This window comes from Burkholderia puraquae, assembly GCF_002099195.1.
Lineage (GTDB): Bacteria > Pseudomonadota > Gammaproteobacteria > Burkholderiales > Burkholderiaceae > Burkholderia > Burkholderia puraquae.
Genome location: NZ_NBYX01000012.1, coordinates 1 through 56270, shown reverse-complemented (window position 1 = coordinate 56270; position 56270 = coordinate 1). Strand labels below are relative to the sequence as shown.

52 protein-coding genes are annotated in these 56270 nt (G+C 68.9%); 25 read left to right on the top strand and 27 right to left on the bottom strand.

Annotation, left to right across the window (positions count from 1 at the left end; translation table 11 throughout):
• The first annotated feature begins 226 nt into the window (after nucleotides 1-226).
• Nucleotides 227-1789 (top strand): class I adenylate-forming enzyme family protein, encoded by a 1563-nt coding sequence (locus B7G54_RS22335; protein ID WP_085041071.1) that lies wholly within the window; start codon nucleotides 227-229, stop codon nucleotides 1787-1789.
• Between the two features lie 46 nt (nucleotides 1790-1835).
• On the opposite strand, the gene xerD is transcribed toward B7G54_RS22335, so the two are convergent.
• From xerD to queG, 3 genes are all read right to left on the bottom strand, one after another.
• Entirely contained in the window at nucleotides 1836-2786 is a 951-nt protein-coding gene (xerD, locus tag B7G54_RS22330; RefSeq protein WP_085041070.1) for a site-specific tyrosine recombinase XerD, read from the bottom strand.
• On the bottom strand, nucleotides 2786-3253 hold the full coding sequence (locus B7G54_RS22325; RefSeq protein ID WP_085041069.1) for a methylated-DNA--[protein]-cysteine S-methyltransferase: 468 nt from the start codon (nucleotides 3251-3253) through the stop codon (nucleotides 2786-2788). The genes xerD and B7G54_RS22325 overlap by 1 nt, the downstream gene beginning before the upstream one ends.
• A 64-nt stretch (nucleotides 3254-3317) precedes the next feature.
• Nucleotides 3318-4553 (bottom strand): tRNA epoxyqueuosine(34) reductase QueG, encoded by a 1236-nt coding sequence (gene queG / locus B7G54_RS22320; protein WP_085041068.1) that lies wholly within the window; start codon nucleotides 4551-4553, stop codon nucleotides 3318-3320.
• Nucleotides 4554-4570: 17 nt separating this feature from the next.
• Here queG and tsaE point away from each other — a divergent pair, with 17 nt between their 5' ends.
• Both tsaE and B7G54_RS22310 read left to right on the top strand, forming a co-directional pair.
• Complete coding sequence (tsaE, locus tag B7G54_RS22315) at nucleotides 4571-5125, top strand: tRNA (adenosine(37)-N6)-threonylcarbamoyltransferase complex ATPase subunit type 1 TsaE (protein ID WP_085041067.1); 555 nt, start codon at nucleotides 4571-4573, stop codon at nucleotides 5123-5125.
• Nucleotides 5107-6642, top strand: coding sequence for an N-acetylmuramoyl-L-alanine amidase (locus B7G54_RS22310; protein ID WP_085041066.1), 1536 nt, complete (start codon nucleotides 5107-5109; stop codon nucleotides 6640-6642). The genes tsaE and B7G54_RS22310 overlap by 19 nt, the downstream gene beginning before the upstream one ends.
• A 61-nt stretch (nucleotides 6643-6703) precedes the next feature.
• Here the strand turns inward: B7G54_RS22310 and B7G54_RS22305 are convergent, their stop codons facing one another.
• A complete protein-coding gene (locus tag B7G54_RS22305) occupies nucleotides 6704-7582 on the bottom strand; it encodes an EamA family transporter (protein WP_175130495.1) in 879 nt (292 codons plus the stop codon).
• A gap of 260 nt (nucleotides 7583-7842) precedes the next feature.
• Here B7G54_RS22305 and B7G54_RS22300 point away from each other — a divergent pair, with 260 nt between their 5' ends.
• Together B7G54_RS22300 and trxA are read left to right on the top strand one after the other, a co-directional pair.
• Entirely contained in the window at nucleotides 7843-8724 is an 882-nt protein-coding gene (locus tag B7G54_RS22300) for a pirin family protein (protein WP_085041064.1), read from the top strand.
• A 52-nt stretch (nucleotides 8725-8776) separates the two neighbouring features.
• Nucleotides 8777-9625 (top strand): thioredoxin, encoded by an 849-nt coding sequence (trxA, locus tag B7G54_RS22295; RefSeq protein ID WP_085041063.1) that lies wholly within the window; start codon nucleotides 8777-8779, stop codon nucleotides 9623-9625.
• 91 nt (nucleotides 9626-9716) lie between these two features.
• Here trxA and tcdA read toward each other — a convergent pair whose 3' ends face one another.
• Entirely contained in the window at nucleotides 9717-10574 is an 858-nt protein-coding gene (tcdA, locus tag B7G54_RS22290; RefSeq protein WP_085041062.1) for a tRNA cyclic N6-threonylcarbamoyladenosine(37) synthase TcdA, read from the bottom strand.
• 128 nt (nucleotides 10575-10702) lie between these two features.
• Between tcdA and pdxH the strand changes: the two genes are divergently transcribed.
• The 3 genes from pdxH (at nucleotide 10703) to B7G54_RS22275 (ending at nucleotide 14020) form a co-directional block, all read left to right on the top strand.
• Nucleotides 10703-11347 (top strand): pyridoxamine 5'-phosphate oxidase, encoded by a 645-nt coding sequence (gene pdxH / locus B7G54_RS22285; RefSeq protein WP_085041061.1) that lies wholly within the window; start codon nucleotides 10703-10705, stop codon nucleotides 11345-11347.
• Nucleotides 11348-11468: 121 nt separating this feature from the next.
• Nucleotides 11469-12689: an SAM-dependent methyltransferase gene (locus B7G54_RS22280; protein WP_085041060.1), complete on the top strand. Its 1221-nt coding sequence runs from the start codon at nucleotides 11469-11471 to the stop codon at nucleotides 12687-12689.
• Nucleotides 12690-12712: 23 nt separating this feature from the next.
• Nucleotides 12713-14020, top strand: coding sequence for a DUF72 domain-containing protein (locus B7G54_RS22275; protein WP_085041059.1), 1308 nt, complete (start codon nucleotides 12713-12715; stop codon nucleotides 14018-14020).
• A gap of 22 nt (nucleotides 14021-14042) precedes the next feature.
• Here B7G54_RS22275 and msrA read toward each other — a convergent pair whose 3' ends face one another.
• Entirely contained in the window at nucleotides 14043-14603 is a 561-nt protein-coding gene (msrA, locus tag B7G54_RS22270; protein ID WP_085041058.1) for a peptide-methionine (S)-S-oxide reductase MsrA, read from the bottom strand.
• A 581-nt stretch (nucleotides 14604-15184) separates the two neighbouring features.
• Between msrA and B7G54_RS22260 the strand changes: the two genes are divergently transcribed.
• The 3 genes from B7G54_RS22260 to B7G54_RS22250 all read left to right on the top strand — a co-directional run bounded on the left by B7G54_RS22260 (nucleotide 15185) and on the right by B7G54_RS22250 (nucleotide 18061).
• Nucleotides 15185-16591 (top strand): selenium-binding protein SBP56-related protein, encoded by a 1407-nt coding sequence (locus tag B7G54_RS22260; RefSeq protein ID WP_085041056.1) that lies wholly within the window; start codon nucleotides 15185-15187, stop codon nucleotides 16589-16591.
• Nucleotides 16588-17253: a hypothetical protein gene (locus tag B7G54_RS22255; protein WP_085041055.1), complete on the top strand. Its 666-nt coding sequence runs from the start codon at nucleotides 16588-16590 to the stop codon at nucleotides 17251-17253. Before B7G54_RS22260 ends, B7G54_RS22255 begins: the two co-directional genes overlap by 4 nt.
• Nucleotides 17254-17554: 301 nt before the next feature.
• Complete coding sequence (locus B7G54_RS22250; protein ID WP_085041054.1) at nucleotides 17555-18061, top strand: flavin reductase family protein; 507 nt, start codon at nucleotides 17555-17557, stop codon at nucleotides 18059-18061.
• On the opposite strand, the gene B7G54_RS22245 is transcribed toward B7G54_RS22250, so the two are convergent.
• Entirely contained in the window at nucleotides 18048-18548 is a 501-nt protein-coding gene (locus B7G54_RS22245) for an Lrp/AsnC family transcriptional regulator (RefSeq protein WP_006477992.1), read from the bottom strand. The two genes, B7G54_RS22250 and B7G54_RS22245, sit on opposite strands and share 14 nt — an antisense overlap.
• Nucleotides 18549-18678: 130 nt before the next feature.
• On the opposite strand from B7G54_RS22245, the gene kynB reads away from it, so the two are divergent.
• The 3 genes from kynB (at nucleotide 18679) to kynA (ending at nucleotide 21610) form a co-directional block, all read left to right on the top strand.
• On the top strand, nucleotides 18679-19320 hold the full coding sequence (gene kynB, locus B7G54_RS22240) for an arylformamidase (protein WP_085041053.1): 642 nt from the start codon (nucleotides 18679-18681) through the stop codon (nucleotides 19318-19320).
• Between the two features lie 25 nt (nucleotides 19321-19345).
• Complete coding sequence (kynU, locus tag B7G54_RS22235) at nucleotides 19346-20599, top strand: kynureninase (protein ID WP_085041052.1); 1254 nt, start codon at nucleotides 19346-19348, stop codon at nucleotides 20597-20599.
• Nucleotides 20600-20677: 78 nt separating this feature from the next.
• Nucleotides 20678-21610 (top strand): tryptophan 2,3-dioxygenase, encoded by a 933-nt coding sequence (kynA, locus tag B7G54_RS22230; RefSeq protein ID WP_085041051.1) that lies wholly within the window; start codon nucleotides 20678-20680, stop codon nucleotides 21608-21610.
• A gap of 30 nt (nucleotides 21611-21640) precedes the next feature.
• Here kynA and B7G54_RS22225 read toward each other — a convergent pair whose 3' ends face one another.
• From B7G54_RS22225 to mdlC, 4 genes are all read right to left on the bottom strand, one after another.
• Nucleotides 21641-23038, bottom strand: coding sequence for an MFS transporter (locus B7G54_RS22225; RefSeq protein WP_085041050.1), 1398 nt, complete (start codon nucleotides 23036-23038; stop codon nucleotides 21641-21643).
• Between the two features lie 260 nt (nucleotides 23039-23298).
• The gene (locus tag B7G54_RS22220; RefSeq protein ID WP_085041049.1) at nucleotides 23299-24243 is read right to left on the bottom strand and encodes a ketopantoate reductase family protein; all 945 of its coding nucleotides are present in this window, start codon (nucleotides 24241-24243) and stop codon (nucleotides 23299-23301) included.
• A gap of 14 nt (nucleotides 24244-24257) precedes the next feature.
• Nucleotides 24258-25709, bottom strand: a complete 1452-nt coding sequence (locus tag B7G54_RS22215) for an aldehyde dehydrogenase (protein WP_085041048.1) — start codon at nucleotides 25707-25709, stop codon at nucleotides 24258-24260.
• A 29-nt stretch (nucleotides 25710-25738) separates the two neighbouring features.
• On the bottom strand, nucleotides 25739-27346 hold the full coding sequence (mdlC, locus tag B7G54_RS22210; protein WP_085041047.1) for a benzoylformate decarboxylase: 1608 nt from the start codon (nucleotides 27344-27346) through the stop codon (nucleotides 25739-25741).
• Nucleotides 27347-27445: 99 nt separating this feature from the next.
• Between mdlC and B7G54_RS22205 the strand changes: the two genes are divergently transcribed.
• From B7G54_RS22205 to B7G54_RS22190, 4 genes are all read left to right on the top strand, one after another.
• Nucleotides 27446-28357 (top strand): LysR family transcriptional regulator, encoded by a 912-nt coding sequence (locus B7G54_RS22205; RefSeq protein ID WP_085041046.1) that lies wholly within the window; start codon nucleotides 27446-27448, stop codon nucleotides 28355-28357.
• A 199-nt stretch (nucleotides 28358-28556) separates the two neighbouring features.
• A complete protein-coding gene (gene dalD / locus B7G54_RS22200; RefSeq protein WP_085041045.1) occupies nucleotides 28557-29966 on the top strand; it encodes a D-arabinitol 4-dehydrogenase in 1410 nt (469 codons plus the stop codon).
• An 83-nt stretch (nucleotides 29967-30049) separates the two neighbouring features.
• On the top strand, nucleotides 30050-31531 hold the full coding sequence (gene xylB / locus B7G54_RS22195) for a xylulokinase (RefSeq protein ID WP_085041044.1): 1482 nt from the start codon (nucleotides 30050-30052) through the stop codon (nucleotides 31529-31531).
• Between the two features lie 65 nt (nucleotides 31532-31596).
• The gene (locus B7G54_RS22190; RefSeq protein ID WP_085041209.1) at nucleotides 31597-32610 is read left to right on the top strand and encodes a sugar-binding transcriptional regulator; all 1014 of its coding nucleotides are present in this window, start codon (nucleotides 31597-31599) and stop codon (nucleotides 32608-32610) included.
• A gap of 40 nt (nucleotides 32611-32650) precedes the next feature.
• Here the strand turns inward: B7G54_RS22190 and B7G54_RS22185 are convergent, their stop codons facing one another.
• Together B7G54_RS22185 and B7G54_RS22180 are read right to left on the bottom strand one after the other, a co-directional pair.
• The gene (locus B7G54_RS22185; protein ID WP_085041043.1) at nucleotides 32651-33874 is read right to left on the bottom strand and encodes an MFS transporter; all 1224 of its coding nucleotides are present in this window, start codon (nucleotides 33872-33874) and stop codon (nucleotides 32651-32653) included.
• Nucleotides 33871-35067 carry a serine hydrolase domain-containing protein gene (locus B7G54_RS22180; protein WP_085041042.1) on the bottom strand — a complete coding sequence of 399 codons (1197 nt, stop codon included), beginning with the start codon at nucleotides 35065-35067 and terminating at the stop codon, nucleotides 33871-33873. The genes B7G54_RS22185 and B7G54_RS22180 overlap by 4 nt, the downstream gene beginning before the upstream one ends.
• 113 nt (nucleotides 35068-35180) lie before the next feature.
• Here B7G54_RS22180 and B7G54_RS22175 point away from each other — a divergent pair, with 113 nt between their 5' ends.
• On the top strand, nucleotides 35181-36065 hold the full coding sequence (locus tag B7G54_RS22175) for a LysR family transcriptional regulator (protein WP_085041041.1): 885 nt from the start codon (nucleotides 35181-35183) through the stop codon (nucleotides 36063-36065).
• Between the two features lie 13 nt (nucleotides 36066-36078).
• Here the strand turns inward: B7G54_RS22175 and B7G54_RS22170 are convergent, their stop codons facing one another.
• From B7G54_RS22170 to B7G54_RS22135, 8 genes are all read right to left on the bottom strand, one after another.
• Nucleotides 36079-37188 (bottom strand): ABC transporter ATP-binding protein, encoded by a 1110-nt coding sequence (locus B7G54_RS22170; RefSeq protein WP_085041040.1) that lies wholly within the window; start codon nucleotides 37186-37188, stop codon nucleotides 36079-36081.
• 62 nt (nucleotides 37189-37250) lie between these two features.
• On the bottom strand, nucleotides 37251-37934 hold the full coding sequence (locus tag B7G54_RS22165) for an HAD family hydrolase (protein ID WP_085041039.1): 684 nt from the start codon (nucleotides 37932-37934) through the stop codon (nucleotides 37251-37253).
• Nucleotides 37931-38782, bottom strand: a complete 852-nt coding sequence (locus tag B7G54_RS22160; RefSeq protein WP_085041038.1) for a carbohydrate ABC transporter permease — start codon at nucleotides 38780-38782, stop codon at nucleotides 37931-37933. The genes B7G54_RS22165 and B7G54_RS22160 overlap by 4 nt, the downstream gene beginning before the upstream one ends.
• Nucleotides 38779-39732, bottom strand: coding sequence for a carbohydrate ABC transporter permease (locus B7G54_RS22155; RefSeq protein WP_011546081.1), 954 nt, complete (start codon nucleotides 39730-39732; stop codon nucleotides 38779-38781). The genes B7G54_RS22160 and B7G54_RS22155 overlap by 4 nt, the downstream gene beginning before the upstream one ends.
• A 99-nt stretch (nucleotides 39733-39831) precedes the next feature.
• Nucleotides 39832-41157 carry an ABC transporter substrate-binding protein gene (locus B7G54_RS22150; RefSeq protein ID WP_085041037.1) on the bottom strand — a complete coding sequence of 442 codons (1326 nt, stop codon included), beginning with the start codon at nucleotides 41155-41157 and terminating at the stop codon, nucleotides 39832-39834.
• A 58-nt stretch (nucleotides 41158-41215) separates the two neighbouring features.
• Nucleotides 41216-42562, bottom strand: coding sequence for a D-tagatose-bisphosphate aldolase, class II, non-catalytic subunit (locus B7G54_RS22145; protein ID WP_085041036.1), 1347 nt, complete (start codon nucleotides 42560-42562; stop codon nucleotides 41216-41218).
• Nucleotides 42550-43506, bottom strand: coding sequence for a sugar kinase (locus tag B7G54_RS22140; protein ID WP_085041035.1), 957 nt, complete (start codon nucleotides 43504-43506; stop codon nucleotides 42550-42552). Before B7G54_RS22140 ends, B7G54_RS22145 begins: the two co-directional genes overlap by 13 nt.
• 99 nt (nucleotides 43507-43605) lie before the next feature.
• A complete protein-coding gene (locus B7G54_RS22135; RefSeq protein ID WP_085041034.1) occupies nucleotides 43606-44382 on the bottom strand; it encodes an L-iditol 2-dehydrogenase in 777 nt (258 codons plus the stop codon).
• A 329-nt stretch (nucleotides 44383-44711) separates the two neighbouring features.
• Between B7G54_RS22135 and B7G54_RS22130 the strand changes: the two genes are divergently transcribed.
• The 4 genes from B7G54_RS22130 to B7G54_RS22115 are packed head-to-tail and all read left to right on the top strand — an operon-like array spanning nucleotide 44712 to nucleotide 47823.
• Nucleotides 44712-45173, top strand: coding sequence for a Fur family transcriptional regulator (locus tag B7G54_RS22130; RefSeq protein WP_006483754.1), 462 nt, complete (start codon nucleotides 44712-44714; stop codon nucleotides 45171-45173).
• Nucleotides 45174-45219: 46 nt separating this feature from the next.
• Entirely contained in the window at nucleotides 45220-46143 is a 924-nt protein-coding gene (locus B7G54_RS22125) for a metal ABC transporter solute-binding protein, Zn/Mn family (RefSeq protein ID WP_085041033.1), read from the top strand.
• Nucleotides 46144-46157: 14 nt separating this feature from the next.
• Nucleotides 46158-47048, top strand: a complete 891-nt coding sequence (locus B7G54_RS22120) for an ABC transporter ATP-binding protein (RefSeq protein ID WP_085041032.1) — start codon at nucleotides 46158-46160, stop codon at nucleotides 47046-47048.
• Complete coding sequence (locus B7G54_RS22115; RefSeq protein ID WP_085041031.1) at nucleotides 47041-47823, top strand: metal ABC transporter permease; 783 nt, start codon at nucleotides 47041-47043, stop codon at nucleotides 47821-47823. Before B7G54_RS22120 ends, B7G54_RS22115 begins: the two co-directional genes overlap by 8 nt.
• A gap of 25 nt (nucleotides 47824-47848) precedes the next feature.
• On the opposite strand, the gene B7G54_RS22110 is transcribed toward B7G54_RS22115, so the two are convergent.
• The 4 genes from B7G54_RS22110 to B7G54_RS22095 all read right to left on the bottom strand — a co-directional run bounded on the left by B7G54_RS22110 (nucleotide 47849) and on the right by B7G54_RS22095 (nucleotide 50991).
• Nucleotides 47849-48145, bottom strand: coding sequence for a hypothetical protein (locus B7G54_RS22110; RefSeq protein ID WP_085041030.1), 297 nt, complete (start codon nucleotides 48143-48145; stop codon nucleotides 47849-47851).
• A 117-nt stretch (nucleotides 48146-48262) separates the two neighbouring features.
• Complete coding sequence (locus B7G54_RS22105) at nucleotides 48263-48754, bottom strand: hypothetical protein (protein WP_244289402.1); 492 nt, start codon at nucleotides 48752-48754, stop codon at nucleotides 48263-48265.
• A gap of 265 nt (nucleotides 48755-49019) precedes the next feature.
• A complete protein-coding gene (fghA, locus tag B7G54_RS22100; RefSeq protein WP_085041029.1) occupies nucleotides 49020-49868 on the bottom strand; it encodes an S-formylglutathione hydrolase in 849 nt (282 codons plus the stop codon).
• A 16-nt stretch (nucleotides 49869-49884) separates the two neighbouring features.
• Nucleotides 49885-50991 (bottom strand): S-(hydroxymethyl)glutathione dehydrogenase/class III alcohol dehydrogenase, encoded by a 1107-nt coding sequence (locus tag B7G54_RS22095; RefSeq protein WP_006483756.1) that lies wholly within the window; start codon nucleotides 50989-50991, stop codon nucleotides 49885-49887.
• A gap of 93 nt (nucleotides 50992-51084) precedes the next feature.
• Here B7G54_RS22095 and B7G54_RS22090 point away from each other — a divergent pair, with 93 nt between their 5' ends.
• Nucleotides 51085-51282, top strand: a complete 198-nt coding sequence (locus B7G54_RS22090; RefSeq protein WP_085041028.1) for a hypothetical protein — start codon at nucleotides 51085-51087, stop codon at nucleotides 51280-51282.
• Here the strand turns inward: B7G54_RS22090 and B7G54_RS22085 are convergent.
• The gene (locus B7G54_RS22085; protein ID WP_085041027.1) at nucleotides 51266-52702 is read right to left on the bottom strand and encodes a xylulokinase; all 1437 of its coding nucleotides are present in this window, start codon (nucleotides 52700-52702) and stop codon (nucleotides 51266-51268) included. The two genes, B7G54_RS22090 and B7G54_RS22085, sit on opposite strands and share 17 nt — an antisense overlap.
• Nucleotides 52703-53140: 438 nt before the next feature.
• Here B7G54_RS22085 and B7G54_RS22080 point away from each other — a divergent pair, with 438 nt between their 5' ends.
• Nucleotides 53141-54517, top strand: a complete 1377-nt coding sequence (locus B7G54_RS22080; RefSeq protein ID WP_085041026.1) for a nucleobase:cation symporter-2 family protein — start codon at nucleotides 53141-53143, stop codon at nucleotides 54515-54517.
• Between the two features lie 355 nt (nucleotides 54518-54872).
• Here the strand turns inward: B7G54_RS22080 and B7G54_RS22075 are convergent.
• Nucleotides 54873-56270 (bottom strand): efflux transporter outer membrane subunit (locus tag B7G54_RS22075; protein WP_085041025.1); only part of this gene is annotated, 1398 nt, incomplete at its 5' end.

Sequence of the window (56270 nt, the reverse complement as noted above, 5' to 3'; positions counted from 1 at the left end):
ACGACCGGCGGGCGGGCAATGGCGCCCTCGCGCCGACGCCGGCGGTATACTCGCGGCCCGTTTTCCGCCGGGCGGCCGGCTGAGTCGCCGCCACGATTCCGTCCATCATCATTGCGGACATCGCGAAGCGCTATTGCCCGAATGGCCGATTGTGGCGCGCACGCCATCATGGCACGATCGTTCGCCAACCTCGCCAGCCGCCGCCTGCCCCTTTTCTGGAGACGCCATGTCCTCGTCCCATCGTTCTTCCGAGCCGCTCGACGTCGAAGCGCTGCTCGCCGCGCTGCCTCGCCGCATCGCCGACGTGCCCGCACGCTGGGCCGCGCAGGCGCCCGCGCATCCGGCGCTGATCGAGGACGCGCGCCGCCTGTCGTACGGCGACCTGTCGCAGGCCGTCGACGCGGCCGCCGTGCTGCTCGCCAACCTCGGCGTGCAAGGCGGCGACCGCGTGATGATCGTCGCCGAAAACTGTGTCGCGCAGATCGTGCTGCTGTTCGCGGCCGCCCGCGTCGACGCGTGGGCGCTCGTGTCGAACGCGCGGTTGTCCGCCAGCGAGCTCGACGCGATCGCCGCGCACGCGCGTCCGAAGCTGATCGCGTTCACCACCGACGCATCGCCCGACGCGCGCACGCATGCCGCTCGGCACGGCGCGACGCCTGCCGGTGCGCTGCCGGTCGACATCGGCGCGTGGTCGTATCGCGTCGACGCGAGCGCGCCGGGCGAACCGGTCGCCGCCGACGGTGCCGCGCAATGCGCGGCGCTGATCTACACGACCGGCACGACCGGCACGCCGAAAGGCGTGATGCTGTCGCATCGCAACCTGCTGTTCATCGCGGCGACGTCGAGCACGCTGCGCCGCGTGTCGCCCGACGACCTCGTCTATACGGTGCTGCCCGTGTCTCACGTGTACGGGCTCGCGTCGGTCTGCCTCGGCAGCCTGTACGCGGGCGCGACGCTGCGGCTCGTCCCGCGCTTCTCGCCGGAAGCCGTGCGCGTCGCGCTCGCCGACGAAGGCGTCACGATCTTCCAGGGCGTGCCCGCGATGCACGCAAAGCTGCTCGAACACCTGCACACGCACGGCCACGCGTGGCACGCACCGCGCCTGCGCTTCGCGTATTCGGGCGGCTCGCCGCTCGACGCGAACCTCAAGGCACGCGTCGAGCACCTGTACGGCGTGCCGCTGCACAACGGCTACGGGATGACCGAAAGCAGCCCGACGATCACGCAGACACCGCTCGACGCGCCACGCGCCGACAGCTCGGTCGGCGTGCCGATTCCCGGCGTGGAGATGCGGATCGTCGCGCCGGACGGCACCGACGTGCCGTCGGGCGAAGTCGGGGAAATCCGCGTGCGTGGGCCGAACGTGATGCTCGGCTATTACCGCAACGCAGACGCCACGCGAGCGGCCGTATCGCCTGATGGCTGGCTGAGCACCGGCGATCTCGCGCGACAGGAGGCAGACGGCGCGGTGACGATCGCCGGCCGCAGCAAGGAGCTGATCATCCGGTCGGGCTTCAACGTCTATCCGGTCGAAGTCGAGCAGGTGCTGAATGCGCATCCGGACGTCGTGCAGGCGGCCGTCATCGGGCGCGCGGTCGAAGGCAACGAGGAAGTGCTCGCGTTCGTCGAGCTGGTGCCCGGCGCGACGGCGGACGAAACGGCATTGCACGCATGGTGCGCGGAGCGGCTCGCGCCTTACAAACGCCCCGCGCACATCCGCGTGCTCGACGCGCTGCCGGCCGCGTCGACGGGCAAGGTGCTGAAGCACAAGCTGCGCGAGCGGGTCTGACGCAAGCGGGCCGGTGCGCGCGCCGAAGCCCGCGCCGTGAAGTGCGCTAACCGCGCGGGTGGTGTTGCGCGTGCAGCGTCTTCAACCGCTCGCGCGCGACGTGCGTATAGATCTGCGTGGTCGAGATGTCGCTGTGGCCGAGCAGCAACTGCACGACGCGCAGGTCGGCGCCGTGGTTCAGCAGGTGCGTCGCGAACGCATGCCGCAGCGTGTGCGGCGACAGGTGCGCACGCACGTCCGCGTGCTGCGCGTGGCGCTTGATGATGTTCCAGAACTGCTGGCGCGTCATCCCGTCGCCGCGCGCGGTCACGAACAGCGCATCGGCCGCGCGCGCACCGAGCAGCGCCGGCCGCGCATTGCGCAGGTAACGCTCGATCCAGCCGTGCGCGACTTCGCCGAACGGCACGAGCCGCTCCTTCGAGCCCTTGCCCATCACGCGCACGACGCCCTCGTTGAGCCCGACCTCGACGGTCTTCAGCGTCACGAGCTCGCTCACGCGCAACCCGCTCGCATACATCAACTCGAGCATCGTGCGATCGCGCAGGCCGAGCGGCGTGCCGATGTCGGGCGCGCCGAGCAGCGCCTCGACCTGCGCCTCCGACAACGTCGACGGAAACCGGGCAGCCTGTTTCGCGGACGTGATCCGCAGCGTCGGGTCGGCGCTCGCACGGTGCTCGCGCACGGCCCAGCCGTAATAGCGCCGGAACACGGACAGCCGCCGGTTCGACGACGTCGCCTTGCCGTCGCTGCGCGCGGCGATGTAGCCCGTCACCATCGCTTCGTCGACCGCATCGAGCGGCGTGTCGTGCGTCGCGGCCAGCCATTGGGAAAACAGCACCAGATCGCGCCGGTACGCGTCGAGCGTGTTGCGCGCGAGCCCGTGCTCGAGCCACAGCGCATCGCAAAACACGTCGATCGACGCACGGCTCGCGAGCAGCGCGGGTGACGCCGCGGCAGCTTCGCCGTCGGCTTCGGGGGAAATCAGCGATTCACTCATCAGTACGGCACGCCTTCGTGCGCCAGCAGCCAGCGCTTCACTTTCTGGTAATAACCGTTGTCGTCGTGGTTCGCGAAGCCGCCGAGGCCGCCCGCCGCGACGACGCGATGGCACGGGACCACGAGCGGGAAGTAGTTCGCGCCGCAGGCCTGGCCGACCGCGCGCGGCGCGCTGCCGATCCGCTTCGCGACCTGGCCGTAGGTCAGCACCGTGCCGGGCGGGATATCGCTGATCACGTCCCACACGCGATGCTGGAACGCGCTGCCGACCTCGGCGAGCGGCAGGTCGAAGCGCGCCGACGCGCGCTCGAAATAACGTTCGATCTGCTTGACCGCGCGCATCGCGAGCGGCGAGTCCGGATCGACCGACTTCATCGATTCGGGCAGATAGACGATCTCGCGCACCACCGCGGCATCCGTGCGGATGCCGACCTTGCCGAACGGCGCGTCGATGACTGCATTGAACATGGCCCTCTCCTGACCGATGGATGCGCGCGGCACCACCGCGCGCCGACGACACTTTACGCCGCCTTTACGCGGCCCGCAGCGCCCATTCGACATGCTCGCGCACGACCGGCGACGGATCGTCGGCCCGCGCGCGCAACGCGGCGACGATCGCGTCGCGCGCCTGCGGCGCGAGCCGGCCCGCGTCCGCACGCAGCGCATTGCCGAGCCCGACCGCGAGATTGCGCAGCCAGCTTTCGTAGCCGATGCGCCGGATCGCACTGCCCTGCATCCGCGTATCGAACGTGTCCGCATCCCACGCAAACAGCTCGACGAGCGTCGCGCGATCGAGGCCGTGCCGCACGTCGAAATCGGCGACGGGCGCGGCCTGCGCGAACTTGTTCCACGGGCACACGAGCTGGCAGTCGTCGCAGCCGTACACGCGGTTGCCGATCATCGGCCGCAGCGGCTCGGGGATGCTGCCTTTCAGTTCGATCGTCAGGTACGAGATGCAGCGGCGCGCGTCGACGCGGTACGGCTCGACGATCGCGCCGGTCGGGCAGGCGCCGATGCAGCGCGTGCAGCTGCCGCAGTGCGCGCCTGGCGTCTCGGGCGCGGTGTCGGGCGACGTATGCGCGTCGGTCGGCAGCGGAACGTCGACGTAGATCTCGCCGAGGAAGAACAGCGAGCCCGCATCGCGCTGCAGCAGCAGCGTGTGCTTGCCGCGCCAGCCGACGCCGGCCTTCTGCGCGAGCTCGACCTCGAGCACGGGTGCCGAATCGGTGAACACGCGGTAGCCGAACGCGCCGATCTCCTGCTCGATGCGCTCGGCGAGCGTCTGCAGCCGGTTGCGCAGCACCTTGTGATAGTCGCGGCCGCGTGCGTAGATCGACACGACGGCCGCCTGCGGATCGTCGAGACGGGCCCGTTCGCGCGCGCGCCAGTCGTGCAGCGCATGCGCGCCCGGCTCGCCGTCGGGCGTGCCGGCAGCGAGCGTTTCTGCCGGCAGGTAGGCGAGCCGCGCGGAAATCACGCGTCGCGTACCGGCCACAAGTTCGGCCGGACGCGCGCGTTTCATCCCATGTTTCGCCATATAATCCATTTCGCCGTGGTATCCGGCTTCCAGCCAGGCGGCGAGGCCTGCTTCGGCATCCGAGAGATCGGTATCGCTGATGCCGATCGCCCCGAAACCCAATTCGCGCCCCCACGCCCTGATGCGCGCGGCGAGCGCAGTCAATGCCGCATCGTCGAGCGCGCACGGTGCCGCGCCTTCGGCACGAGTCGAAGGCCTGTCGGATGCGGCGAGTTCCGGTAATCGGTTCATCGCACTATTTTACGAGAATGCCAGCCACGTCCAGCCAACCGCCTCATGCCGCCATGCTGCCCGCCCCGCTCGCGGAGCGCGTGATCGCGCTCGCCGACGAAGCGGCGACCGAGGCCTTCGGCACCCGCTTCGCGCACGCGCTCGACGCGGCGCGCACCGAGCTCGCCCGCGCACATGCGTTCGACGGGTTGCAGATCCAGCTCGTTGGCGATCTCGGCGCGGGCAAGACGTCCCTCGTACGTGCGATCCTGCGCGGCCTCGGCCACACGGGGCGCGTGCGCAGCCCGACCTATACGCTCGTCGAGCCGTACGCGCTCGAACGCGATGATGGGGAACTCGAGGTCTATCACTTCGATCTGTATCGTTTCAACGATCCGGCCGAATGGTCCGACGCTGGCTTTCGCGAATATTTCAATTCCAGCGCGATCTGCCTCGTCGAATGGCCACAACAGGCGGGCACGCTGCTCGGCGTACCCGATCTGGTTTTCTCGCTCGACGTGGATGGCGACGGCCGTGCCCTCACCGTCCGGGCGTACAGCGCTTCAGGAAAGGCATGTCTCGAAAGATGTTGATCAAACCGTTCCGCTCGATCGAATCGGCGGCCACCGCGACGCACAACTGGCGCCGCCGCCAGATCCTGCGCGCGGGCGCGTCGACGCTGGTGCTCGGCCTCGTCGCGCCGCGGCTCGCGCACGCGTCGTCGGTGCTCGGCGTGCGCGTGTGGCCCGCACGCGATTACACGCGCGTCACGATCGAATCCGACCAGCCGCTGCAGAATAGCCAACAGCTGCTGCAGGGTCCCGACCGTCTCGTGGTCGACCTGACCGGCCTCGATCTCGACCAGGCGCTGCGTGACCTCGTATCGAAGATCGCGCCGAACGATCCGCAGATCCAGTCGGTGCGTGTCGGCCAGTATCAACCGCACGTCGTGCGGATGGTGTTCGACCTGAAAGGCTCGGTGAAGCCGCAGGTGTTCACGCTGCCGCCGGTCGGCACCTACAAGTACCGGCTGGTGTTCGACCTGTATCCGGCGGTTGCACCCGATCCGCTGTCCGACCTGATCGCGCAGACGGAACGCAAGGAGCAGGCGCTCAACGACACCGCGCGCGCGCAGCAGATGCAGCCGCCGACCACGCTGGCCGGCCCGGGTACCCCGCCGCCCGCCGCGGGCGACAACAGCGACGCATTCTTCCAGCGCTTCGCGCAGAACACGCCGGCCACGCCGCACACGCCGCACACACCGCCCGCCGCCGGCACGCCTTCGGCATCCGCGAAGCCGGCCGTCAAGCCGCCGCCCGTCATCGCCCGCCGCGACGACAGCGACGACGACGGCGACACCTACAAGTTCACCGCGCCGAAATCCGGCAAGGGCAGCACCGTGCGCCTGCTGACGGTGGCGATCGATCCTGGCCATGGCGGCGAGGATCCGGGCGCGATCGGCGGCGGCGGTACGTACGAGAAGCACATCGCGCTCGACATCGCGAAGAAGCTGCGCGCGAAGATCGACGGCGCGCCGAACATGCGCGCGATGATGACGCGCGACGCCGACTTCTTCGTGCCGCTGAACGTGCGCGTGCAGAAGGCGCGCCGCGTGGGCGCCGACCTGTTCGTGTCGATCCACGCGGACGCGTTCACGACCCCGTCCGCGCGCGGCTCGTCGGTGTTCGCGCTGTCCGATCACGGCGCGACGAGCGCCGCGGCGCGCTGGATGGCAAACAAGGAAAATTCGTCCGACCTGATCGGCGGCATCAACATCAAGACGGCGGACGCGGCCGTGAACCGCGCGCTGTTCGACATGTCGACGACCGCGCAGATCCGCGATTCGCTGCGCTACGGCAACTACGTGCTGAAGGAAGTCGGCGGCATCAACAAGCTGCACAAGGGCTCGGTCGAGCAGGCCGGGTTCGCGGTGCTGAAGGCGCCCGACATTCCGTCGATCCTCGTCGAGACGGCGTTCATCAGCAACCCGGAAGAGGAGAGCCGGCTGAACGACGACAGCTATCGCGACCAGATGGCCGACGCGATCTTCCGCGGCATCAAGCGCTATTTCGCCGCGAATCCGCCGCTCGCGAAGAGCCGGATGGCCTGACGGCCGTACCCGCGCACCCGGTCACCCGCCCCGCCGCCGGCACGCTGTGCGTGCCGGCGCGTCACGATGCCGCGAAGCGGCGCATCAGTTTCCCGCCGAACACGTTCACCGCGAGCCCGCCCATCACGAGCGCCGCGCCGATCAGCTGCGGGCGCGTCAGATGCTCGTCGAGCAGCAGCGCCGACGACGCAAGGCCGACGATCGGCACCAGCAGCGAAAACTGTGCGACCTGCGCGGCCGGATAACGCGACAGCAGGCGGCTCCACAGCCCGTAGCCGAGCAGCGTCGCGACGAACGCGAGATAGACGACCGCGAAGATCGACGCGCCGTTCAGCCCGGCGAGCGCGGTCGCGATCCGCTGCGGCCCTTCGAACCACAACGACAGCAGGAAGAACGGCACGGGCGGCACGAGGCTTGCCCACACGACGAGCGACACGAGGTTTGCACGGCCGACCTTCTTCGTGATGATGTTGCCGAACGCCCACATCGCGGCCGAGCAGATCGTCAGCAGGAAACCCGCAAGCGTCATCGCGCGGCCGCCCTGCGCCGCGATCACGACGAGCCCGCCCGCGGCGATCGCGAGGCCGAGCAGGTTCTGCGGGCGCAGCCGCTCGCCGAGGAACAGCATCGCGAACACGAGCGTGAAGAACGCCTGCGACTGCAGCACGAGCGACGCGAGGCCGGCCGGCATGCCGACGTACATGCCGGTGAACAGGAACACGAACTGGCCGAGCTGGATCGTGGCCCCATACAGCACCAGCATGCGCCACGGAATCTGCGGCCGGCGCACGAAGAACACCGCGGGCACCGCCGCGAGCGTGAAGCGCAGCGCACCGAGCAGCATCGGCGGCATGCCGTGCAGGCCGACCTTGATCACGACGAAGTTCACGCCCCACGCCAGGATCACGACCAGCGCAAGCAGCAAGTCCTTCGGGGCCATCATCGGCGTCTCCTCGATTGTCGAATCGTTGTGCAAGGTGCTCCCGAGCGCTGTCGCTTCGCGCCAGGCTCCCCGAGGTGGCCATCCCCCGAGGGGACTTCCTGCGGGACGGAAAACCCGGGGCAGCCCGGCGTGTTCCTGGAAGCCGGTCAGTCTACCGGCTTTCGGCTCCGGGCCCGATACCCGCGCGGCGCGCATGGAATCCGTGGCGGACGGCCAGTACAATGACCGGCATCCCCCGCCGCCCCACAGGATCCGCCATGACCGCTCCGATCAAAGCCCTGCTGAAGCCGCACGTGCGCGACATCGGCAACCTGCAGGTGCGCCGCACGCTGCCCGCACTCGCCGCACGCCTCGTCGGCCCGTTCATCTTCTTCGATCACATGGGGCCCGCCACGCTGCCGCCCGGCACGGGGCTCGACGTGCGCCCGCATCCGCATATCGGCCTCGCCACCGTCACCTACCTGTTCGACGGCGCGATCCTGCACCGCGACAGCCTCGGCTCGCTGCAGGAAATCGTGCCGGGCGACGTGAACTGGATGACGGCCGGCCGCGGGATCGTCCACTCGGAACGCACGCCCGACGCGCAGCGCGAACACGGCCACACCGTGCACGGGATCCAGACCTGGGTCGCGCTGCCGCGCGCGCACGAGACGACCGAGCCGTCGTTCGAGCACCATGCGGCCGACACGCTGCCGAAGCGAGACGAAGACGGCGTGTCGCTGACGGTGATCGCCGGCGACGCGTTCGGGCTGCGCTCGCCGGTCACGACGTTCTCGCGCACGCTGTATGTCGCGGCCGAATTCGCGGCCGGCGGCCGTCTCGAACTCGACGCATCGCACGAGGAGCGTGCGGTCTACGTGGTCGACGGCGAGCTCGCGATCGACGGCACGCCGGTGCCGGCCGAGCAGATGGCCGTGCTCGCGCCCGGCGCCGCAGTCACGCTGACGAGCGGCAGCGGCGCACGCGCGATGCTGCTCGGCGGCGACAAGATCGACGGCGAGCGCTTCATCGAATGGAATTTCGTCGCCAGCAGCCGCGAGGCGATCGAGCGCGCGAAAGCGGCATGGACGCGCCAGGAAATGGGCAAGGTGCCGGGCGAGACCGAGTGGATTCCGCTGCCCGAATCGAAACCGCGTTGAAAAAGGGGCGCACCGCCCCCATCCTGACGACATTCGAACGAAAGAGAACGACATGGACACCACGCTTGCCACATTCGAGAAAGACGTCATCGAGGCGTCGCTGGACGCACCCGTGCTGGTCGACTTCTGGGCGCCGTGGTGCGGCCCCTGCAAGACGCTCGGCCCGCTGCTGGAAAAGCTCGAAGGCGACTACGAAGGCCGCTGGAAGCTCGTGAAGGTCAACGTCGACGAGAACCAGGAACTCGCCGCGCACTTCCAGACGCGCAGCATCCCGCACGTGATCGCGTTCGCCGACGGGCGCCCCGTCGACCAGTTCGTCGGCGTGCTGCCCGAAGGCCAGCTGCGCGCATTCCTCGACCGGCTGCTGCCGGCGCCCGAGGAAGCCGAACGGCGTGCCGCGCAGTACGCGATGGCCGAGGAACGCTACGACGACGCGCTCACGCACCTCGAAGCGGCGCTCGCGCTGAACCCCGGCTTCGACGACGCACGCCTCGACCTGATCGAACTGCTGCTCGCGAGCAACCAGGTCGACGCCGCGCGCGCCGAGACCGAACGCCTGTCGCCGCAGACCGTGCAGAACGGCGATCCGCGCTACCAGGCGATCAAGACCCGTTTCGACGCGCTCGACGCCACGGCCGACCTGCCGCCGACCGATGCGCTCGAAGCGCGCATCGCGGCCAACCCGGCCGACCTCGACGCGCGTTTCGATCTCGCACAGAGCCTGATCGCGCGGCGCGCGTATGAAGGTGCGCTGGAGCAGTTGCTGGAAATCGTCACGCGCGACCGCGCGTATGGCGACGACCTCGGCCGCCGCACGATGATCTCGGTGTTCGAGCTGGCCGGCGATCGCCCGGACCTCGTCGCCGAGTGGCGGCGCAAGCTGAGCATGGCGCTCAACTGACGTGTGACCGGCCGGGCCGCAACGGCCCGGCTGCGGGATAACCGCGTGCCACGCGCCGCAGCATCCGTCAACGACCGCGCTTCGCAGCGGCTCAGCCGGCGGCCTGTGCCGCGATCGCGCGCAGCGCATGTGCGGCGGCCGCAAAGCCGAAGCTCGCGGTCACGCACACGCTCGAACCGAATCCCGCACAGTTGAGCCCTGCGACGTGCGCGGCCGTGGACGGCTCGGCGCCGTCCTCGAGGTCGCAGGCCGCCGCTTCCGGATAGATCAGCGGCTCGTCCGAATACACGGCGCTGACCTTGAAACGCGCCTTCGGCCCGCGCGGAAAGCCGTGCTGCTTGCGCAACTGCGCGCGCACCTTCGACAACAGCGGATCCTGGATCGTCAGCGCGAGATCGTCGATCCGGATGCGCGTCGGGTCGAGCTGGCCGCCCGCGCCGCCGACCACGACGAGCGGCTGGCGCTTCGCGACGCACCACGCGATCAGCGCGACCTTCGTGCGCACACTGTCGATCGCGTCGATCACGTAGTCGAAACCGCCGCCGAGCAGCGCGTCGAAGTTGTCGGGCTCGACGAAATCCTCGATCCGGTTCACACGGCACGCGGGGTCGATCAGCGCGATCCGCTCGGCCATCGCGTCGACCTTCGGCTTGCCGTAATTGCCGTCGAGCGCGTGGATCTGCCGGTTCGTATTGCTTTCCGCGACGTTGTCGAGATCGATCAGCGTCAGCGTGCCGACCGCGTTGCGCGCGAGCGCCTCGGCCACCCACGACCCGACGCCGCCGATCCCGATCACCGCGACGTGCGCGCGCTCGAATGCGGCGGCCGCCGGCGCGCCGTACAGCCGCGCGACGCCGCCGAAACGCCGCGCTCGATCCACGTCAAGCTGGATTTCCGGGGTCGGGGTAAGATCAGAGGAACGGGGCGGGGCAGCGTCGGCAGCGGACATGGCAGCAAGGAAAACGTAAGTCGTGCAGCCCTCTATTTTGCCTGAACTCCCCGCTCGCACGCGCCACTGTGCACGCACGTTTCTTGCGCGTTGGCTACAATGGTTCCAGATTGAAGCGTTTGCATAACATGACGACTCTCGCCGATCTCCGCATCAATTACTCACGTGCTTCGCTCGACGAAGCCGATGTCGCCCCCGACCCCTTCGCCCAGTTCGACCGCTGGTTCAAGGAGGCGCTCGCCGCCCGGCTGCCCGAGCCGAACACGATGACGCTCGCGACCGTCGGCGACGACGGCCGGCCGTCGGCACGCATCGTGCTCATCAAGGGCGTCGACGAACGCGGGTTCGTCTTCTTCACCAATTACGAAAGCCGCAAGGGGCGCGATCTCGCCGCGCATCCGCAGGCCGCGCTGCTGTTCTACTGGATCGAGCTCGAGCGCCAGGTGCGCATCGAAGGCCGGATCGAGAAAACCAGTGCCGAGGAAAGCGACCGCTATTTCGCGTCGCGCCCGCTGGGCTCGCGCATCGGCGCGTGGGCGTCCGAGCAGAGCGCCGTGATCGACAGCCGCGCGACGCTCGAAGCGCAGGAAAAGACCGTCAGCGAACGCTACGGCGACAACCCGCCGCGCCCGCCGCACTGGGGCGGCTACCGCCTCGTGCCCGACTCGATCGAGTTCTGGCAGGGCCGCCCGTCGCGGCTGCACGACCGCCTGCTCTATACGCGCGACGCCGATACGTCGTCGGGCTGGTCGATCTCGCGCCTGTCGCCGTAAGCGCGGCGCCGGCGCATGCCGGTCGTGTCTCGTGTTGCATCCGGGCGCCCGCCTCGCAAGCGGCGGGCGCCGGTCAAGATACTTGGCTGTATTCGATTCAACGAACAAACGGAGAATCCAAATGTTCTGGGAAAAGAAGCTGGCACAGTGGGCGGACGAAGTACGGGCGAAAGCGAACATACCGGCGCGCCTTGTGCTGTGGAACGGCGATCAACTCGATTTCGGCACCTTCAGCGCGCCGCAGGTCACGCTGAAGGTGAACAGTGCGTCGGCCTTGCCGCTCTTGCTCGAACCGAGCCTCGACAATCTCGGCGAGGCGTATGTGAAGGGCAAGATCGACATCGAAGGCAAGCTGTCGGACATCATCAACATCGGCTACTCGCTCGCTCGCAGCACGGTGACGAGCGCGAGCAAGCTCGCGCGCGTGAAGCGCTACTTCAATCACTCGAAGAGCACCGACAAGAAGGCGATCCAGTATCACTACGACGTCTCGAACGAGTTCTACCAGCTGTGGCTCGACGAGAACATGGTGTACTCGTGCGCGTACTTCGAGAACGGCGACGAGGATCTCGCCACCGCGCAGATCAAGAAGATCGACCATATCCTCACCAAGATCCAGCTTCAGCCCGGCCAGCGCCTGCTCGACATCGGCTGCGGCTGGGGCGCGCTCGTACTGCGCGCCGCGCAGAAGTTCGGCGCGCAGTGCCTCGGCGTCACGCTGTCGCAGAACCAGTTCGACCTCGCGACCGCGCGCGTGAAGGCCGCCGGGCTGGAGGACAGGATCGAAATCCGGTTGCAGGATTACCGCGAGATCGACGGCCAGTTCGACCGCATCACGAGCGTCGGGATGTTCGAGCACGTCGGGCGCAAGAACCTGCCGCTCTACTTCTCGCGGGTCCGTGAACTGCTCGCCGACGACGGCATCGCGATGAACCACGGGATCACGTCGACCGACGCGGAAAGCGGCGAGACGGCGCTCGGCGGCGGCGAGTTCATCGACCGCTACGTGTTCCCGGACGGCGAGCTGCCGCACATCAGCCTCGCGCTGGAAGCCGCGCAGCGCGGCGGACTGGAAGCGATTGACGTCGAAAGCCTGCGACGGCACTATGCCCGCACGCTCGACATCTGGACGGAAAACTTCGAGGCGAAGGCCGAAGCCGCGCGACAACTCGTCGACGACGAAAAATTCCGTATCTGGCGCGTGTATCTCGCCGGCTGCGCGTATGCATTCGAGCACGACGACGTGTCGATCTTCCAGATCGTGTGCCGCAAGGCCGGACGCAGCGCGAAAACGCTGCCGTGGTCGCGGCGCTATATGTACGAACACGCGCTGCCGCGCTAGGCGGCGCTTCACGCTGGGCATGCATGGGTGACGGCAGGACGCGGCGCAAGGCGCCGCCGGAACGACAGCAGCACGACGACACCAACGCGCCGCACGCCGACGGGCAATTCGACCTGTTCGGTGTGCCGGCCGACGCTGCACGCGCGTCGCCTGCGGACGACGGCCCACCTGCCGACACCGACACCGACGAACACGTGAAACCGGACGCGCGTGACGACGCGCAGCCGGCACCGCGCACCCGCACCCGCACCAGCGCCCGTTCTTCCGACGAAACGCCGCCAGCCGCTTCCGGCCTGCTATGGGACGAACCGTCCCCGCCGGCCGCGCCGCCGAAGAACGGCCGGCGCCGGCGCGGCGTGCTGCCCGCGCCGATCGCACCGGATGTGGCCGATGCAGCGGCCGGCCTGCCGCCGAATGTCCGGCTTGGCACGTCGTCGTGGTACTTCCCTGGCTGGGACGGCATCGTCTACGACGGCGATTACGCGCAGACCAAGCTGTCGCGCGAAGGGCTCGAAGCGTACGGCGCGCATCCGCTGCTCAAGAGCGTGAGCCTCGACCGGTCGTTCTACGGCCCGCTGTCGGTGGCCGACTACCTGCGCTACGCGCAGCAGGTGCCCGACGATTTCCGCTTCGTCGTGAAGGCGCCGGCCTCCGTGACCGATGCGGTCATCCGCGGCCGGCGCGGCGAGCCGTCGGGGCCGAACCCGACCTTCCTCGACGCGCCGCTCGCCACCCGCGAATTCGTGCAGCCGTGCGTCGAAGGGCTCGGCCGGAAAGCCGGCGTGCTCGTGTTCCAGTTCTCGCCGTTGCCCGATCAGCTGCTCGCGCAGCCGGCCGCACTGATCGACCGGCTGACCGCGTTCTTCGCGGCGCTGCCGCCGCTGCCGACGGAAGCCGACGGCACCCGCTATGCGATCGAGATCCGCGACGCGAGCCTGCTCACGCCGCGCTTCATCCGCGCGCTTGCCGCGCTCGGCGTGCGCTACTGCGTCGGCCTGCACGCGCGGATGCCCGACCCGCTGCGCCAGGCGGCCGCGCTCGCGCTGCTCGACGGCGACGCGCCGGGCCCGCTGATCGTGCGCTGGAGCCTGCACGGCGGCTTCAAGTACGAACAGGCGAAAGCGAAATACGAGCCGTTCGACAAGCTCGTCGACGAAGATCCGGCCACGCGCTCGGCGCTTGCCGAACTGGCCGCGCGCTATGCGCTGGCCGGGCAGCCGGTGATCATCACGATCAACAACAAGGCGGAAGGCTCCGCGCCGCTGTCGTGCATCGCGCTCGCGCGCGAGATCGCCGCCGCGTGCGCACAGTGGCGCAGCGAGGCGGCTTGATACCGGCTTGTGCCGGTCGCACTTACGCGCCGCGCAGCGACTTCAGCCGGTGCGAGAACTTCTGCCGGAATTTCGCGAGCTTCGGCCCGATCACGACCGAGCAGTAGCCCTGCCCCGGGTTACGCGCGTAATAGTTCTGGTGATAATCCTCGGCCGGCCAGTAGTTGCCGTCGAGCGGCACGATCTGCGTGACGATCGGCTGCCCGAACACCTGCTCGCGCTCGAGCTCGCGGATCACGTCGAGCGCGGTGTCGCGCTGCGCATCCGAATGCGTGAACACGACCGAGCGGTACTGGGTGCCGAAGTCGTTGCCCTGCCGGTTCAACTGGGTCGGATCGTGCGTCGCGAAAAAGATCTCGAGAATCTCGCGATAGCCGATGCGCGACGGATCGAACGTCACGTTGACGACTTCCGCGTGGCCCGTGTCGCCTTCGCAGATGTCGCGATAGCCGGGATTGCGCGTATGGCCGCCCGCGTAGCCCGACTGGACGGCCGTCACGCCGTCGACGTCGAGAAACACCGCCTCCGTGCACCAGAAACACCCGCCTCCCAATGTCGCGGTTTCAAGCATGTCGTTCACCATGAAATCAGTCCCTCGTTGATGTCGGCACCCGGCATGCATGCGCCGGCGCCACCGTTCCGTCTCGCCGCTGCCCACCCAGGTGCGGGTCGCAACGGCACTGCGGCAAGTATCTCACCCGCACGCGAACCTGACAGAGTGCACAGGTGCCGCGCGCGACCGGCCGCCCGTTTTCTCGTCTACACTTAGGCACGCGCGAGCGCGGCGGCAAACCCGCTGTCTCGCGCAAAGCTTCCGATGCATGCCCGACCCTGATGCAAACATCATCTGCCGGAACATCGATATGCATGCCTTAACAGACATCGCCTGCGTCACTCGCCCGGCCATCGCTGCGTCGCGGGCCGCCGCTTCGACTGCGCCACCGCGTTGCCGTGCATCCGCCCCGCCCCGCGTGCGGCGATCCGGCACACCGCCTTTATCCGCTTTCACGATCTGATGCACGGCGCTGCGCGTGTCGCCGGCACGTGCGTCCGCCTGCCGATCGCTCCCGCCGGCGTCATGCGCGCCGCGCGGCAACCCCGACCCGCACGCCCGCAACGAACGGCCGTGCGACCACGATCCGACACCATCGAGAGGGCATCACCATGAGCATGCGGCCTGACCCGACGTTCCACGCTTCGCCCGAGCTTGCGATGCAGGCGCCGGCGGAAGAGTTTGCCTATACATTGTTGCTGAGCCCCGATTTTTCCAGACCCGACGCGCTCGCCGTGATCGACGTGAAGCCCGGCTCGCCGACCTACGGAAAAATCGTGCACACGGTCACGATGCCGAATACCGGCGACGAGTTTCACCACTTCGGCTGGAATGCGTGTTCGTCGTCGCTGTCGCCGCTGACCGGCCATGCGTTCCTCGAGCGCCGCTACCTGATCATCCCCGGCCTGCGCTCGTCGCGCATCTACGTGATCGACACGAAGCCGCATCCGACGCAGGCGCGCATCCACAAGATCATCGAGCCCGACGAGATCTTCGCGAAGACCGGCTATTCGCGGCCGCACACCGTTCATTGCGGGCCCGAGGGCATCTACGTGAGCACGCTCGGCGGCGCGGGCAAGGACGGCACCGACGGCGCGCCCGGCATCTTCATCATGGATTGCGAGACCTTCGACGTGCTCGGCCGCTGGGAGATCGACCGCGGCCCGCAGGACAAGCATTACGACTTCTGGTGGAACCTGCCGCGCGACTACATGGTGTCGAGCGAATGGGCGCTGCCACCGCAATTCGAGAACGGGATCGTGCCCGAGGACCTGCTCGCGAACAAATACGGGCACCGGCTGCATTTCTGGGATCTGCGCGCGCGGCGCAACGTGCAGACGATCGATCTCGGCGCGCAGCACCAGATGGCGCTCGAGGTGCGGCCCGCGCACGACCCGGCGCGCGAATACGGATTCGTCGGCGTCGTGGTCGACACCACGAATCTCGAAGGCTCGATCTGGACGTGGTGGCGCGAAGGCGGCAAGTTCCATGTGAAGAAGACCGCGACGATCCCGGCCGAGCCGGCCGCTGCCGACGAGCTGCCGCCGCTCCTGAAATCGTTCGGCGCCGTGCCGCCGCTCGTGACCGACATCGACCTGTCGCTCGACGACCGCTTCCTCTACGTGTCGTGCTGGGGCACCGGCGAGATGCGCCAGTACGACGTGTCGGACCCGCACCACCCGGTGCTCGCGGGGTCGGTCCGCATCGGCGGCATCGCGCGCCGTGCGCCGCACTCGAACGGCCGCGCATTTGCGGGCGGCCCTCAGATGGTCGAGATCAGCCGCGACGGGAAGCGCGTGTACTGGACCAACTCGCTCTATTCGACGTGGGACGACCAGTTCTATCCGGACGGCGTGCCGGGCGCGCAGGTGCTCGCGCATGTGGGGCCGGAAGGCGGGCTGACGCTCGCCGACGATTACTGGGTCGAATTCCCCGACGGCTATCGCGCACACCAGATCCGGCTCGAAGGCGGCGACTGCTCGACCGACTCGTTCTGCTATCCGTCGGTCAAGCGTTGAACGCCAGCCTTCACGCCCAGTTCGCACTGTGGGCGGCCGTGCTCGCGAGCGGGGTGTATCACGGGCTCAACCCCGCGATGGGCTGGCCGCTCGCGGTATCGAACGCGCTGATGACGCGCCGCGGCGGCGCGCTCGTCGCGGCGCTCGGCTATCTCGCGCTCGGCCATGCGCTGGCGGTGTTCGCGGTGATGCTGCCGTTCGGGCTGCTCGCCGCGTTGCTCGCGTGGCAAACGGCGATCCGGATCGGCGCGAGCGCGCTCGTGATCGGCTTCGGCGCCGTGCTGCTGATCCGGCGCCGGCATCCGCGTGCGCTCGCGCGGATTCCGCCCGCACGGCTCGGCCTGTGGTCGTTCGCCGTCGCGATCGCGCATGGCGCGGGGTTGATGCTGGTGCCGATCTACCTCGGGCTGTGCGGGCTCGACCAGGACGCCGGCCACCGCGCGGCAGCCACGCTCGTCGATGCGCATCTCGGGATGGCGCTGGTCGTCGCGGCCGTGCATGCAATCGCGATGATCGGTGCCGGCGGCGGGCTCGCGTGGCTCGTGTACCGCTATCTCGGGCTGAAGTTCGTATCGCGGAGCTGGTTCAATCTCGATGCGGTGTGGGCGTCGAGCCTGATCGTGACGGGCGCGCTGTCGCTCGGACTGGCGGCGGCGCGATAGCGCGGGGATCGATGGCGAATGTGGTGCAGCGGCGCCGGGCGGAGCGGCGGTCCCGCAAAAATACGCGACGGAACGGCGATGCCGGCTGCGCGCATTTGCACATCCGGCAGCATGCCGCAGTGTTCGCTACGTCACCCTGCCCCCGCGATGCGCCGCGTGGCCGGGCCCGACCGCCCCGATTCCGCTAAAATCGGGCCATGCGCACCCCTTCCTCATCGACCGCCTTGTCGCCTTTCGTCCGCCGTGCCCGCCCCACCCGCGTTGCGCCGCGCCCGCCCGTCTCGTTCCGGATGGCTGCCCGATGAGCCAGGCCAATCCTCCGGATTTCGACGCGGCCGCCTTCCGGCAAGCACTCGGCCAGTTCGCAACGGGCGTGACGGTGATCACGACGCGCGCGCCGTCCGGGCAGCTGATCGGCATCACCGCCAGCTCGTTCAACTCGGTCTCGCTCGATCCGCCGCTCGTGCTGTGGAGCCTTGCGCACAAATCGGCGTCGACGCCCGTGTTCCGCGGCAACAGCCACTACGTGGTGAACGTGCTCGCGGCATCGCAGCTCGACCTGTGCAAGCGCTTCTCGACCTACAAGGGCGACCGCTTCGAAGGCATCGCGCATGAAGCCGGCAATTCCGGGATGCCGGTGCTCGACGGCGCGCTCGCGTGGTTCGAGTGCCATAACCGCAGCCGCTACGACGAAGGCGATCACGTGATCTTCGTCGGCGAAGTGGAGCGCTGCGGCGTGCGTACCGAGCCGGACGCGCCACCGCTCGTGTTCCACGGCGGCGGCTTCCACGGCCTTACACCGCTTTGATCGCCCCGGTGCGCGCCAGCCCGACCGGCGCGCCGGCTTCATCCTTCAGCGTCTGCAGCACGATGTTCGAACGGATGTCCATCACGCCCGGCGCCTTGTAGAGCCGGTTCAGCACGAAATCCGAATAGTGCTTGAGGTTGTGCGCGAGCACGCGCAGCAGATAGTGGCTCTCGCCTGTCACGACGAACGCGCCGACCACCTCCGGCCATTCGCGCAGCGCTTCCGCGAAGCGCTCGTGCCATTGATTTTCTTCGTTGCGCATCGATACCTGCACGAACGCCTCGAGCTCGAAGCCGAGCTTCTCGCGGCTCAGACACGCACGATAGTGCTCGATTACGCCCTGCTCCTCGAGCAGGCGCATGCGGCGCAGGCAGGCGGACGGCGAAAGCGAAATCCGTTCCGCCAGGTCGAGATTGCTGATTCTGCCCTCTTCCTGCAGTACCGCCAGAATCCGGCAGTCGGTGGCATCGAGCGTGATCGCGTGCATTTTTGGTCCCCGTTTTCCCTCTGAGTCGAATTATCTGCCAATCCGGCGGATTGTCCATGTTTATTTCGCAAGCACTTTCGACGAGCGTCCACCTATCATTCGAAGCATCGACTCATCGAATCGTCATGCCATGGACACCCTCTGGGACATCTCGCCGCCTGTCAGCCCCGCCACCCCCGTGTGGCCGGGCGATACGCCGGTTTCCGTCGAACGCGTGTGGCGGATGGAAGCCGGCTCGCCGGTCAACGTCGCGCGCCTGACGCTGTCGCCGCATACCGGCGCGCACTGCGACGCGCCGCTGCACTACGACGCCGACGGCGCGCCGATCGGCGCCGTGCCGCTCGAGACCTACCTCGGCCCGTGCCGCGTGATCCATTGCATCGGCGCCTCGCCGGTCGTGCAGCCGGCCGATGTCGCAGCCGCGCTCGACGGCGTACCGCCACGCGTGCTGCTGCGCACCTGTGCGCGCGCCAGCGTCGAGCAGTGGGACAGCGACTTCTGCGCGGTCGCGCCCGAGACCGTCGACCTGCTCGCCGCGCACGGCGTGAAGCTGATCGGCATCGATACGCCGTCGCTCGACCCGCAGGAATCGAAGACGATGGATGCGCATCACCGCGTACGCGCGCACCGGATGGCGATCCTCGAAGGCATCGTGCTCGACGACGTGCCGCCCGGCGACTACGAACTGATCGCGCTGCCGCTGAAATTCGCGACGCTCGACGCAAGCCCCGTGCGCGCAGTGCTGCGTGCGCTGCCCGCACGTGCTTCCTGATTACCCCGACTGACGACCCCACATCATGATCAAGACCCGTGAAGACGCGCTCGCGCTCGACCGCGACGACCCGCTCGCCCCGCTGCGCGAACAGTTCTCCCTGCCCGACGGCGTGATCTACCTCGACGGCAACTCGCTCGGCGCGCAGCCGCGCGCATCGGCCGCCCGCGCGCAGCAGGTGATCGGCGCCGAATGGGGCGAAGGCCTGATCCGCAGCTGGAACACGGCCGGCTGGTTCGCGCTGCCGCGCCGCCTCGGCGACAAGCTCGCGACGCTGATCGGCGGCGCACCCGGCGAGACTGTCGTGACCGATACGATCTCGATCAACCTGTTCAAGCTGCTGTCGGCGATGGTGCGCCACCAGGCCGAGCGCGCGCCCGAGCGCCGCGTGATCGTGTCGGAACGCTCGAACTTCCCGACCGACCTGTATATCGCACAGGGGTTGATCGAGCAGCTCGGCGGCGACTACGAACTGCGCCTGATCGACGACCCGGCCGACCTGCCGGACGCGCTCGGCGCGGACACGGCCGTCGCGATGATCACGCACGTGAACTACCGCACCGGCTACATGCACGACATGCCGGCCGTCACGCAGCTCGTGCACGACGCGGGCGCGCTGATGCTGTGGGATCTCGCGCACTCGGCCGGCGCGGTGCCGGTCGACCTGAACGGCGCACGCGCGGACGGCGCGGTCGGCTGCACGTACAAGTACCTGAACGGCGGCCCCGGTTCGCCCGCGTTCGTGTGGGTGCCGCAGCGCCATCACGCGCACTTCTCGCAGCCGCTGTCCGGCTGGTGGGGCCACCGCGCACCGTTCGCGATGCAGCCGGCCTTCGCGCCCGATCCGGGCATCGCGCGCTTCCTGTGCGGCACGCAGCCGATCGTGTCGATGTCGATGGTCGAATGCGGGCTCGACGTGTTCCTGCAGACGGACATGCACGCGATCCGCCGCAAGTCGCTCGCGCTGACCGATGCATTCGTCGCGCTCGTCGAAGCACGCTGCGCGGGCCAGTCGCTGAAGCTCGTCACGCCGCGCGCGCATCACCAGCGCGGCTCGCAGGCGAGCTTCGAGCATCCGCACGGCTACGAGGTGATGCAGGCGCTGATCGCGCGCGGCGTGATCGGCGACTACCGCGAGCCGTACGTGCTGCGCTTCGGCTTCACGCCGCTCTATACGCGCTTCGCCGACGTGTGGGATGCCGTCGAGACGCTGCGCGACATCCTGGCCACCGACGCGTGGAAGGCGCCCGAGTTCGCCGAACGCGGCGCGGTGACCTGACCGGCCTCGCCCGGCGCGCGCGAACCGCGCGCAGCACCCCATCATTCAAATCTGGAGAGAGACGTGAATTCTGGTCATATGCAGCCGCCCGGCAACGACGCGCCGGCGGGCTGCCCGTTCTCGGGCGCACGCGCCGCGCATTCGGCACAACCGGCCCATGCCGCGCACGAAGCGCCGCACGTGCCCGGCGATGCCGGCTGGCACGACGCGCAGCTCGATTTCTCGAAGTCGATGAGCTACGGCGACTACCTGTCGCTCAATTCGATCCTCGACGCGCAGCATCCGCTGTCGCCCGACCACAACGAGATGCTGTTCATCATCCAGCATCAGACGAGCGAGCTGTGGATGAAGCTCGCGCTGTTCGAGCTGCGCGGCGCACTCGACGCGGTGCGGACCGACGCGCTGCCGCCCGCGTTCAAGATGCTCGCGCGCGTGTCGCGCATCCTCGAGCAGCTGGTGCAGGCGTGGAACGTGCTGTCGACGATGACGCCGTCCGAGTATTCGGCAATGCGGCCGTATCTCGGGCAGTCGTCCGGCTTCCAGTCTTACCAGTATCGGCAGCTCGAATTCCTGCTCGGCAACAAGAACGCGCAGATGCTGCAGCCGCATGCCCACCGGCCCGACATCCTCGAACAGGTACGCGCAACGCTCGAGGCGCCGTCGTTCTACGATGAAGTCGTGCGCCTGCTCGCGCGGCGCGGCTTCCCGATCGCGGCGGAGCGGCTCGAGCGCGACTGGACGCAGCCGACACGGCATGACGAGACGGTCGAAGCCGCGTGGCTCGAGGTGTACCGTCACCCGCAGCAGTACTGGGAGCTCTACGAGATGGCCGAAGAGCTCGTCGATCTCGAGGATGCGTTCCGCCAGTGGCGCTTCCGTCACGTGACGACCGTCGAGCGCATCATCGGCTTCAAGCAAGGCACCGGCGGCACGAGCGGTGCGCCGTACCTGCGCAAGATGCTCGACGTCGTGCTGTTCCCCGAGCTCTGGCACGTGCGCACCACGCTGTAACGCACGACTCGCCCCCGCGCCCGCGCGCCGTCAGGACGACGTGCGGGCCAGCTCCTCCCCTTCGCGCGGCTGCACTGCCGCACCTGAAAGTCGCGGAATATGCCGTCGCACGACGAGCAGCGCGACGCAGACAACCCCCATCGCGATCGCCAGCATCGTCAGGTAGGCCACGGCGCCGCCCGTGGTGATCACGATCGCGCCCGCGAACGCGCTGAGGATTGCGCCAAGCCGGCCGAACGCGAGTGCGCTCGCCGTGCCCGTCGCGCGCACGGCCGTCGGGTAGATGTACGCACAGAGCGCATACATCGTCGATTGCACCGCGTTCACGAACAGCCCGTGCAGGCCGAGCCCGACGATCAGCCAGCCCGTATGGCGGCTTGCGTCGACACCCATCAGCCACACCGCGCTCGCCGCGCCGCCGATGCTGCACAGCACGAGCGGCCAGCGCGACCCCGCATGCGCGATCGTCCACGCGCACAGCAGCGCGCCGATCACGCCGCCGAGGTTGTATGCAGTGAGCCCGGAACCCGCGACCGACACGCTCAGCCCGCTCGCCGCCAGCATCGTCGGCAGCCAGCTGAACGCCGCATACACGGCGAGCAGACACATGAAGAACGCGCACCACAGCGCGATCGTGTCGCGCGCCTGACCGCTTTCGAACAGTGCGCCGAAGCCGCTGCGGCCGCCTGCCGCGCGTGCATCCTTCATGTCGGTAAATACGGTGCCCGGCGCGACGGGCCGCTCCATCCTGGCGAGCAGCGCGCCGAGCTCCGGCCAGCGCGCGGGGCGCCGCGCGAGATAGCGCGGCGATTCGGGCAGCGCACGCACGAGCACGAAGCCGAGCACGAGCGGCAATGTGCCTCCTGCGAAGAACAGCCCGCGCCAGCCGTAGCGCGGCAGCACCTCGTGCGCGAACAGGCCGGCCAGCATCCCGCCGAGCGGCACGCAGACGATCGTCGCGGTCACCATCATCGTGCGGCGCCGCGCGGGCGTGTATTCGGCCGTCATCGTCGTGGCCGTCGGCAATGCACCGCCAATCCCGAGCCCCGCGACGAAGCGCAACACCGCGATCGCCTTGACGTCCGGTGCGAAGCCGATCGCGCAGGTCGCGATACCGAACAGGAACACGCTGCCGATCACGGCCTGGCGGCGGCCGAAGCGGTCCGCGACGATCCCCGCGCACGCGCTGCCGATGCCCATCCCGATCAGTCCGGCCGCCACCGCCGGTGCGAATGCGCCACGCGTGATGCCCCATTCGCGGATCAGCACCGGAATCGCGAAACCGATCAGCTGGCCGTCGAAGCCGTCGAGCACGATCGCGAGCGCGGCAAGCAGCACCACGCAGCGCTGCATCGTCGTGAACGGCCCGTCGTCGAGTGTTGCGCCGATGTCGATTGACGGCGACTGCAATCCGTCGCGTGTGCTCATGCGACCTCCCGGGCGCCGCGCTTGGGCGGCAACGTGCGCGCGCGGCGTGCGGCAAGACAACGGCATTCGATGGCTTTCATTGCGTCTCCGGTTGCCCGGGCTGGCGCGCTCGCGCGTGCCCGGATCTCGTGTTTCGCGGCCGACCGGCATCGGTGTGCCCGTGCCGGATACGGCCCCGTGTCCAATCGATTTCTCCGGCACCCTGGCTCGCGCCCAAGCCGGTCTCGTCATGCGACGCCAGCCCGTCGCCGGCTTCCCGCTCAGTTCACGCGCGCATCGATCAGCCGGACGAGCGCGAGCAGCGTCTCGGCATGCGGCACCGCGACGCCTGCCTCGCGCGCAGCCGCAACGACCTTGCCGCTGATCGCGTCGATCTCGGTGCGACGGCCCGCGAGCACGTCCTGCAGCATCGACGGGCGATGGCCGCGATGCTCGCGGATCGCATGCTCGACGTTGCGCGCGATGCGTTCTCCGTCGACCGCGATTCCCTTCGCGCGCGCGACGGCCGCCGTCTCGGCGGCGATCGCCTGCGCGATCCTTGGGCCGTCGTGATGTTCGCCGAGCTGGTCGACCGTGCAGCGCGTCACCGCGCACAGCGTGTTGAGCGCCGCGTTGAACGCGACCTTCTCCCAGATCGCGGCCCATACGTCGTCATCGAGCGAGCACGCCAGCCCCGCGCGCGACAGCGCGTCGGCGACGGCTGCCGCGAACGGGCGCTCCGCGCCGTCGGCCGTCATCATCCTGACGACGCCCGCGCCGTGCGAATGCACATGACCAGGCCCGGCAAGATCGGCCGGCCAGGTCGTGACGCCGACGAGAATACGCTCGATCGGCACGAACGCGTTCAGCGTCTCGACGTTGCCGAGCCCGTTCTGCAGCGTCAGCACGTACGTGTAGGGGCTCAGCAGCGCGCGCACGCCGTCCAGCGCGTGGCGCGTGTGCAGCGATTTCGTGAAGACGATCAGCAGGTCGAACGGTGTATCGGGCGAGGCGGCTGCGTCCGCATTCGCGGCTTCCGGCCGGACGGCCCGCAATGCGCGAATGCGGCGTTCACCGCGATCGTCATCGAGACGCAGCCCGTCGCGGCGGATCGCATCGAGATGCCCATCATTCACGTCGATCAGCGTGACGGCCTCGCCGCTTTCGGCCAGCAGCCCGCCGAACAGCGAGCCCATCGCGCCCGCGCCCAGAATCGCAATCTTCATCGTCGGCGGCCTCGTCAGAACGGATAGTGACGCGGTGCCGTCTGCACCGTGATCCAGCGCAGGTCCGTGAACGCCGCGATGCCGGCCTTGCCGCCGAAGTGGCCGAAGCCGCTGTCCTTCACGCCGCCGAACGGCATCTGCGCCTCGTCGTGCACGGTCGGACCGTTCACGTGGCAGATGCCCGATTCGATGCGTGCCGCGACGCGCATCGCCCGCGCGACATCGCGGCTGAACACGGCCGACGCCAACCCGAACGCGTTGTCGTTCGCGCAACGGATCGCGGCGTCCTCGCCATCGACGCGTACGATGCCCTTCACCGGGCCGAACGATTCCTCCGCATAGATGCGCATCGCCGGCGTCACATGGTCGAGCAGCGTGGCCGGGAACAGCGTGCTGCCGGCCTTGCCGCCGCACACGAGCGTCGCGCCCTGCGCGAGCGCATCGTCGATGAGCGCGTTGCAGCGCTCGACGGCCTTCATGTCGATCAGCGAACCGAGCACGACGGGCCCGTTGCGGGGATCGCCGAGCGGCAGCGATGCGGCCTTGTCGGCGAGCTTCGCGACGAACGCATCGGCAATCGATGCGTCGACGACGATGCGTTCGGTCGACATGCAGATCTGCCCGGAATTCGCGAACGCGCCGAACGCGGCCGCCGCCACCGCCGCATCGAGATCCGCATCGTCGAGCACGACGAACGGCGCCTTGCCGCCGAGTTCCAGCACCGACGGTTTCAGGTGACGCGCGCAGGCTTCGGCGACGATCCGGCCAACGCGCGTCGAGCCCGTGAAATTCACGCGGCGCACGGCCGGATGCGCGATCAACGCATCGACGATGGCACCTGCGTCCTCGGGCGCGTTCGTCACGAAGTTGACGACGCCCGCCGGCAACCCGGCCTCCTGCAGCGCCTCGACGATCAGCCCGTGCGTGACGGGGCACAGCTCCGAGCCCTTCAGCACGACCGTGTTGCCGCACGCGAGCGGCAGTGCGAGCGCGCGGGTCGCGAGGATCACCGGCGCGTTCCACGGCGCGATGCCGAGCACCACACCGGCCGGCTGCCGTACGCCCATCGCGAGCGAACCGGGCACGTCGGACGGAATCAGCTCGCCGCCGACCTGCGTGGTCAGCGACGCGGCCTCGACGAGCCCGCTCGCGGCAAGCTGCACGTTGAAGCCGGCCCACAACGCGGACGCGCCCGTCTCGGCCGCCATCGCGGCGACGAACTGCTCGTGCTTCGCTTCGAGCGCGGCGGCGGCCTTCAGCAGCAGCGCGCGGCGCGCGCCGGGGCCGAGCGCGGCCCAGTCGGGAAACGCGCGGGCGGCCGCGTCGGCCGCCGCACGCGCATCGTCGACGGTGCACGCAGGCGCTGCGGACGCGATCTCGCCGTCGAGCGGATTGCGGCGCACGAAGGTCGCGCCGCTGGATGAATGACGGCGTTCGCCGCCGATCAGCATCGATACGGTTTGCATGGAATCTCCGGAAAGACGCGCACCGCGCGTCAGGCAATCTCGACTTCGACGACGACCGGCGTCGCGGCGCGCAGCGCGTCGGTCAGCGTGTCGCGCAGGTGTTCGGCAGCAGTCACGCGCACGCCGCGGCATCCCATCCCTTGCGCGAGCGCGACGAAATCCAGGTTCGGCAGATCGGTGCCCTGCACGGGGTCGTCCGGGCCGAAGCCGAATACGGGCGCGAAATCCTGCAGCGCTGCGTAACGGCGATTGTTCAGGATCACGAACGTGATCGGAAGCTTCAATTGCGCGGCGCTCCACAAGGCCTGGATCGAATACAGGCTCGAACCGTCGCCGATCAGCCCGATCACGCGCCGGCCCGGCTGCGCGAGCGCGACGCCGACGGCGGCCGGCATCCCGTAGCCGAGCCCGCCGCTGTCCATCGTGTAGAACGTGCCGCTGCGCGTGAACGGCAGGTGGTCCTGCATCACGGACCGAGCGCTTGGCGCTTCCTCGACGACGATGTCGTGCGCGTCGCGCACGTCGGCGAGCGTCTGCAGCGCGAACGCAACCGGCATGCGCTCGCCGGCGGCAGGCGGTTCGACGCGCGCACGCGGCGGCCGCGGCGGGGGCATCGGCCGCTCGGGCGGCGCCGGGCGCGCGAGCAGGTCGCGCGCGGCGAGCCGCAGGTTGCCGACGACCGCATCGCCCGACGGCGTCCAAGCGGCGATGCCGGGATCGTCGACGAGTTGCACGAGCGTCGCGCCCGTCGGCACGTGCGGGCCGAAACCCTCGATGTGATAGGTGAACGCGGGCGCGCCGAACGCGAACACGAGGTCGTGCCCGTCGAGCCGCGCGACGATCTTCTCGCGGATCGCGGACAGGAAGCCGGCGAACAGCGGATGGTCCTCGGGGAAACTGCAGCGCCCCGACATCGGTGCGACGTACACGCGTGCACGGTGCCGCTCGGCGAGCCGCACGACCTCGTCCCACGCCCCGGCGCGATCGACGGCCGCCCCGACCACGAACGCAGGACGCCGTGCGGCGTCGAGCGTGTCGCCGAGCCGCGCGAGCGCGTCCGGATCCGGCCGCACGACGCTGCTGACGTTGCGCCGCGGCAGCAGCTCGGCCGGCTGGTCCCAGTCGTCGACCGGAATCGACACGAACACGGGGCCGCGCGGTTCCTGCATCGCGATGCGGTACGCACGCGCGATCGCGGCCGGCACGTCCTGCGCGCGTGCGGGCTCGATGCTCCACTTCACGTACGGCTTCGGCAGCTCGGCGGCCTGCGTCGCGCCGAGGAACGGGTCGAACGGCAGGATGGCGCGCGCCTGCTGGCCCGCAGTGACGATCAGCGGCGTGCGGTTCTTGAATGCGGTGAAGAGATTGCCCATCGCGTTGCCGACACCCGCCGCCGAATGCAGGTTGACGACCGCCGCATTGCCGGTGGCCTGCGCATGGCCGTCGGCCATCCCGACCACGACGGCTTCGTGCAAGCCGAGCACGTAGCGGAAATCGTCCGGGAAGTCGCGGAACATCGGCAGCTCGGTCGAGCCGGGATTGCCGAACACGCGGTCGATGCCGAACTGGCGAAGCAGGTCGATGACCGCATCGCGAACGGTGATCGATGCGGCGGAAGGGGGCGGATGGCCGGACATGCTCGGGTGTCTCCTCGATGACTTGGCGGTTTCCACAGTATCGAAGCGCAAGCCATTCTCGGATACTGTATTTTTTGCGATAAGCCATTACATTCCGGCATGACATTCGATCTCCGACAATTGCGCGCCTTCACGACGATCGTCGCGTTCGGCAGCCTCGGCCGCGCCGCCGACGCGCTGCACGTGACGCAGCCGGCACTGAGCCGGATCCTGAAACGGCTCGAGGACCAGATCGGTGCCCCCTTGTTCGAGCGCCACTCGAAGGGCGTGCAGCTCACCGCGTTCGGCGAGGCGCTGCTGCCGCATGCGACGCTGCTGCAGCACGAGGCCGAGCACGCGCGCGAGGAACTCGACGCGATGCGCGGCTTCGCGAAGGGCACGATCAAGGTCGGCACGGTGGGCAGCATCGCGAGCCTCGTGCTGCCGGTGGCGGTGGGCCGCGTGCTCGACCGCTGGCCGAACCTGCGCGTCCAGATCATCGAAGGCGTGTGGGACCGGCTCGCGGAAGGGCTGAACAAGCACGAGATCGATCTTGCGCTGTCCGCGCACGGGCCCGACACGGACGAAATCGTCGCGATTCCCGAGTGCCGCTGGGAAGATCGCAGCCATATCGTTGCGGCGCCGCACCATCCGCTGCGCGCGCTCGGCCGCGCGCCGACGCTCGCCGATACGCTGCACGCGCGCTGGGCGATTCCGCCGCGCGGCACCGCGCCGTTCGACCATATGCGCGCGACCTTCGACGCGCACGGGCTCGTGCTGCCCGACATCGCGGTCGAGACGCGCTCGGTCACGACGCTGAAGAGCCTCGTCGCGCATGCCGGCTTCCTCAGCTGGATGGCCGAGCCGATGTACGGCGCCGAGCAGCGCGCCGGCACGATCGATACGCTGCCGATGCGCGAGGTCGTCGCGGTGCGCACGCTCACCGCGTTCCGGCGCCGCCACGGCATCCTGCCGGGGCCGGCCGGCAAGCTGCTCGAGGAGCTCGTCGCGTTGACGCGCGAAGGACGCTGACGGCGCTTCCCCCACCGGCCGACCGCGCCCCCCCTGCCCGCGCGCCGCCGCAGCGCACCATCGAAATGCCGGTTCCCCGCCTTGACTTTCGCTCGCCCGAATACGATCATTCGCTCACACAAAGAGCAAATGATCGTATTCGGCGATCACGTCGATCGTATTCGACTGGAAAGAGTCAGGCACGAACAGGAGACACCGGATGAGCGAATCGCCCTCCGCCCGCGCGCCCGTGCTGCTGCACATCGGCGCGGGCTCGTTTCACCGCGCGCACCAGGCGTGGTATCTGCATCGCGTGAACGCGGCCGTCCCGGCCGACGAGCGCTGGTCGCTGACCGTCGGCAACATCCGCGACGACATGCGCGCGACGATGGACGCACTCGCCGCGCAGCACGGCGCCTACACGCTCGAAACCGTCACGCCGCAAGGCGAGCGCGCGTACGAGACGATTCGCGCGATCACGCGCGTGCTGCCGTGGTCGATCGACCTCGCCGCGCTGATCGACGCCGGCGCCGATCCGGCGTGCCGGATCGTGTCGTTCACCGTCACCGAAGGCGGCTACTACCTCGACGAACACAACCGGCTCGACATCGCGAACGCCGATCTCGCGGCCGACCTGCAGGGCGCGCGCACGACGCTGTACGGCGCGCTCGCGGCGCTGCTCGCCGAACGCGTGAAGCGCGGCGCGGGCCCGCTCACGCTGCAGAGCTGCGATAACCTGCGCAACAACGGCGCGCGCTTTCGCGCGGGGATGCGCGAATTCCTCGAACGCCGCGGGCAGGCCGACCTGCTCGCGTGGTTCGATGCGCACGTCGCGACGCCGAGCGCGATGGTCGACCGCATCACGCCGCGCCCGACCGCCGACGTGCGCGAGCGCGTGCTGGCGGCCACCGGCATCGACGACGCATGCCCGGTGATGGGCGAATCGTTCATCCAGTGGGTGATCGAGGACCGCTTCGCGGCCGGCCGGCCGCGCTGGGAGCTGGCCGGCGCCGAACTCGTCGACGACGTGCACCCGTACGAGGAAGCGAAGATCCGCATCCTCAACGCGACGCACAGCTGCATCGCGTGGGCCGGCACGCTCGCAGGCCACACGTACATCCACGAAGGCACGCACGACGCGGCGATCCGCCGCTTCGCGCACGACTACGTGACGCTGGACGTGATCCCGTGCCTCACGCCCAGCCCGCTCGATCTCGCGCGCTACCGCGACGTCGTGCTCGAACGCTTCGGCAACCCGTACGTGCTCGACACGAACCAGCGCGTCGCCGCCGACGGCTTCTCGAAGATCCCCGGCTTCATCGCGCCAACGCTCGCCGAATCGTTCGCGCGCGGCGCGGCGCCGGTCGCCACCGCCGTGCTGCCTGCGCTGTTCCTGCGCTTTCTCGAACGCTGGGCGCGCGGCACCTTGCCATATGAGTACCAGGACGGCGTGATGGACGAAAACGCCGCGCGCGCGATCGTCGGGTCCGGCCATCCCGCGGCCGACGACCCGGTCGTCGCGCTGTGCGCCAGCCGCGCGCTGTGGGGCTCGCTCGCCGGCAACGCGGCGCTGCTCGAGGCGCTGCGCGCCGGGCTCGCGCGGGTCGATGCATGGCTCGCGGCGCGCTGACGCGCATCCGGGCGAACCTGCCTTGGCACGTGTGCGGCCGCGCGGCTAAAGTAGCGACTCCCCACTGACGGAACGGATCGCTCATGTATCTCGGCATCGACCTCGGCACCTCGGAAGTGAAGGTGCTGCTGCTCGCCCCGGACGGCACGGTCGTCGGCACCGCCGGCTCGCCGTTCACCGTGTCGCGGCCGCATCCGCGCTGGGCCGAACAGCATCCGGACGACTGGTGGCAAGGCACGCTCGCCGCGCTCGCGGCCCTGCGCGAACGGCACCGCCAAGCGTTCGCGGCCGTGCGCGGCATCGGCCTGTCGGGCCAGATGCACGGCGCCGTGCTGCTCGGCCGCGACGACCGCGTGCTGCGCCCCGCGATCCTGTGGAACGACATGCGCAGCGCCGACGAATGCGCGCTGCTCACCGAACGCGCACCCGATCTCCACGCACTGGCCGGCAACCTCGCGATGCCGGGCTTCACCGCGCCGAAACTGCTGTGGGTCGCGAAGCACGAACCCGACGTGTTCGCGGCGACCGCCTGCGTGCTGATGCCGAAGGACTACCTGCGGTTCCGGCTGACCGGTGCGAAAGTGTCCGATCCCTCCGACGCAGCCGGCACACTGTGGCTCGACGTCGCGCGCCGCGACTGGTCCGACGCGCTGCTTGCCGCGTGCGGAATGACACGTGACCAGATGCCGCGCATCGTCGAAGGCAACGCGCCGTCCGGCACGCTGCGCGCAGACATCGCTCGCGAACTAGGGCTGTCGGAGGCCGTCGTGGTGGCCGGCGGCGGCGGCGACAACGCGACGAGCGCGCTCGGCATCGGCGCGATCCACGCGGGCGACGGCTTCGTGTCGCTCGGCACGTCGGGGGTGCTGAGCGTGGTCGGCGATCGCTTCATGCCGAACCCCGCATCGGCCGTGCATGCGTTCTGCCATGCGATTCCCGATCGCTGGCAATTGATGAGCGTCGTGCTGTCGGCCGCGAGCTGCCTGCGCTGGGTCTGCAAGCTGACCGGCACCGACGAGCCCGCGCTGCTCGCCGAAGTCGAGGCGCTCGACGCCAGCGCGCTCGCGACGGCCCCGCTGTTCCTGCCCTACCTGTCCGGCGAGCGCACGCCGCACAACGATCCGTACGCGCAAGGCGTGTTCTTCGGGATGACGCATGCGACCGAACGCGCGCATCTCGGCTATGCGGTGCTCGAAGGCGTGACGCTCGGCCTCGCGGACGGCCTCGATGCGCTGCATGCGGCCGGTGTCGAAACCGACCAGCTGTCGCTGATCGGCGGCGGCGCGCGCAGCGCGTTCTGGGCGCAACTGATCGCCGATGCGCTGAACGTGCGCACGCGCCAGCACGGCGGCGGCGAAACGGGCGCGGCGCTCGGCGCGGCGCGGCTCGGCTGGCTGGCCGTCGGCGGCGATCCGCATGCGGTGCTGGCCAAGCCGCCGGTGCGCGCCGAATACACGCCGGATGCCGCCCGCCATGCGCTGCTGCGCGAACGCCTCGATGCGTTCCGTGCGCTGTACCGCCACGTGCGGCCGCTGTACGAACCGTCGCGCACGCGGCTCGCGTAAGCACCGCACGTCACGCGTGCCGGCCGTCGGCCGCGTGCGCGACATGCGGTACAGTGGATGCCGTCATGCGGCCCGCCGGCCGGCCCGCGGGGCGGCCCCCAGATCCGAACCGAATCGCTATCGTGTCCAAGTCCTCAGAAAAACTCGATCTCGCCACGCGTGCCGCGTGGCTCTACTACGTCGCGGGCGACACGCAGAACGAAATCGCGGAAAAGCTGCAGGTGTCGCGGCCGGTCGCGCAGCGTCTCGTCGCGTTCGCGGTCGAGAAGAACCTGATCCGCGTGCGCGTCGACCACCAGCTCGCCGACTGCCTCGACCTCGGCGCGCAGCTGTCGAAGCGCTACGGCCTCGCGATGTGCGAAGTCGTGCCCGTCGATGCCGACGCACCCGACGCGATCGACCGCAAGCTCGCGGTCGCCGGCGCGCAGGTGATGGAGCGCTACCTGAACGAAACACGGCCGATGGTGATCGCCGTCAGCAGCGGCCGGACGCTGAAGGCCGCGGTCGCGCAGATCGCGCAGATCGACCGCCCGCAGCACCGGCTCGTGTCGATGGTCGGCGCGATCGCGGCCGATGGTTCGTCGAACCGCTACGACGTCGCGCAGTACATCTCCGAGAAAACCGGCAGCAAGCATTTCCTGCTGCCCGCGCCGCTGTTCGCCGACAGCGATGCCGAGCGCGCGCAGTGGTGCAATCACCGGCTGTACCGGATCGTCGAGGCGCTGTCGGGCAAGGCCGATGTCGCGTTCGTCGGGATCGGCAACATCGGCCCGCACTGCCCGCTCTACGAAGACGGCTTCATCACCGAACAGGAGCGCGACGAGATGACCGCACTCGGCGCGGTGGCCGAACTGCTCGGGGTGCCGATCGACGCGCAGGGCACGCAGATTGCCGTATCGACGAGCGCGCGCGTGACGAGCGTCGCGCTCGCCACGCCGCCGAAGCGCCCGACGATCGCGTTCGCCGGCGGCCCGAAGAAACGCGACGCGGTGATTGCCGCGCTGCGCGGCGGCTGGCTGTCGGGGCTCGTCACCGACGAAACCTGCGCGCGCGCCGCACTCGACGCGAAAGCGGCCTGACGCCGAAGCCAGCCGCGCACCGCGCGCGGCAGTCGGACGCTCAAGCCGCGCTCGGCGCCGGAAACGCATGCCGGCGAGCACGCCACGCGCCAACCCACGCGGCCGCCAGCAGCGCGACGAGCACCCACGGAATCGCACCGGCGCCGGTTGCGCCGAGCAGCATCCCGCCCGCGATGCCGCCGCCCGCGATCGCGAGGTTCCACACCGTCACGAGCATCGACTGCGCGACGTCGGCCGCCTCCCCCGCCGCATTCGCGGTGGCCGTCTGGAACAGCGTCGGCGCACCGCCGAACGCAAGCCCCCACAGCGCGACGCCCGCATAGACGATCACCATTCCGCAGCCCGCGCCGAGCATCGCCGCCGCGATCGCGAACAGTGCGATGCTGGCGAGCGTCAGGCGTCGCGGCGCGGCGCCGATCCAGGCGCCCGTCAGCGCGATGCCGACCAGCGACGCGATACCGAACACGAGCAGCACCGCATCGACCTGCGCGCCCATCCGCACACCTGCGAGAAACGGCGCGACGTACGTGTACAGCATGTTGTGCGCGAGCACGTACGCGAACATCACGGTCAGCACCGGCCGCACGCCGGGCAGCGTCATCACGCCGAGCACCGGCTCGCGCGCGCCGGCCTGCTGCCCCGGATAATCGGGCACGCGCCAGCGGATCCAGCCGATCAGCGCGAGCGCCGCGAGCGTAATGCCCGCGAACGCGATGCGCCACCCGAGCGCCGCGCCCAGCGCGGTGCCGGCCGGAATGCCGATCGACATCGCGACCGGCGCGCCGAGCATCGCGACCGCGATCGCGCGGCCGCGCAGCGACGCATCGACCATCCGGCTCGCATAGCCGGCGAGCAGCGCCCACAGCAGCCCGGCCGCCATCCCCGCGACGAAGCGCGCGGCGAGCGTGAGCGCGTAGTACGGCGACGCGGCCGTCAGCGCATTCGACACGACGAAGCCGGCCAGCGCCGCAAGCAGCAGGCTGCGCCGGCGCATCGCGCGTGTCGCGGCGACGAGCGGAATCGCCGCGACGATCGAGCCGAGCGCATACACGGTCACGAGCTGGCCGATCAGCGCCTCGGGCACGTGCAGGTCGGCGCTCATCAGCGGCAGCAGGCCGGCCGGCAACGCCTCGGTGAGGATCGTGATGAAACCGGCGGTGGCGAGCGCCAGCAGGTTCGCGACCGGCAGGCGTTCGCGCACCGGCTCGGACAGACCGGACGCCCCGTCGGAGACGGAGGCGGAAGCGGATATGCACTCGCTCATGTCGCGCTCCGGTCGTCGACGCCGTATACCGCATCGCGCACGTCGGTGACGACGCGCCCGTGCATCCCTTCGTATAACGTATTGGTCAGCGCGACGACCGTCAGCCCGGCCGCGCGGTCGACGAACCACGCATGCCCGTACGCGCCGCCCCAGCGCCACGTGCCGACCGACTCCGGCGACTGCGCGGCCGCCGGATCGCGCAGCACCGAAAAGCCGAGCCCGAAGCCGAATCCCGGCGCGTCCGGCAGGTCGTTCGCCCCCGGCTGCACGCGGGACATCTCGTCGATCCAGCGGCGTTCGAGCCAGCCGTCGCGGCCGGTGCGCAACGTATCGAGCAACGTCATGCAGTCGCGCGCGGTGCCGACCATCCCCGCGCCGCCCGACGGCCACGCGGCTGCGTCGAACGCGCGCGCCGGTGCGAAGCGGATGCCGACCGTGCCGTCGTACACCGGCGCGAGATCGTCGTCGGCCATCCGGCGCGGCGCGCCCGGCGTACTGACGTACGGCGTCGCGAAGCGTGCGGCGTCGTGCGAGAAGAACGCGGTGTCCGTCATCCCGAGCGGCATCGTGACGAGCGCGGCCACGGCCTCGGCGAGCGGCCGGCCGTCGACCGCCTCGATCAGCGCACCGACCACGTCGATCGCGAGCGAGTAGTCCCACGACGTGCCCGGCGCGAACCGCAGCGGCACGCCGGCGATGCGCCGCAGGTTCTCCGCGAGCGACAGGCCCGCGCGGTCCATCCCGTCGGACACGCCGGCCCGCGCATACGGGCCGTCGGCGTCCGCTTCGAGGAAGCGGTAGCCGAGCCCGGCCGTATGCGACAGCAGATGACGCAACGTGATGTCGGTGGGCGTGCCGTCGGGCAGCGTCGGCCGGAACGCGGGCAGCCAGCGCGCGACCGGCTCGTCGAGTTCGATGCGTCCCGCCGCGACCAGCCGCATCGCGGCGGCCGTCACGATTGGCTTCGACACCGACGCGAGCCGGAACAGCGTGTCCTCCCGCATCGGCGTGCCGGCCTCGCGATCGGCGAGGCCGGCCGCGCGCGCATAGCGCAGTTCGCCGTCGCGGGCGACCAGCACGACCGCGCCGACCACGCGCGCGTCGGCCAGCGTGCGATCGAGCACCGCATCGAGGCGCTCGGGCAGTGCGGCGTCCGGTTCTGCGCGGCGGGTGGTGACAGGCAGGGATGACATGGCGTGACCTCGAACAGTGAAGGAACGCCTATCGTAGGGAGCCGGCGCAAGAAGAAAAACCGGGTTAGAGTTCCGGACACTCCGGACATCGATGTCCGCAATTGGGAACCTGCATGGAAAATCTCGGCGGCTTCGTCGTGTTCGTCCAGGTCGCGGAAACGCGCAGTTTCGTTGCGGCCGGCCGCGCGCTCGGGCTATCGGCATCGGCGATCGGCAAGCGCATCGCGCGGCTCGAGGCCCGCCTGAACGTGCGGCTGTTTCACCGCAGCACCCGCAGCATCACGCTGACGGCCGAAGGCACGCGCTTTCTCGAACGATGCCGGCGCGTGCTCGCCGAGCTCGACGCGGCCGAGCAGGAACTGATGCACAGTGCCGACGCGCCGCGCGGGCGCCTGCGGGTGAGCCTGCCCACGATCGGCACGCTGCTGCTGCCGGTGCTCGCCGATTTCATGGCCGCGTATCCGGAGATCGAGCTCGACATCGATTTCAGCGACCGCCTGGTCGACGTCGTCGAAGAAGGCTTCGACGCGGTGCTGCGCACCGGCCAGCCGACGGATTCGCGGCTGTCGTCGCGGCTGCTCGGCCATTTCGGCCAGCACCTCGTCGCGTCGCCCGGCTATCTCGACCGGCACGGCACGCCGCGCACGCCGGCCGATCTCGCACGGCACCGCTGCCTGCACTACCGCTTCCCGAGCAGCGGCAAGCTCGAGACCTGGCCGCTGCGCGCGTCGCGCTCGGGCACGCCCCCGGCGGTGCCGGTCTCGATGGTCAGCAACAGCGCGGAGACGCGTCTGTGTTTTGCGCGGCGCGGGCTCGGCATCGCGTGCCTGCCCGAATTCTTCGTGCGCGACGCGCTCGACGACGGCACGCTGCGTGCGGTACTCGCCGAACACGTCGTGAGCCGCACGCCGTTCTATGTGCTGTGGCCATCAGGCCGCCATCCGACGCCGAAGCTGCGTGCGTTCGTCGACCACATGGCCGAGCACTTGCGCCTGTAACCGGCGCAAGCCGTCACGCCGCCTTCGCGTGCGCGCTCAGCCGGCGGAACGCCTGCCCGTGCTCGTCGAACAGGTGGCAGTGCTCGGCTTGCGCGTGCACGTGGAGCGCCTCGCCGGTGCGGTACGTGTCGAGCGGCGGAATCCGCGCGATCAGCCCGTCCGGCGCGACGGCCGACTCCGCATACAGGTACGCGGCATCGCCGAGCGACTCCACGGCCATCGTCCGCGCGGCCACGCCGATGGCCGCGGCTTCGACCTTCAGGTGCTCGGGCCGCACGCCGACCGTCACCGCCGCGCCGCGCTGCAGCCCGGCTGCCTCGACCGCGACGCGCTGCGTTTCGCCGCTGTCGAAACGCACGAGCACGCCGCCCGCATCGACCGAATCGACGGTGCCCTTCAGGAAGTTCATCTTCGGCGAACCGATGAAGCCCGCGACGAACTGGTTCGCCGGCGCGTGATACAACGCGTTCGGCGTGCCGACCTGCTGCACCGCGCCGCCCGACAGCACGACGATCTTGTCCGCGAGCGTCATCGCCTCGACCTGGTCGTGCGTCACGTAGATCATCGTGGTCTTCAGCTCGTCGTGCAGCCGCGCGAATTCCAGCCGCATCTTCACGCGCAGCGCCGCGTCGAGGTTCGACAGCGGCTCGTCGAACAGGAACACCTTCGGCTTGCGCGTGATCGCGCGGCCGATCGCGACGCGCTGCCGCTGGCCGCCCGACAGCTGCTTCGGCTTGCGGTCGAGCAGGTGGTCGATGTGCAGGATCTTCGCGGCCTGCTTCACGGCCTGGTCGATCTCCGGCTTCTTCGCGCCGGCCAGCTTCAGGCCGAACGCCATGTTGTCGTAAAGCGTCATGTGCGGGTACAGCGCATAGGACTGGAACACCATCGCGATGCCGCGCTTCGCGCTCGGCACGTCGTTGACCTTCGCGCCGTCGATCAGCAGGTCGCCGCTCGAGATGTCCTCGAGGCCCGCGATCATCCGCATCAGCGTGGATTTGCCGCAGCCGCTCGGGCCGACGAAGACGACGAATTCGCCGTCGGCGATGTCGAGGTTCACGTTGCGCAGCACTTCGGTGTCGTCGTAGCGCTTCGCGATGTTGCGCAGGAGCACGCTTGCCATGATCTGTCTCCGTTCGTTGGTGATGCGCCGCGTCGAACGCGGCGCGCAGTCGTTCGTGACGGCTAGTTCGGCAGCACCGCGCCCGTCGCCTGCCAGCGCGCGACGTAGCCGGGCAGCTCGTGCATGTCGTCGAATACGTGACGCGCACCGATCCCGCGCAGCGCGTCGATCTGCGCGGCCGACGCATGCCCGCCGCCGACGAAGCCGAGCACGGTCATGCCGGCCGCCGCGGCCGCGGTGATGCCGGTCGCGCTGTCCTCGACCACGAGGCACTGGGCGGGCGCGACGCCGAGCGTGCGCGCGGCCGCGAGATACACGTCGGGCGCCGGCTTCGGCCGCGCGACGGCGTCCGCGCAGAACAGCCGGCCGCCGAAGAAGCGCGCGAGGCCCGTGCGTGCCAGTGCCGCCTCGACGTACGCGCGGTAGCTGTTGCTCGCGCAGGCCGTCGTCAGTCGAATCGCGTCCAGCGCCGCATCGATGCCGTCTACCATCGGCGCATTGACGGCCGCCGCCTCGACCGCGCGGCGGATCGCGTCGACATCGTCGGCCGACAGCGTGCGCCCGACGGCCTCGCCCGCGCCGGCCAGCACGCGCTCGATGCGCAACCCGAGCAGCGGCATCACGGCCGGCCGCGCGTCGACGCCCGGCCAGCGCGCATCGAGTTCGCGCACGATCACGTCGGCCGCCACGGCCTCGCTGTCGATCAGCACGCCGTCGCAATCGCAGATCAATACGTTCGCCGTCATTTGACCGCCCCGAACGTGAGCCCGCGCACGAGCTGCTTCTGCGACAGCCAGCCGACGATCAGGATCGGCGCGACCGCCAGCAAGGAAGCCGCGGACAGCTTCGCCCAGAACAGCCCTTCGGGGCTCGAGTACGACGCGATGAACACGGTCAGCGGCGCCGCGTTCGAGCTTGACAGGTTGATGCTCCAGAACGCCTCGTTCCACGACAGGATCACGAGCAGCAGCGCGGTGGACGCAAGCCCCGGCAGCGCCATCGGCATCAGCAGGTAGACGATCTCCTGCCACGTCGACGCACCGTCGATGCGCCCGGCTTCGAGGATGTCCTTCGGGATCTCGTTGAAGTACGTGAAGGTCATCCATACCGCGATCGGCAGGTTGATCAGCGTGTAGACGATCACGAGGCCCGATACGCTATCGAGCAGCCCCGCGTTCTTCCACAGCAGGTAGATCGGCACGAGCACGCCGACCGACGGCATCATCTTCGTCGACAGCATCCACAGCAGCACCTTCTGCGTGCGGTGGTTCGGGAAGAACGCCATCGCGTATGCGGCCGGCACCGCGAACAGCAGCGAGATCACCGTGACGCCCGCCGAGATCAGCACCGAATTCCACGCAAACGCGAAGTAGTTGCTGCGCGCGAATACCTCGCGGAAGCTGTCGAGCGTCGGCATGAAGAACAGCGTCGACGCATACGCCTGCTGCTCGGTCTTGAACGCGGTGATTGCCATCCAGAAGATCGGGAAGAACAGCAGCAGCGCGATCAGCCACGCGAGCGTGCCGGGCAGCGCGCGCCGCACGAGGTCGAACACGGCCGGCACGCGCCGGCCTTCGAAGGTCAGGTCGCTCATTTCTCGTACTCTCCCTTCAGGTTGCGCGCGAGCATCCGCACGAGGAAGAACGACACGACGTTCGCGACCACGACGGCGATGATGCCGCCGGCGGACGCGAGGCCGACGTCGAACTGCTGCAGGCCCAGCGCATAGATCAGGTACGACAGGTTGGTCGTCGCGTCGCCCGGGCCGCCGCCGGTCGTCGTATAGATCTCCGCGAAGATCGACAGCAGGAAGATCGTCTCCATCATCACGACCACCGCGATCGCGCGCTTCAGGTGCGGCAGCGTGATGTAGAAGAACATCGCGATCGGGCCTGCGCCGTCGATGCGCGCGGCTTCCTTCTGCTCCTGGTCGAGCGACTGGATTGCGGTAAACAGGATCAGGAACGCGAACGGCAGCCACTGCCACGCGACGATGATGATCACGGCGGTAAGCGGGTAATCGGCGAACCAGTCGATCGGCGTCATCCCGAGCGCGCGCATCGCGTTCGCGACGAGCCCGTACACCGGGTGCAGGATCATGTTCTTCCAGATCAGCGCGGACACCGTCGGCATCACGAAGAACGGCGCGATCGCGAGCAGGCGCGCGACGCCCTGCCCGTAGAACTTGCGGTCGAACAGCACGGCCATCAGCACGCCGCCGATCACCGTGATCGCGAGCACCGCGCCGATCAGCACGAGCGTGTGCCAGATCGCGGGCAGGAACGACGGATCGGTCGCGAGGAAGCGGTAGTTGTCGAACCCGGCGAAACCCTTCACGTCCGGGTTCAGCAGGTTGTAGCGCGAGAACGAATACCAGATCGTCATCGCAAGCGGAATCGACATCCACAGCAGCAGCACCGCGACGGACGGCGAGACGAGCCAGCTCGCGCCGCCGCGCGCGCGGCGCGGTGCGCCGGGCGGTGACGACGCGTCGCCGACCGACGGCGCGTGAGCGTGACTCAGGGGAAGACGCAGGTGACGCATGATCGGGGTCCCTCCGGTTGATGCGCGGGCGCGAAGGCCTGCCCGCCTGTCAGCTTCGACGACGCGCACCGTGCGCCACCGCGCACGGTGCGGGCCGCATTACTTCTTGTAGCCGGCCTGGCGGACCGCGCGGTCGGCGGCGGCCTGCCCGGCGGCGAGCGCCTGGTCAACCGTCATCTGGCCGGCAACCGCACCCGCGATCGACTGGCCGACCACCGTGCCGAACGACTGGAATTCAGGAATCCCGACGTACTGCACGCCCGTGTACGGCACCTTCTTCAGCGACGGATCGTTCGGGTCGGCCGTCTCGATCGCCTTCAGCACGAAGTCCGAGAACGGCGCGGCGGCCTTGTACTCGGGGCGCTGATAGGTCGACGTGCGCGTGCCCGGCGGCACCGATGCCCAGCCCTCGTCCTTGCCGACCATCTCGATGTACTGCTTCGACGTCGCCCACGCGATGAACTTGCGCGCGGCGTCCTGCTGCTTCGACGTCTTCGGCACGGCCAGCGCCCACGCCCACAGCCAGTGCGAGCCCTTCGGCGTGGCGGCGACCGGCGCGGCCGCGAAGCCGATCCTGTCGGCCACCTGCGACTGCTGTTTGTTATAGAGCATGCCGGCCGCGACCGTCGCGTCGATCCACATCGCGCACTTGCCCGATGCGGTCAGCGTCAGGTTCTCGTTGAAGCCGTTCGAGCTCGCGCCCGGCGGCCCGTTCTTCTTCAGCAGGTTCACGTAGAACGTGATCGCCTTCTTCCACTCGGGCGACGTGAGCTGCGCGTTCCAGTTCTCGTCGAACCAGCGCCCGCCGAACGTGTTCACGACCGTCGACACGAACGCCATGTTCTCGCCCCAGCCGGCCTTGCCGCGCAGGCAGATCCCGTAGGTGCCCTTCGACTTGTCGGTGAGCTTGTCCGCGAATTCCGCGATCTGGTCGTAGGTCGGCTGGTCCGGCATCTTCAGCCCCTTCGCCGCGAACAGGTCCTTGCGGTAGAACGTCATCGAGCTTTCGACGTAGAACGGCAGCGCGTACAGCTGGCCGTTGTACGACAGGCTGTCGCGCGCGGTCTTCACGATGTCGTTCAGGTCGTAGTCGGCCGGCAGGCCCGTCATCGGCGCGAGCCAGCCGCGCTTGCCCCACTGCGGCGTCTCGTAGGTGCCGATCGCCATCACGTCGAACTGGCCGCTGCCGGTCGTGATGTCGGTCGTCGCGCGCTGGCGCAGCACGTTCTCCTCGAGGATCACCCAGTTCAGCTTGATGTCCGGGTTCGCCTTCTCGAACGCCGGCGACAGCTTCTTCAGCTCGATCATGTCGGGATTGTTCAGCGTCGCGATCGTCAGCGTGCCGGCGGACGCGGCGCAGGCCGCCGTCGCGAGCGCGGCTCCGGCGAAGCAGCGTGCGGCGGCGTCGAGCGTCTTTCGTTGCATGGCATGTCTCCTGTGTTTGTTCGAAGTGTCGTCGGTACTGCGTTTCCTTCACGGCCCGTCATGCCGGCCGCTGCATTCCGCACGCGCGCGCATAGTGCGCGATCACGTCGCGTATCCGGTGGCGCACCCATGCGCGCGGCTCTTTCGCAAGCCCGCCCGCGCGGCATGCCGCGTACACGTCCGGCAACCACTGAGCGACGAGCGTTTCCGGCACCGGCTGCCGCGCGAGGTTGCCGAACAGGTGCTCGACCGCGGCCGCGACGGCCGGCTGCAGCCAGTAGTAGCGGATCCGGTCGCTGTAACTGAACTGGCGCGCGAGCCGCTGCTCGGTCTCGTCGCCGCGGTAGTACGGTGCCCAGTGCTCGGGCTGCGCGCGCATCGCGGCGTCGACGACGTCGCGCAACCGCGAGCGCTGCGCGAGCTCGCCGATCAGCGCGTCTTCGATGAAGCTCAGCGCGAACAGCGCCTCGCGCAGCGCGAACGTCAGCGCAGGCCCGACCTTCAGCACCGCGAAATGGTCGCGCACGAGCGCGGCGAGTGCGCCCTCGGTCTGGTAGTCGGTCGAATGCGCCTCGAACACGAGGTGCGGTGTCTTCAGGATACTCGCGCCGAGCGACGCCGCCTTGGCGCTGTCGTAGTCGAGCACATGGCGATCGTCGAAGTCGACGCCCGGCTGCGCGACGATCGCGACGACGCGCGTCCACGCGTCGTCGAGCCCGGCCGCCGCGAACGCATGGCGGTGCGCATCGAGCGTCGCCGCGATGCTGTCGCTGCGCGTGACCGCGATCTGCGCGATCGCTGCGTCGCCGCCGCTGACTTCGCCGCCCGGCGTCGGCACCTCGGTGCCGATCACGTAGACGGGCGCGATGCCGGCGCGCGCGGCCGCGTCTTCCGCCGCGCGACACAGTTCGGCCGCGCGCGCGGCGATCGTGCGATCGTCGAGCCGCACCGGATCGTCCGCGCACGCCATGCTCGCATCGAGGTGAATCTTTTCGAAGCCGGCTTCGACGTACGCGGCGACCATCGCGCCGGCCTCGCGCATCGCATCGGCCGCGCGGCGATGCCGCCACGGGTTCGGCCCGAGATGGTCGCCGCCGAGCACGAGCGCCGAGGGTGCAAGCCCGCACCGTTGCGCGATCGCATCGACGTCGCGACGGAAATCGGCGGGCGTCATGCCCGTATAGCCGCCGAGATGGTTCACCTGGTTGCAGGTCGCCTCGATCAGCAGCGGCGAACCGTCCGCGCGCGCCGCTTCGCACGCGGCCTCCAGCACGAGCCGGTGCGCGCTGCAGATCGAATAGATGCCGCGCTGCGCATCCGCGCGGTTCGCGTCGAAGATCATCCGCAGCACGGCGCCGGCATGCGCGGTGCGCGAACGTTCGGCGAAGGTCGTCAGGCCGGACATGCGATACCTCGTTCGGTCAGGAAACGATCGATCTCGGCCGCGCTGCTGTTGCCTTCCATCGGGCCGCGCCGCGTGACCGCGATCGCGCCGGCCGCGTTCGCACGGCGCAGCGCGACATCGATCGGCACGCCCGCGACGAGGCTCGCGACCAGCGTGCCGCCGAAGCAGTCGCCCGCGCCGGTCGGGTCGACTTCGTCGACCTGAAACGCCGGTGCTTCCGCACGGTTCGCGCGGTCGAACGCGACGCTGCCTTGCGCGCCGCGTTTCAGCACGACACGCTCGAGCAGCGGATGCGTCGCGAGCAGGCCCGCGATCGCGCGCTCGGCCGGCTGCGGTCCGCAGAAGAACGGCAGGTCGGCTTCGCTCGGCAGGAACAGGTGGCACGCGGCAAGCATCGCATCGAGTGCCGCCCGCATCGGGCGAAAACTCAGCATTTCGGGCCGCACGTTCGGGTCGAACGACACCTTCGCGCCGGCGCGCGCGGCCTCGATCACGCCGCGCTGCACCGCCGCGATCGCCGATTCGCTCGTCAGCGACGAGCCCATCACGTGGAAATAACGGCAGCCGTCGAACATCGCGGTATCGACATCGGATGCATCGACGCACGCGGCCGCACTGGTGGACAGCGTGAAGACGAAACTGCGTGAACCATCGTCGCGATACGCGACGAACGCGGTGCCGGTCGGGCGCGCGACGCGGCGGATACGCGCGACGTCGACGCCATCACGCTCGAGCCGCGCGACGATCGCATCGCCGAACGCGTCGCGGCCAACGCAGCCCGCATACGCGACGCGCGCGCCGAGCCGGGCGGCCTGATCGGCGAAGATCGCCGGCGCGCCGCTCGGGAACGGCCCCTCGAACAGGCCCGGCGTATCGAAACCCTGGCCGCGCTCGGCGGCGACGAATTCGGCGAGCAGTTCGCCGGCAACGACGATCTCGGCCATCAGGCGAGCCCTCCTCGTTCGACGGCGGCCGCGACGTGCGAGACAACTGCCTCGTCGCGGGCCGGCCGGCAGATGGCGGCGCGTGCGAGCGGCATCACGTCAGCTCATCCAGTTGCCGCCGTCGACATTCAGCGTCTGGGCGGTGATGTAGTCGGCGTCGGCCGACGCGAGGAACAGCGCGGCGCCCGTCAGGTCGCCCGGCACGCCCATGCGGCCGAGCGGCACGGCTTCGCCGACGAGCCGCTTCTTCTCGCCGAGCGGCCGGTTCTCGTAGCGCGCGAACAGCGCATCGACCTGCTCCCACATCGGCGTGTCGACGACGCCCGGCGCGATGCCGTTCACGTTGATCCGGTGCGGCGCGAGCGCGAGCGCGGCCGACTGCGTGTAGCTGATCACCGCGGCCTTGGTCGCGCAGTAGTGCGAAACGAGTGCCTCGCCGCGACGCCCGGCCTGCGACGACATGTTGACGATCTTGCCGCCGCGCCCCTGCTCGACCATCCGCTGCGCGACGGCCTGCATCAGGAAGAACAGCCCTTTCACGTTGACCGAGAACAGCCGGTCGAACACGTCCCACGATTCGTCGAGGATCGGGCGCATGTCGAACAGCGCCGCGTTGTTGAACAGGATGTCGACGCCGCCGAAGCGCTCGACCGCCGTGGCGACGATGCGCTCGATGTCGTCGCGGCGCGTGACGTCCGCGGTGACGGCCACCGCGCGGCCGGGGTTCGCCTCGATGAGCCGCGCGAGCGAGCCGCCTGCCGGCTTCAGGTCGACGAGCACGCAGCGCGCGCCCTCGTCCAGGTAGCGTTGCGCGACCGCCTCGCCGATGCCGCTTGCGGCGCCCGTCAGGATCGCGACCTTGTCTTCCAGTCTCACTGGCTGTCTCCGGTTCGTTCTGCTTTACGACGGCTGCGAGGTGAGCGAACGCTCGCCAACCGATCAATTGCTCTGTTAGTGATCGAATGATCGGATACGCGATTCGCGCTGTCAAGGCGACGTGACGGCTTTCTATGATGCGCTGCGGCACAACGGCGCAGCGTGGCGGCCCGTCGCGCACGCCCGGCAAGGCGCGGCGCGCGCGGTGCGGCGCGGTCGGATCGGCGATGAAGGGGACGGAGCGAGGATGGGAGGGGGAATTCGCGCTGCACGGCGCAGCGATACGTTATATCATCGCCATACTTTGTTTCATCGCGCTGCCTCACGCCATGGCTACCTCATCGCCCATTGACGCCCGGCTGTCCCGGGCCGACGCATTCGCCGCCGAGCACGGGCTCGCGTGGACGCCGCTGCGCCGCCAGGTCTACGAACGCGTGCTGGCCGCGCAGCGCCCGATCGGCGCGTACGACCTGCTCGCCGAACTCGAGCCGCAGCGCGGCCGCGTGCCGCCCACGACCGTCTATCGCGCGCTCGATTTCCTCGTCGAGCACGGCTTCATCCACCGGATCGAATCGAAGAACGCGTTCTTCGCATGCTGCGAGATCGGCGTGCCGCACGAAGGCCAGTTCCTGATCTGCGATTCGTGCGGCGACACCGTCGAGATTCCCGGCGGCGACCTCGCGAAGCAGTTGTCCGCGAGCGAGCCCGCGCACGGTTTCGAAGTCCACCACCAGGTCGTCGAGCTCAGCGGCCTGTGCGGGCACTGCAAGCGCAAGCCCGCGCAACGCTGACGCGCATCGCGCGGCGCCCGCGCCGTGCCTTCCAACGAGGAGTTCCATGTCCATTGCCCTGAAGCGCGCGCCGCGGCGCGCCCTGTCGCCTGTCCGCCGGCTCGCCGCCGTGGTGTCCGCATTGGCCGCGCTGTCGCTCGCGGCGCCCGCGTTCGCGCAGGCCGCGACCGTCAACGTCGTGGCCGCCGAGAATTTCTACGGCGATGTCGCGTCGCAGATCGGCGGCAGCCACGTCGCGGTGACGAGCATCCTCAGCAATCCGGACCAGGATCCGCACCTGTTCGAAGCGAGCCCGAAGACGGCCCGCGCACTCCAGCACGCGCAGGTCGTGATCTACAACGGCGCCAACTACGATCCGTGGATGAGCAAGCTGCTCGGCGCGTCGAAGCAGGCGAAGCGCGCGACGATCGTCGTCGCCGACCTGGTCGGCAAGAAGGCCGGCGACAACCCGCACCTGTGGTACGACCCGGCGACGATGCCGGCCGCCGCGCGCGCGATCGCGGCCGAGCTCGGCCGCGCCGACCCGGCTAACAAGGCCGAATACGATGCGAACCTGCAGAAGTTCGTCGCATCGCTGAAGCCCGTCGACGACAAGGTCGCCGCGCTGCGCGCGCGGTACAAGGGGCTGCCGGTCACGGCCACCGAGCCCGTGTTCGGCTACATGTCCGACGCGATCGGCCTCGACATGCGCAACCAGCGCTTCCAGCTCGCGACGATGAACGACACCGAGGCGAGCGCGCAGGACGTCGCCGCGTTCGAGAACGACCTGCGCAAGAAGCAGGTGCGCGCGCTGATCTACAACAGCCAGGCCGAAGAACCGATGACCAAGCGCATGCTGAAGATCGCACGCGATGGCGGCGTGCCGACCGTCAGCGTCACCGAGACGCAGCCGGCCGGCAAGACCTTCCAGCAATGGATGGCCGGCCAGCTCGACGCGCTCTCGGCCGCGCTGGCCGCCGGCAAGCAATAAACGACTGTAACGACATGACCGCCACTCCTCACGCGCTCGCCGTCGATCGCGTCACGCTCGAACTGGGCGGGCGCACGATCCTGCGCGACGTCAGCTTCTCGATCGAACCCGGCGAATTCGTCGGCGTGCTCGGACCGAACGGCGCGGGCAAGACCACGCTGATGCGCGCGGTGCTCGGCCTCGTGCCCGTGTCGGCCGGCACCCTCTCCGTCGGCGGCGTGCCGGTCGTGCGCGGCAACGCGTCGATCGGCTACATGCCGCAGATCAGGAGCGGCCTCGCGAACCGCCGGATGCGCGGCTACGACTTCGTTGCGATGGCCGCCGACGGCCACCGCTGGGGGCTGCCGCACGCGAACGCGGCGACGCGCCGCGACGTCGACCGCGTGCTCGATCTCGTTGGCGGCCCGGCGCTCGCGCGCCGGCCGCTGTCGGAACTGTCCGGCGGCGAACGGCAGCGCCTGCTGCTTGCACAGTGCCTGCTCGGCAGCCCCAAGCTGCTGCTGCTCGACGAGCCGCTGATCAGCCTCGACCCGAACCACCAGCGCGGCGTCGTCGAGCTCGTGCGCAACGTGCAGCGCGAGCTCGGCATCACCGTGCTGTTCTCCGCGCACGAACTGAATCCCCTGTTGAACGCGCTCGATCGCGTGCTGTATCTCGGCAACGGCGTCGCGGCGCTCGGCACCGTCGACGAGGTGATCACGAAGCCCGTGCTGTCGCGGCTCTACGGTTCGCCGATCGACGTGATGCGCGTGAACGGCAAGATCTTCGTGATGTCGGGCGACGTCGAGATCGAGAAGCACGACCACGAACACGAGGACGACGACGGTCACTCGCACGGCGGTAGCGGCGGCCACGGCCATCACCACCACGGACACGCTCATCCCGGGCATTCGCACGATGTTTGAATACGACTTCATGATCAACGCCTTCGCGGCGTCGGGGATCGTCGCGGTGCTCGCGGGCATCGTCGGCTACTTCCTGGTGCTGCGCGGGCAGACCTTCGCCGGCCATGCACTGTCGCACGTCGGCTTCACCGGCGCGACGGGCGCGGTCCTGCTCGGCATCTCGCCGATCTGGGGGATGGTCGGCTTCACGCTCGCGGCCGGGATCGCGATGGGCGCGCTCGGCGAGAAGCTCGCGGGCCGCGACGTCGCGATCGGTGTGATCCTGTCGGGCGCGCTCGGCTTCGGCCTGCTGTTCCTGCATTTCTATACGTCGTTCGCGACGCAGGTCACCGCGCTGCTGTTCGGCAACGTGCTCGCGGTCAGCCACGACACGCTCGCAGTGCTCGCCGGCATCGGCGCCGTGAGCCTGCTCGCACTCGCGCTGATCGCGCGGCCGCTGCTGTTCGCATCGCTGCAGCCCGAACTGGCCGAAGCCAAGGGCGTGTCGCTGCGCACGGTATCGATGCTGTTCCTCGCCGTGTGCGCGCTCGCGGTGGCCGCCGCGACGCAGATCGTCGGCGTACTGCTGGTGTTCACGCTGCTGGTCGGCCCGGCTGCCGCCGCGCAGAACGTGACGACGCGGCTATCGACCGGCGTGCTGCTCGCCGCGCTGTTCGCGTTGTTCGAAGCGTGGCTCGGCATCGTGCTCGCGTATCACACCGACTGGCCGACGAGCTTCTGGATCACCGCGCTGTCGGCGCTCGTGTACGGCGCGAGCTTGTTGCGGCGGGCATGACGGCCTGCAAGGGCCGACGACGACGCTACAGGCTCGCTCTCCATGCGCATACGCCTGTCGCCGCAAGAATCAGGAAGCCGCCCCAGGGTTTGACACCGGCAGCACCGGATCTCGCGAGCAACACGACCTGGGTAACCGCGACGACCATGAGCAACGCATAGGTGACGAGCGTCCGGTCACCTGCTGCATCCTCGATTGCGTCGGTCGCGATGGACGGATCGATTTCATGCATCCACGCGTACTTGTTCCCGGTGATCACAACGGCGACGAGCAAGCCGATGACGCAGGCGACATGAATGGCAAAGCGGAGAAGACGAGTCATGTTTGCGTCCTGATGCGCTACTGCATGAGCCGAACGAAACGCGGCCAATGCGTAACGATGAAATTGCCGTAACTGGCATTTTGTCTGATCTGCTCGAGAGACAATCCGCTTCCTCGGTTATAGCGAGTGCCGATGATGCGACTGATCCATCGAAAGCGGGTATTGGAATCCATCGCGCGCAGCCAATTGCCGAAGATGACGCGCCACCACATCGATATTGAAGATATCGCGTCGAAGGCAGTGGGCCAAATTCCGGAATTGCGACGCCGACATTTTAGACGGATCCATTCCGAGCGTTTGTGCCGCCGTGCGAAGCTGCATGCTCACCGGACCGAACGACGTCATTGCCGGATGACGCGCGAGCGTCAGATGCTTGTCGACGAACGGCGGATCACTCCAGTCGAACGTGCGTGCTTCGAATGCGACGCGATCGATGAACTCGGGATCACCGCCAACCTCGATCCAGCATACGCCCGCGAGCATTTCCCGCGGTAGACGGTTTCGCCCCGCCGCTGCCCGGATATGCGACGTGTTGTGCATGACCCACGCATCCTTGAACGCCTGGATGTATTTGACGCCGCCACCCCATCGCTCAGGCACAAGTTTCACGCAAACAGATTGATCAACCCCCAGTTCGGGGAATTGTTTGACCCCTCGCAAACCCTATCGCCCATTCAGGTCAAAGCCTCGCTCGAACAAATTTCACCACGATTAAATCGTCGATCATTATTCGGCGAATCGATTCGATATCCTATAGAACGAATACGAATTGGCGGCGGCAGAAGATTTTTCCGAGTGGGTGCCCCCGGGGGCATATCGAAGGATGACAGCCACGTCGCCCGTTGGCGCGCAACGACGTGGCGTCAGGGACGGCTCACCGAGCCAGCACCCGCGCGTGATGCGCAATGTGATCGGCGATGAACGTCGAGATGAAGTAGTAGCCGTGGTCGTAGCCCGGATGGCGGCGCAGCGTCAGCGGCTGGCCGGCCTTCGCGCACGCGGCTTCGAACACGTCGGGGTTCAGCTGGTTCGCGAGGAACTGATCGGCGAGGCCCTGATCGACGAGGATGCCGTCCGCGAACTTCGGCGCATCGGCGCGCGCGACGAGCTCGCTCGCATCGTGCGCCTTCCACGCATCGCGATCGGCGCCGAGGTAACCCGAGAACGCCTTCTCGCCCCACGGGCAGCGCGTCGGCGCGGCGATCGGCGCGAACGCCGACACCGACCGGTACAGGCCCGGATGACGCAACGCGAGCGTCAGCGCGCCGTGCCCGCCCATCGAGTGGCCGAAGATCCCGAGCCGCGCGCCGTCGATCGGCAGCTCGGCCGCGACGAGCTCGCGCAGCTCGCCCGTCACGTACGACTCCATCCGGTAATGCGTGGACCACGGCGCCTCGGTCGCATCGACGTAGAAGCCCGCGCCGACGCCGAAGTCCCACGCATCGGTCTCGCCCGGCACGCCCGCGCCGCGCGGGCTCGTGTCGGGCATCACGAGCGCGATGCCGTGCTGCGCCGCGTATTGCTGCGCGCCGGCCTTGATCGCGAACGTCTCGTCGGTGCACGTAAGCCCCGCGAGATAGAACAGCGCCGGCACGCGGCCGTGCGCGGCCTGCGGCGGCAGGTACACCGAGAACTTCATCGGCAGGCCGATGGCCGCCGAATCGTGACGGTAGAAACGCTGCTCGCCGCCGTGGCACGCATGCGAGGAAACGAGTTCGAGCATCGCGGTGCGCTCCGGGTCAGTACAGCACGACCGAGCGGATCGACTCGCCGGCCTTCATCAGGTCGAAGCCTTCGTTGATCCGCTCGAGCGGCAGCGTGTGCGTGATCAGGTCGTCGATGTTGATCTTGCCTTCCATGTACCAGTCGACGATCTTCGGCACGTCGGTGCGGCCGCGTGCGCCGCCGAACGCCGAACCCTTCCATTCGCGGCCCGTCACGAGCTGGAACGGACGCGTGCTGATTTCCTCGCCGGCTGCCGCCACACCGATGATGAACGACTGGCCCCAGCCCTTGTGCGTGCACTCGAGCGCCTGGCGCATCAGCTTCACGTTGCCCACGCATTCGAACGAGTAGTCCGCACCGCCGTCGGTCAGCTGCACGATGTGGTCGACCACGTTCTCGACTTCGTTCGGGTTGATGAAGTGCGTCATCCCGAACTTTTTCGCGAGCTCGACGCGCTTCGGGTTGATGTCGACGCCGATGATCTTGTCCGCGCCGACCATCTTCGCGCCCTGGATCACGTTCAGGCCGATGCCGCCGAGGCCGAACACGACGACGTTCGCACCGGCCTCGACCTTCGCCGAGTACACGACCGCGCCGACGCCCGTCGTCACGCCGCAGCCGATGTAGCAGATCTTGTCGAACGGCGCGTCCTCGCGCACCTTCGCCACCGCGATCTCCGGCACGACGATGTAGTTCGAGAACGTCGACGTGCCCATGTAGTGGAACAGCGGCTTGCCGTCGAGCGAGAAGCGCGACGTCGCGTCGGGCATCAGGCCCTTGCCCTGCGTCGCGCGGATCTTCTGGCACAGGTTGGTCTTGCGCGACAGGCAGAACTTGCACTCGCGGCATTCCGGCGTATAGAGCGGAATCACGTGATCGCCCTTGCGCACGGTGCCGACGCCGGGGCCGACGTCGACCACGACGCCCGCGCCTTCATGGCCGAGGATCGCCGGGAAGATCCCTTCCGGATCGGCGCCCGACAGCGTGTAGTAGTCGGTGTGACAGATGCCCGTCGCCTTCACCTCGATCAGCACTTCGCCGGCGCGCGGCCCTTCCAGATCGACTTCCTCGATCGTCAGCGGCGCGCCCGCCTTCCATGCAATCGCTGCTTTCGTCTTCATCGTATGACTCCTGTCTGTGTGTGAGGTCGGCCCGGGTTCGCGCGTCAGCGCTCATGTCGACCGGCGTGGGGCGTCAGCACGGACGCCCGCCCCATGCTTCGCACCGGGTTCCATGCAAAGCTGTCGAAACCGCGCTGCGCGGCATCGCGCACGGCGCGGCGAAAGAATCTCGTGCTCGCCATGATGGCCGGTCCGGCCGCGCATCGCGTGCGGGAAACGGTCACCGGCTTGCCACGACGCGTCATCGCTGACGCAAAAGAACAAGTGTTCGAGTTTAAACGCCCGTCGTGAACCATGCATCCGTACGTGCATACAGATCGATGAAGCGCGCGTGGCGCGCGGCCAGCACACGATCGTCGCTCGGCTCGGCAACCGGCGACGCGGCCGGCGCCAGCGCGTGCAACGCGTCTTCCCGCCAGTGCCCGATCGCGACGCCCGCGAGCAGCGCGGCGCCGCGCGTCGCGGCGTTCGGGCAGTCGATTGCGTGGAGCGACGCGCCCAGCGCATCGGCAAGCAGCTGGCGCCAGCGCGGGTCGACCGAGCCGCCGCCTGCGAGACGCAGCGTCGTGACCGGATCGCCACGATCGGCATCGCGGATCGCATCGAGCCCGGCGCGCAACGCGAACGCGACGCCTTCGAACGCGGCGCGCATCATCGCACCGCGCGTGTCGCCCAGCCCGAGGCCGAGCCAGCCGCCGCGCGCATCGGGGTTCATCCACGGCGAACGCTCGCCCGTCAGGTACGGCAGGAAGCACAGCCGTTCCGACGCAGCCTGGGCGAACGCATCGTCATACGCATCGGCCCACCGCGCGTAGCCGAGCCAGCCGCGCACGGCTTCGAGCGCCAGCCCGACGTTCTGCATCGCGGCCATCGTGTAATAACCGCCGCCGGCCGCCGCGCGATAGCGATGCAGCCCGCGTCGCGCGGGCGGCAGCGCATCCGCGAGCACGACGATCTGGCCGCCGCTGCCCGTCGTCAGCAGCGCATCGCCGGCGGCGGCGAGCCCGCTGCCGAGCGCCGCGCATGCGGTGTCGGCCGCGCCCGTCGCCAGCGGCACGCCGGCCGGCAGGCCGAGTGCCGCGGCAGCCTGCGCGCCGAGCGTCCCGCAGCGCGCAGTCGACGGAAGGACCGGTGCGAACCGGTCAGCCGGCAGGCCGAGCGCGCCGATCAATGCGAGATCCCATGCACCGTCGGGCGTCGCGAGCGCGGTCGCGCACGCGTCGCTCGGATCGGCCGCGACGTCGCCGCCCAGCGCGATGCGCAACCAGTCCTTCGGCTGCACGGCCCAGCGCGCGGCGTGCAGCGCAGCCGGTTCATGCGTGGCCAGCCAGCGCAACAGCGGGCCGGCCATGCCCGGCGCGACGGGATTCGGTGCGACGGGCCAGCCGGCCGCGTCCGCTTCGCGCACCGCGCGCGTGTCCGGCCACAGCAGCGCGGGCCGCACCGGCTGCCCGGCCGCATCGATCAGCACGACGCCGTGCATCTGCCCCGAGAAGCCGATCGCCGCCACCTGCGTGCGCTCATCGGCCGGCAGCCGCGCGGCCGCGCGCACGAGCGCCTGCCACCACGTATCGGGCGCGATCTCGGCCCAGCCGGGCTGCGGCGACGACAGCGCATAAGGTTCGCTCGCGACCGCGCGCTCGACGCCATCGGCATCGAGCGTGACGAGTTTGACGGAGCCGGTGCCGAGGTCGATTCCGAGCAGGCGCATGACGTGAGGGTGAAGTTGAATGAACGGATGTCGATGATAACGGGATCGCAATACGCGCCCCGTTTTTTGCTGCCGCTGCGGCGGTCGAAAACGCGTTCGCCGGCCGGGTTTCACCCGGCTGCACCTTGCCTGCCAAAGCGGCCGTTCGCGGGTTAACCCGGCACGATTTTCCCCAGGCACTTTTTGCCACTATGCCGCCCGTCCGATACACACCATAAGGCGGCCTATATTTGACACGGGGGTCCGCATTATTTTGAAGGGCTATAAATCCGGGAAACCTCACTCCTGCGGCAGTTTCCCGATGATCGACACCCTGTTCCATGCCGAGATGGCATATCGAACCAGCAAAGAGCGGAATAGAACCCAGCACTCTTGTTGCCTGGATTCATTCCGAATAATTTCGTATCACCCCGAAAACAAGATCATGGAGTGAGACAGATGCAATCGAACACGGTCCATCCGTGCGATGAGGTGCTGCCGACCGGCAAGCTGGTAACGCTTGGCCTGCAACACGTCCTCGTCATGTACGCCGGCGCTGTCGCCGTGCCGCTTATCGTCGGCGCCGCGCTCAAGCTGCCGAAAGACCAGATCGCGTTCCTGATCAGCGCCGATCTGTTTTCGTGCGGCATTGCGACGCTGATCCAGACGCTGGGCCTGTGGATCTTCGGGATCCGCCTGCCCGTCATCATGGGCTGCACGTTCGCGGCAGTCGGCCCGATGATCGCGATCGGAACGAACCCCGGCCTCGGCATTCTCGACATCTTCGGTTCAACGATCGCGGCCGGCATCATCGGCATCGTGCTCGCGCCGATGATCGGCAAGCTGTTGCGGTTCTTCCCGCCGGTGGTCGTCGGCACCGTGATCGCGGTGATCGGGCTGTCGCTGATGGAAGTCGGCATCAACTGGGCGGCCGGCGGCGTCGGCAACCCCGAGTACGGCAGCCCCGTCTATCTCGGCCTGTCGCTGCTCGTGCTCACGCTGATCCTGCTGATCAACAAGTTCGGCCGCGGCTTCGTCGCGAACATCTCGGTGCTGCTCGGCATCGTCGCCGGCTTTGCGATCGCGTTCGCGATCGGCCGCGTGAATACCGACGGCGTCGCGCACGCACCGTGGGTCGGCGTCGTGATGCCGTTCCACTTCGGCCTGCCGCACTTCGACCCGCTGTCGATCGTGACGATGGTCACGGTGATGTTCGTCACGTTCATCGAATCGACCGGCATGTTCCTCGCGGTCGGCGACATGGTCGATCGCCCGGTCAACCAGGAGCGCCTCGTGCGCGGCCTGCGCGTCGACGGCCTCGGCACGCTGATCGGCGGCATCTTCAACTCGTTCCCGCATACGTCGTTCTCGCAGAACGTCGGCCTGATCGGCGTGACGGGCGTGAAGAGCCGTTTCGTGTGTGCGACCGGCGGCGTGATCCTCGTGCTGCTCGGCCTGTTCCCGAAGATGGCGCAGGTCGTCGCGTCGGTACCGCCGTTCGTGCTCGGCGGCGCGGGCATCGTGATGTTCGGGATGGTGGCCGCGAACGGCATCAAGGTGCTGTCGAAGGTCGACTTCGTGAACCACTCGCACAACCTGTTCATCGTCGCCGTGAGCATCGGCATGGGCCTCGTGCCGGTCGTGTCGCCGCACTTCTTCTCGAAGCTGCCGCCCGCGCTCGCACCGATCCTGCACAGCGGCATCCTGCTGGCATCGGCGTCGGCCGTGATCCTGAACATCGTGTTCAACGGCGTGAAAGGCGAGAGGGACGCGAAGTGCGAGATCCGTCGCGCCGGACACGACTTCGACGGGCGTCCCGCCGACGTGCACCACTGATCGCACCGCGCCGGACGATGGCGCGCAAGCGGTAACGGAAAACGCCACGGCATACCGTGGCGTTTTGCTTTGCGGGTGTCGGACGGACGGGATCGCACGGGCGATCGCGCTTTACGCGTGAGCGCTGGTCGCAGGCGCGCGGAGCGAGATACCGATCGGTCGCACGGAATGGCGTGATTGGCATTAACGGCGTGAGCGGAACGCGACGCACGCATCGTCACGGTAACGATCTTCTCCCCGCACGATTCGACAGCACAAAAGAAAACGCCACGGATTTTCATCCATGGCGTTTCGTCATTGGGTACTGCCGGTTCGACGGACAAGAGCGGTTTCCCGCTCGTGCCCCACCTTGCGCTTACCCGTTCGTCGCCGCTGCCGACGCAGGTGCCGGCGCGGCCGCCTTGTCGTAGTCGACCGGTGCATCCGGCGCGCGCGGCGTTTCGCCCGCGCGCTGGATCCAGCCGCCACCCAGTGCACGGTACAGCGTGACCAGGTTGGTCCAGCGTGCCAGGCGTGCGCTGATCAGCGTCTGCTGCGCCGAGTACAGGTCCGTCTGCGCGGTCAGCACCGACAGGTAGCTGTCGACACCGTTCTTGTAACGCAGGTCCGACAGGTCGAAACGTCGCTGCTGCGCGTGCTCGTTGCGCTCCAGCGCCGCGATCTGCTGGTCGTACGTGCCGCGTGCGGCAAGACCGTCCGACACTTCGCGGAACGCCGACTGGATCGCCTTCTCGTAGTTGGCGATCTCGATGCGCTTCTGCACGTGCGCAAGGTTCAGGTTCGCGATGTTCTGGCCGCCCTCGAAGATCGGCATCGTGATCTGCGGCGCAAACGACCACGCCGCCGTACCGGCCTTGAACAGGCCGCCGAGCGTCGRGCTTCCGGTGCCGAACGCGCCCGTCAGCGAAATCTTCGGGAAGAACGCCGCCCGTGCCGCACCGATGTTCGCATTCGCAGCCAGCAGCGTCTGCTCGGCCTGCATCACGTCGGGGCGACGCGTCAGCAGGTCCGACGGAAGGCCTGCCGGCACATCCGTCAGCAGGTTCTGCGCGTCGAGCGGCATGCCCGCCGGCAGATCGTCCGGCAGCGGCTCGCCGATCAGCAGCACCAGCGCGTTCAGCGCCTGCGCGCGGGCGCGTGCCTGAGCCTGCTGGTTTGCGAGCGCCGTCTCGACCACCGTCTGCGCCTGACGCAGYTCGAGCTCGGAGCCCGTGCCGTTGTCGAACTGCAGCTTCGTCAGGTTGTACGARTCCTKCGCCGTCTTCAGCGTGTTCTCGGTGACCTTCAGCAGGTCGTCGGTCGACAGCAGCGTCAGGTACTGGTCCGCCACCTGCGACACCAGCGAGATYTCCGACGCCTGCCGCGCATACGACGTCGACAGGTACTGCGCGAGCGCCTGRTCCTTCAGGCTCTGCACGCGGCCGAACAGGTCGAGCTCCCACGACGCCGAAAGGCCGACGTTGTAGGCGCGCGAGATATACGGCGCACCCGTCTGCGAAAGACCCTGCGGCACGCGCTGGATGTTGCCCGTGCCCGTACCGTCGAGCGTCGGGAACAAGCCCGCACGCGTGATCTGGTACTGCGCGCGCGCCGCCTCGATGTTCAGCACCGACACGCGCAGGTCGCGGTTGTTGTTCAGCGCGATCTCGATCAGCCGCTGCAGGCGCGGATCGACGAAGAATTCGCGCCAGCCGATGGCGGCCGCCGTCTGGCCGTTCGCGCTGCGCGCGCCGGCCGCACCCGGCTGCGTCGC

Bases quoted from the DNA above. Each gene is read 5' to 3' on its own strand.
- B7G54_RS22130 (WP_006483754.1), top strand. From the start codon at position 44,712: ATGGCTACCTCATCGCCCATTGACGCCCGGCTGTCCCGGGCCGACGCA.
- kynA (WP_085041051.1), top strand. From the start codon at position 20,678: ATGCAGCCGCCCGGCAACGACGCGCCGGCGGGCTGCCCGTTCTCGGGC.
- xylB (WP_085041044.1), top strand. From the start codon at position 30,050: ATGTATCTCGGCATCGACCTCGGCACCTCGGAAGTGAAGGTGCTGCTG.
- B7G54_RS22125 (WP_085041033.1), top strand. From the start codon at position 45,220: ATGTCCATTGCCCTGAAGCGCGCGCCGCGGCGCGCCCTGTCGCCTGTC.
- B7G54_RS22190 (WP_085041209.1), top strand. From the start codon at position 31,597: ATGCGGCCCGCCGGCCGGCCCGCGGGGCGGCCCCCAGATCCGAACCGA.
- B7G54_RS22085 (WP_085041027.1), bottom strand. From the start codon at position 52,702: ATGCGCCTGCTCGGAATCGACCTCGGCACCGGCTCCGTCAAACTCGTC.
- B7G54_RS22300 (WP_085041064.1), top strand. From the start codon at position 7,843: ATGACCGCTCCGATCAAAGCCCTGCTGAAGCCGCACGTGCGCGACATC.
- tcdA (WP_085041062.1), bottom strand. From the start codon at position 10,574: ATGTCCGCTGCCGACGCTGCCCCGCCCCGTTCCTCTGATCTTACCCCG.
- fghA (WP_085041029.1), bottom strand. From the start codon at position 49,868: ATGCTCGAACTCGTTTCCTCGCATGCGTGCCACGGCGGCGAGCAGCGT.
- B7G54_RS22155 (WP_011546081.1), bottom strand. From the start codon at position 39,732: ATGCGTCACCTGCGTCTTCCCCTGAGTCACGCTCACGCGCCGTCGGTC.
- B7G54_RS22180 (WP_085041042.1), bottom strand. From the start codon at position 35,067: ATGTCATCCCTGCCTGTCACCACCCGCCGCGCAGAACCGGACGCCGCA.
- B7G54_RS22165 (WP_085041039.1), bottom strand. From the start codon at position 37,934: ATGACGGCGAACGTATTGATCTGCGATTGCGACGGCGTGCTGATCGAC.
- B7G54_RS22245 (WP_006477992.1), bottom strand. From the start codon at position 18,548: ATGCACGCGATCACGCTCGATGCCACCGACTGCCGGATTCTGGCGGTA.
- pdxH (WP_085041061.1), top strand. From the start codon at position 10,703: ATGACGACTCTCGCCGATCTCCGCATCAATTACTCACGTGCTTCGCTC.
- B7G54_RS22310 (WP_085041066.1), top strand. From the start codon at position 5,107: ATGTCTCGAAAGATGTTGATCAAACCGTTCCGCTCGATCGAATCGGCG.
- B7G54_RS22225 (WP_085041050.1), bottom strand. From the start codon at position 23,038: ATGAGCACACGCGACGGATTGCAGTCGCCGTCAATCGACATCGGCGCA.
- B7G54_RS22175 (WP_085041041.1), top strand. From the start codon at position 35,181: ATGGAAAATCTCGGCGGCTTCGTCGTGTTCGTCCAGGTCGCGGAAACG.
- B7G54_RS22115 (WP_085041031.1), top strand. From the start codon at position 47,041: ATGTTTGAATACGACTTCATGATCAACGCCTTCGCGGCGTCGGGGATC.
- B7G54_RS22325 (WP_085041069.1), bottom strand. From the start codon at position 3,253: ATGTTCAATGCAGTCATCGACGCGCCGTTCGGCAAGGTCGGCATCCGC.
- B7G54_RS22335 (WP_085041071.1), top strand. From the start codon at position 227: ATGTCCTCGTCCCATCGTTCTTCCGAGCCGCTCGACGTCGAAGCGCTG.
- B7G54_RS22185 (WP_085041043.1), bottom strand. From the start codon at position 33,874: ATGAGCGAGTGCATATCCGCTTCCGCCTCCGTCTCCGACGGGGCGTCC.
- B7G54_RS22170 (WP_085041040.1), bottom strand. From the start codon at position 37,188: ATGGCAAGCGTGCTCCTGCGCAACATCGCGAAGCGCTACGACGACACC.
- B7G54_RS22145 (WP_085041036.1), bottom strand. From the start codon at position 42,562: ATGTCCGGCCTGACGACCTTCGCCGAACGTTCGCGCACCGCGCATGCC.
- B7G54_RS22280 (WP_085041060.1), top strand. From the start codon at position 11,469: ATGTTCTGGGAAAAGAAGCTGGCACAGTGGGCGGACGAAGTACGGGCG.
- trxA (WP_085041063.1), top strand. From the start codon at position 8,777: ATGGACACCACGCTTGCCACATTCGAGAAAGACGTCATCGAGGCGTCG.
- B7G54_RS22120 (WP_085041032.1), top strand. From the start codon at position 46,158: ATGACCGCCACTCCTCACGCGCTCGCCGTCGATCGCGTCACGCTCGAA.
- msrA (WP_085041058.1), bottom strand. From the start codon at position 14,603: ATGGTGAACGACATGCTTGAAACCGCGACATTGGGAGGCGGGTGTTTC.
- dalD (WP_085041045.1), top strand. From the start codon at position 28,557: ATGAGCGAATCGCCCTCCGCCCGCGCGCCCGTGCTGCTGCACATCGGC.
- B7G54_RS22095 (WP_006483756.1), bottom strand. From the start codon at position 50,991: ATGAAGACGAAAGCAGCGATTGCATGGAAGGCGGGCGCGCCGCTGACG.
- B7G54_RS22090 (WP_085041028.1), top strand. From the start codon at position 51,085: ATGCTTCGCACCGGGTTCCATGCAAAGCTGTCGAAACCGCGCTGCGCG.
- tsaE (WP_085041067.1), top strand. From the start codon at position 4,571: ATGCCAGCCACGTCCAGCCAACCGCCTCATGCCGCCATGCTGCCCGCC.
- xerD (WP_085041070.1), bottom strand. From the start codon at position 2,786: ATGAGTGAATCGCTGATTTCCCCCGAAGCCGACGGCGAAGCTGCCGCG.
- B7G54_RS22250 (WP_085041054.1), top strand. From the start codon at position 17,555: ATGAGCCAGGCCAATCCTCCGGATTTCGACGCGGCCGCCTTCCGGCAA.
- B7G54_RS22215 (WP_085041048.1), bottom strand. From the start codon at position 25,709: ATGCAAACCGTATCGATGCTGATCGGCGGCGAACGCCGTCATTCATCC.
- B7G54_RS22260 (WP_085041056.1), top strand. From the start codon at position 15,185: ATGAGCATGCGGCCTGACCCGACGTTCCACGCTTCGCCCGAGCTTGCG.
- queG (WP_085041068.1), bottom strand. From the start codon at position 4,553: ATGAACCGATTACCGGAACTCGCCGCATCCGACAGGCCTTCGACTCGT.
- B7G54_RS22160 (WP_085041038.1), bottom strand. From the start codon at position 38,782: ATGAGCGACCTGACCTTCGAAGGCCGGCGCGTGCCGGCCGTGTTCGAC.
- mdlC (WP_085041047.1), bottom strand. From the start codon at position 27,346: ATGTCCGGCCATCCGCCCCCTTCCGCCGCATCGATCACCGTTCGCGAT.
- B7G54_RS22305 (WP_175130495.1), bottom strand. From the start codon at position 7,582: ATGGCCCCGAAGGACTTGCTGCTTGCGCTGGTCGTGATCCTGGCGTGG.
- B7G54_RS22150 (WP_085041037.1), bottom strand. From the start codon at position 41,157: ATGCAACGAAAGACGCTCGACGCCGCCGCACGCTGCTTCGCCGGAGCC.
- B7G54_RS22275 (WP_085041059.1), top strand. From the start codon at position 12,713: ATGGGTGACGGCAGGACGCGGCGCAAGGCGCCGCCGGAACGACAGCAG.
- B7G54_RS22220 (WP_085041049.1), bottom strand. From the start codon at position 24,243: ATGAAGATTGCGATTCTGGGCGCGGGCGCGATGGGCTCGCTGTTCGGC.
- B7G54_RS22205 (WP_085041046.1), top strand. From the start codon at position 27,446: ATGACATTCGATCTCCGACAATTGCGCGCCTTCACGACGATCGTCGCG.
- B7G54_RS22140 (WP_085041035.1), bottom strand. From the start codon at position 43,506: ATGGCCGAGATCGTCGTTGCCGGCGAACTGCTCGCCGAATTCGTCGCC.
- kynB (WP_085041053.1), top strand. From the start codon at position 18,679: ATGGACACCCTCTGGGACATCTCGCCGCCTGTCAGCCCCGCCACCCCC.
- B7G54_RS22110 (WP_085041030.1), bottom strand. From the start codon at position 48,145: ATGACTCGTCTTCTCCGCTTTGCCATTCATGTCGCCTGCGTCATCGGC.
- kynU (WP_085041052.1), top strand. From the start codon at position 19,346: ATGATCAAGACCCGTGAAGACGCGCTCGCGCTCGACCGCGACGACCCG.
- B7G54_RS22080 (WP_085041026.1), top strand. From the start codon at position 53,141: ATGCAATCGAACACGGTCCATCCGTGCGATGAGGTGCTGCCGACCGGC.